Here is a 57,671-nt window from a genome sequence, read left to right as displayed (position 1 = left end):
AATCTCAATGATTTTTGCACCATACATTATAGCTTGTGCAAGTTTACCAAGAGCAACTTTTCCTTTAGGGATAACAACGATCGATTGAATGCCAGCTCGTGTTGCATAAGCAGCAGCAGCGGCAGAAGTGTTCCCTGTAGAAGCGCAAATAACGCATTGACTACCGTCCTCAATAGCCTTCGCAACTGCAAATACCATTCCACGGTCTTTAAATGAGCCAGTTGGGTTTGCACCTTCAATTTTTCCATAAAGTTCAATGCCCAGTTTTTTGGATAAATTCACTAAATGTATAAGAGGCGTATTGCCTTCGTTTAAAGTTAAAGCAGGTGTGTTTTCAGTTACGGGTAAAAATTGTTTATATTCTTCAATAAGGCCTTTCCACATAACGTTACGATCTCCTTTTGTTCTCATAGAAAGAACAGTTGTTTTTGTATAAAAGACATTTTAACGCAAATCGCACTATTATTTCAATAGCATTTCATTAATTGTCGAAACAATTCGGTAATTTGAATTTTACTTGTCACTTTCTTGAAACAACTGTATAGTAATCTTGTGATGTAAAGTCAAGTGTAAAGACAGGTGGTTGAGATGACAATAAATACAGTAGTAACAAAGAAACCTCAGCAATCCATTTCTAGAAATAAGCTATTAGGTGTTGCAGGGGTTGGTTGGCTCTTCGATGCAATGGATGTTGGCATATTATCGTTTGTCATTGCAGCATTGGCAGCTGAATGGGGACTATCACCAAGTCAATCTGGCTGGATTGGTAGTACTAACTCAATTGGGATGGCTGTAGGAGCACTCGTATTTGGGGTTTTTGCCGATAAAGTAGGGCGAAAGCAAATTTTTATGTGGACACTTGTTCTATTTTCCGTTGCAAGTGGTTTATCCGCATTTACAACTACATTAACTGCATTTTTAATTTTACGTTTTTTTGTAGGAATGGGGCTAGGCGGTGAGTTACCTGTTGCTTCAACATTAGTGTCTGAAAGTGTGGAAGCAAAAGAAAGGGGACGCGTAGTAGTTTTACTAGAAAGTTTTTGGGCAGCAGGATGGTTAATTGCTGCACTAATTTCGTACTTTGTTATTCCTACGTGGGGATGGCGAGTAGCACTTATATTAACAGCACTTCCAGCGTTTTATGCTATTTATCTTCGTTGGCATCTGCCAGATTCACCACAATTTACTGTGAAGGAAGAATCAAAAAAACGAAGCATTAGTCAAAATATGAAAGACGTTTGGTCGAAGAAATATGCCCGGTCCACATTTATGCTGTGGCTATTATGGTTTACAGTTGTATTCTCGTATTATGGTATGTTTTTATGGCTTCCAAGTGTAATGGTTGGTAAGGGCTTTGATATGATTACAAGCTTTAAGTATGTTCTAATCATGACGCTAGCTCAACTACCAGGTTATTTTACAGCAGCCTGGTTTATAGAAAAATTTGGACGTAAATTTGTTCTTGTTTCCTATCTAATTGGTACTGCTATTAGTGCCTTCATTTTTGGTAATGCAGATACACTTGTTGTACTGCTAACGTCAGGTATGTTTTTATCCTTCTTTAATTTAGGGGCATGGGGAGCATTATATGCTTATACACCTGAGCAGTATCCTTCCATTATCCGAGGGACAGGTGCGGGCATGGCGGCAGCTGTAGGTCGGATCGGTGGTATTTTTGGTCCGTTGCTAGTTGGTTTTTTATTAACGGCGGGCTATGACATAGGCTATATCTTTGCCATTTTCTGTGGAGCAATTATTATTGGCGTTGTAGGTGTCATTTTCCTTGGGAAGGAAACGAAGCAAATTGAATTAGAGTAATAATAAAATAAGATGTCCTGGATTAGTGTAATAAATCCAGGACATTTTTGTATTTATTAGCTAGTAAATTACATAAAAATAAGTTTTTATTAATTTTTATTCAAATTATTTAGTTAATTTGATAAAATTACGAATCAACACTTAAAGTAAATTAAATTGGTATATTAGCAGGTTAATGCGATAAAGATTTTTCAGAAAAGTCATTGTATTCAAATTGTAATCGTGATACTGTATTTTTAATCGAATTTTGAGTCAGTAGGAAACAATCTCCCATTCGTGATAAGGTCATTGAAAGAAAGGTTGTTAGGAATGAGTATTCATGAGGATATAAAGAAAAGGTTTGTGAGGCTGTCAAAGGGGCAGCGTAAAGTAGCACAATTTGTTATGGATAATCCCACTACAGTTATTGCTAATGGTGCAGCAGAGGTTGGCAGACTGGCTAATGTAAGTGAATCAACAGTGATTCGTTTTTGTTATGCCATGGATTTATCGGGGTATGTAGAACTTCAAGAGGAAATTAGAGGCTATATTTTGTCTCAAAATGTAGGAGATAAGGTACAGCCCACATACACCGCTAAAAAGCTGACTAATTCTAGCTTTGGCAAGGTAATGCAACAGGATTGCCATAATATTCAAGAAACAGTTCAATTAATTAACGATCAACAAATTCAAAAAAGTTCAAAATGGATGCATGATGCAGACAACATCTATATTCTAGGTAATCGTCAGGATGCGTCTGTTGCAGGTTGGCTTTCCTACACTTTAAAAACATTGCGTTCTAATATTAAGCATCTTCGCTTAGATTCGGATGATATTGTGAATCAAATGAATAGCATGGGCGAACATACGACTTTAATTGTGTTTTCCTTTGATAAACAGATGAAGGATATTAAGACGATTGTTGAAATTGCAAAAGTGAAGAAAGTGAAAATTATTGGGATTACAGGTTCCGCATTTTCCCCAATTCGAGAATATTCTAGTGCATTATTTGCTCTTGGAACAAAAAATCATTCTCAACTAGATATTGCACCAGTCTTGTTTTCCTTCTTGCATGCATTGATCGAGGAGATGGTAAGTCAAGACAGGAAGCAGTATGAAAAATATCAGCAATCCTACGAGCAAGTAGAAAGCAATGTATTATTTTTAGATGCTGCTAGAGAGAAGCTGGTTTTTTAATGTAGACTGCGCATAGACGATGTGTAACAACACACAAGTCTATGCGTATTTTTTTGTTATTTAATATAAAAAGATGTCCAAATATTATTTAGACATCTAGGTGAATTATAGAATTTTACTCAAGCTATATTCATTAACATAAGTATCATTTAATTTAATAGCATTTTGTCGAATGCCTTCTTGTTGAAAGCCTAGTTTTGTAAAGAAATGTAAAGCAACATTGTTATGCTCCATAACAGATAATTCTAAACGAGAAATGTCACGTTGTTTAGACCAACTTTCAACAGCCTTCATCAGTGCAGAGCCGATGCCCTTTTGTTGATGTTCGTCCTTAACGGCTAAGCGAACAGAGGCAACATGTCTAGCTTTCGATTGCTTATAACCATGAACAACGGCATAGCCTGCAAATATTCCATTTAATACACAAAGTAATATTGTACGGTTTTTTAGTTGTTTCCAATAGGTTAAATTTTTACGAAGTTGTTGGACAGTTAGATCAAGTTCATTTTGAACATTATACATGAAGTCAGTTTGTTGAAAAATCTCTTCCTGTAAATGAATGAATGATCTAGCATCAGATGCTTCAATCCCTCGAATTATGTATGCAGATGGGTTTTCCTCATTATTAGAAGTACTGCTTTCTGTAGACTTCATTTGCGTGTGTGAGAAAGTTACGCTCGTACCAAGTTTAACATCAATGACATAATAACCTGCATTTGTCCATGACAAATAATGTGAGAGAGGGGGTTTAGTTTTTTTCCACCAGCTCTTATTTAAGTAAGCGGCGTTCGGTAATGCTTGTCCCATAATGTTTTCTAACTCACTAAAGGATAAAGTGATTTCTTGTTGTAAAGCTACTTCAAAATAGTTTGCTAAAGGAATGTACTTTTTTTCCATCTTCTTCGTCATCGTAATCCCCATTTCCTGAATATCCAAAAATATAGACTATCTGATAATAGCATAAAATTATGATGACTTAAATACGAAAATCCAACTAAATATCTATATAATCTAAATTATTTTAGAAAAAGATGCATTGTTACTATTAAATGTTAAAATAAGGTTGGTAAATATAGAGAATAATGCAGAGTCGTTTAATTGTTATAAAAGTGTACATAGCAATTCAGGGTAGCTATAATGTATATATTTTATTTGAAAAGTATGTATTTGAAGGAATGTAATTATTTTTGTATATTAAACTTCAATATTTTAATTTTAAATTAGAGCTTTTTCAGTAAACTCTAAATAAGCTGGGCGCATTGTTTTTGCGACCAGCGGCAATTACACAGAGGCGTCATTGATCCAAAGTTTCACTTTTTCACTTGTAAGGCCATAAGGTATGATAAAATAAAATACAAATGTAAGTGCCATTTTAGGAGGAATTAATTCAATGAGTAAAGTATTAGTTTTTGGACATAAAAACCCAGATACAGACACAATCACGTCTGCTATTGTATATGCCTATTTAAAACAACAAATTGGTGAAGAAGCTGAGGCTGTGCGTCTTGGAGATGTTAATAATGAAACGCAATTTGCATTAGATAAATTTGGTTTTGAAGCGCCTCGACTAATCTCAACTGTAGTAGGGGAAGCGGACAAGGTAATACTTGTTGACCACAATGAATTCCAGCAATCCGCTGATGGTATTAAGGAAGTACAAATTACAGAGGTAATCGACCACCACCGTATTGCAAATTTCCAAACAGCTGATCCACTATACTATCGTGCTGAACCAGTGGGCTGTACAGCTACAATTCTAAACAAAATCTTCAAGGAAAATAGTGTAGAAATACCTGCAAATATTGCTGGTTTAATGTTATCAGCAATTGTTTCTGATACATTACTTTTCAAATCACCAACTTGTACAGAACAAGATGTAAAAGCTGGCGAAGAGCTAGCAAAAATTGCAGGTGTAGATGCTGCAGAATATGGATTAGCAATGCTAAAAGCAGGTGCAGACCTATCTGATAAATCACTAGAAGATCTATTATCGTTAGATGCGAAAGAGTTCCAATTTGGTGAGTATAAATCTGTTGTAGCGCAAGTTAATGCTGTAGATATTAACGATGTACTTAATCGTCAAGAGGAATTAGAAATCATATTAAATAAAAATGTTGCAGAAAACGGCTTAGATTTATTCTTCTTCGTAGTGACAGATATTCTAAATAATGATTCAACAGCTGTTGCTATTGGACAAGTAGCAGAAGCTGCGGCAAAAGGGTTTGGTGCTGAGCTTATCAACAACCGTGTTGTATTACCAGGCGTAGTTTCTCGAAAAAAACAAATTGTACCAATATTAACAGAAGCACTAAAATAATTTGAAAGAGGCTGGGACAGAACTCGACTATTTTGAAAAATAGCGAAAACAGATAATAACTTTTTTGCTTCAATGAATAGAGTGTTCCTTCCTAAATCAAAAAAGTGTTAGACCGAAATACAATCGGTCTAACATTTTTTCTTTTTGTCCCAGCCTCTTTTTTAATCGAGCTTTAAAGGTTGAACTGCAGGGCCTTCAAGAACCTCTCCCTTAGCATTAAAGCGGGAACCATGGCAAGGACAATCCCATGTTTCATCAGCGTCATTCCATTTCGTTTTACAGCCTAAATGGGTACAGGTTGGTGCAGTAGAATTTCTCATATAACCAGCTATATATTCCTTTGCGACAAAACCACCTACTTTGAGCATTTGCATGAATTGGGCACCGAATTTTGTACGTGATGGTGAGTAAAGTGCAATAGCGCCATCTTCACTCCTTGCTCCAGTAATAAGAGAGGATAAAATGTCACCTGCAACAAAGGAATTGGAGATTCCCCATTTACGGTAGCCAGTGGCAATAAGTACGTTTGGTAAAGAGTTTGTAATTCTCCCTACGTAAGGAACGATGTCAGGTGTTTCAATATCCTGTGCAGACCATCGATAAAGTGGCTGCTGTTCAAAGTGTTCCTTCATTTCATTGGATATCGCTTCATAATATGGCTCAGTATTAACTGTTTCCCCCGCAATGTGATTCGCTCCGCCCAATACTAAATAATTTTCGTTGTTAATTGTAGCAGTACGAATCGAACGAGAAGGAAAGTCAACTGATAAATATTGACCTTGCATCGTCTCCGTAATTTTACTAGCTACCATATAAGAGCGGCTATTGGACAGTTTAAAAAGCTTTAATCCTTTAAACGCCTCAATTGGATAATGCGAGCACAAAATTAGCTTATTGTATTGAACCGACATGTTTTTTTCGGTATGTAAGTTATTTTGTGGTATGTTTAATTGCTGAACACGAGTATTGGCATAAAGTCTTGCACCCATCGCTTGTGCCTCTTTGGCAAGGAAATTACTAACCTCTACAGGATTTATTTGAGCTTGTTGAGACATACATAATGCTTTTGTGATAGGAAATGGTAACTCAGTGTCAGAAGTGATTTTTGATTTAATATTTAAAACCTTATAAGCATTCCATTCTTTCAATAATTGTGCATAGCCCTCTTTAGTCTGACAGTATAGTAGTGAATCTACTTGCCGTACACTGTTTTGAGGAAGTAATTGTCTAGCTTTATCAATGGCTTGCTGATTGAGTTGATAATAAAGCTGTGCTTCGTCAACGGATAATTTTTCTAAAAGATTAGCATATACAATACTATGTTGAGCTGTTAGTTTTCCTGTTGAGTGCCCAGTCGTACCGTGACCAAAATGGGTATTCGCCTCAAGTAGAACTACATCAACACCTGCTTTAGCTAAAGTGTAGGCTGTATATAAACCAGTTAAGCCTCCACCGATAATGCACACATCGCAAGTTATTGAGGAAGTAAGTGAAGATAGCGAGACTGACTCGTTTGTTGCGAGCCACAGAGATTGTGTCATATATAAACCTCACATTGTTTTTATGTTCAGTATGTAGAAAGGCTTGAAAATTTATGCAATGAGGCATAAAAATTGCCCTATGATTTAATCTATCGCTACAATGTAGCAAAAGGAGTGTGTAAGTAATGAAAATTGAAATTTGGTCTGATTATGTATGTCCATTTTGTTATATTGGTAAAAAACAATTAGAGAAAGCTATTGAAGATACTGGCTTTAGTGGTCAGGTGGAGCTTGTCTATAAAAGCTATCAACTAGATCCAACTACGCCGGTAGATTCTAATGTTAGTGTGTATGAATCATTAGCAAAGAAATATGGTATGTCTTTAGAGAAAGCTAAGGAAATGACATTGGGCGTAACGGCGCGTGCAAAAGAAGTAGGCTTAAACTACGATTTTAGCAATTTAATGGAAGAGAACACATTAAAAGCACATCGACTTGTAAAATGGGCTGAACAACAGGGAGATGTTACAGCACTTGTGGAAGCACTTTTACACAGTCATTTTATTGAAGGAAAACGTATTGGACAAGAAGAGGTACTATTGGAGATAGCACAACAAGTAGGGCTACAACGTGAGGAAGTTGCAAAGATTCTTGCAGATGATGATTATAAAAACGATGTGGAAACGGACATTCAAGAAGGACTACAGCTTGGAGTTCGAGGGGTACCGTTTTTTGTCTTGAACCGCAAATACGGTATTTCAGGTGCACAGCCACAAGAGGTATTTGAAGAAACACTACGTAAAGTAGCTGAGGAAGAGGGTTTACATCCGAAGTTAGAGATGGTTGGCTCGGAGAACGCTGGTGTTTGTACAGACGATAACTGTAAATTTTAGCAATTACATTACGCCACTACTAAGGGGCTTGAAGCTATGAGCCCCTATCTTTTAGATAGGTGAAAGAATATTACCATAATAGTTCAGTCAAAAGTCTGAGAAAAGTAGCGTTGACATTTAAGGTGAAATTTTTTAAGATAAACACATATCTCGAATTCGAGATATTAGAATATGAAGTTTAAGGGAGAATTTATAAAATGAACGTTTTAGTAGTAAAAGCTAACAACCGTCCAGACGGTATTTCAACAAAAATGTATGACACATTCATGGAGAATGTACAAGGTGTAAACGTTACAACTTTTGACGTTTTTGCCGAAGATATGCCTTATTTCGGACAAGACCTTTTCAACGCATTTGGTAAAGTACAAAATGGTGGCGAGTTAACAGACATTGAGTCACGTATTTTAGCTGCTAAACAAAAGACAATGGACGCTTTAACTGCAGCTGATTTAGTAGTATTTGCATTCCCACTTTGGAACTTAACAATTCCAGCACCATTACAAACATTTATTGACTATGTATACCAAGCGGGGTTCACATTCAAATACGGTGAAAATGGTCAATTAATTAGCTTAATGACTGATAAAAAAGCGATTATTTTAAATGCTCGCGGTGGCTACTATTCATCACCAGAAGCACAGCCAATGGAAATGTCAGTAAACTACATTAAAAACGTAGTAGGTGGCGTATTCGGTATTGAAATTATCGAAGAAGTAATTATTGAAGGTCACAATGCATCACCTGATAAAGCTCAAGAAATTATTGCAAATGGCCTAGTAGAAGTTAAAAACGTGGCTCAATCATTACAAACTGTAAATGCATAAAAATTATTTTTTACTAAAAGTCCTCTCAAATTTGGGAGGGCTTTTTTATTTTGTGAATAGATGTATGTTGTGATATGGAGGTCGGACATATTGATATTAATTAATTATTTTGAATTTACATATACTAACATCTTGTTTAGAGTTAGAAATTAAAATGGTATTAATCTATGATTTCTAAGGAAAGTAATTACCCATTCTTTTAAAAATACATATAATCAGGACTATTTGTTCAGTAAAAAACAGAATTAGTTTAATATAATAGGATTTGTAGGAAAATAATAGATTATTAAGGAGGTTGTTGTATGAATAAGAAATTAATAACTAATTTCTTAGCGATGTTACTAGTTCTATTCGCGTTTATACCATTCTCTGCTAATGCTGCTTCCAATGATGTGACACGCGCAGATTATGTAAAAGAATTAGTAAAAAGCTTAGAAGTAGAGGTGGGTGACGGTTCTTCCCTTTCATTTACCGATGTCTCTAAGGATTTAGCACCTTATGTAGAAAAGGCCGTACAATTAAATCTTATTAAAGGGAAAACAGCCACTACATTTGGTCCAAACGATAAACTAACACGTCAACAAGCATTTGTTATATCTGCTCGTGGGCTAGTTAGTGAAAACGCTTCCCTTTCTGCTTTAGATCAATTTAAAGACGCAGATCAAATTGCTGAGGCTTATAAACAAGATTTAGCAAACGCTGTTGCAGCAAATATTCTGCAAGCATTTGAGGATAACACAATTCGCCCTCGTGATTATGTGACGAAAGAACAAATGGAAAGTATTGTTGAGCGTTTTGTGTCAGAATACAAAGAACCTTCAAGTGGAGTATCAGTAGATCTTCAAATTTTGGGGACAACGGATATCCATACAAATTTAGCAAATTACAATTACTATTTAGATGCGCAATCCTCTGAGGTTGGTTTAGCTAATACAGCTACATTAATTGAACAGGCACGTGCTAAAAATCCAAATACATTACTATTTGATAATGGGGATTTAATTCAAGGTACCCCACTTGGCTCTTATAAAGCATTAGAAAATGTATTAAAGCCAGGTGAGGTTCATCCAGCTATTGCAGCACTTAATGCACTAAAATATGATGGTGGAACTTTAGGAAACCATGAATTTAACTATGGTCTTGAATTTTTAGATGAAGTGTTAAACGATGCAAAATATCCAGTCGTAAATGCTAATACGTACGATGCAAAAACAAAAGAGCGTATGTACAAACCGTATGTCATTCTTGATAAAGAAGTGGTAGACAATACAGGAAAGAAACATACACTTAAAGTTGGTGTAACGGGAATCGTCCCAACGAAGATTGTTGAATGGGATGCCATTCATTTAGCAGGTAAAGTTGAAATGCAAGAGCCAGTCGAAGCAGTAAAAGAGGTAGTACCAGAAATGCAGAAGGCAGGGGCAGACGTAATAGTTGTCCTTTCACATTCAGGGATTGGTGAAGATACTTATGTGAAGGGTGCTGAAAACGTTGGCTATCAATTGGCAGAAATTGAAGGTATCGACGCATTAATTACAGGACACTCGCATTTAACATTCCCTGGTGACTATAAGGATTTAAAGGATGTAGATCAAGATAAGGGGACAATTCATGGTGTTCCTACTGTTATGGCAGGTAGCTATGGTAGCCACCTTGGTGTAATTGATCTAAAACTAGAACAGCAAGGATCAGAGTGGGCTGTGGTAGATGGAAAAGGTTCATTACAATCTATCAAGCAAGAAAGCTTACAACCATCTAAAACAGTGTTAGAGGCTATTAAAGAAGCACACGAAGGTACTTTAACTTATATTCGTCAACCTGTTGGTGAAACAACTGCACCAATTCATAGCTATTTCTCAATGGTTCAAGATGACCCTTCTATTCAAATCGTAACGCAAGCACAAAAATGGTTTATTGAGCAAGAACTGAAGGGTACTGCTGATGAAAAGACACCTCTTCTTTCTGCTGGGGCACCTTTCAAAGCAGGTTCTCGAAATAACCCACTTGATTATACAAACATTCCTGTGGGGCCACTAGCAATTAAAAATATGGCAGACATCTATCATTATGACAATACTGTAGCAACAATTAAAGTGAATGGTGCTCAAGCAATTGAATGGTTAGAGATGGCTGCAGGTATTTTTGCAACGATTGATTCTAATAAAAAAGAAGAACAAAATATTATTGATCCGGAAGCACGTTCTTACAATTTTGACGTGTTAGATGGCTTAACGTATCAAATTGATGTAACATCACCAGCAAAATATGACCGTCGTGGTAATCTTGTTGATGAAAAGGCAAACCGTATTAAAAATGTTCAGTTTAATGGTAAACCAATTGATTTAAAACAAGAATTCATCATCATTACAAACAATTACCGTGTTGGTGGATCATATGGGGCTACATTCAAAAATACTGACGGCTCTAATGTAACAAACTATGCTTATGAAAATCGTCAGGCTGTTGTTGATTATATTACGGCTAATAAAAAAATTAACCCTGCTGCTGATAATAACTGGTCATTTGTGCAGTTCCCAGCAAATACAAAGGTTATTTACCTTTCTGCAAAAGATGCACAAAAATTTATTCCTGCAGGTAGTGGTATCGAATTTTTAGAAGATACAGAAGCTGGATTTGCTAAATATTTAATTAAATAAAGATAAATTTTAAGGAGAGTACGATTTATTCGTTACTCTCCTTTTTATGTCGGTTTAATGATACCGTGCGCCTTGATAGGTTACTAGTTGACCATAGTCAAGGCCATTCATTTTTAGTTCATGACGCTCTCCACTTGTTCGAAGTATATGCACCTTGCCAAGAATCTACACACTTAAAGAGGGTTTAATTCGAGACCTATCACAATGTCTATTTCGTCACTAATTAATACTCCGCCAGTTTCTAAAAGTGTATTATAGACTAAATTAAAATCTCGACGATCAATTTGTGCCTTTGCCTGGAATCCAAATACTTCTTGTGCCCATGGATTGACACCGTTCCCTGTATATACTGTTTTAAATACGATAGGCCTTGTTATGTTTTTGATGGTTAAATCCCCATGAATTGCAAAATTTTGATCATCTAGATGATCAATAGATGTAGAGGTAAATACTATTTTTGGATAGATATCTGCATCAAAAAAATCTGGAGACACGAGGTGTACATCACGATCATGATTTTTGGTGGAGACACTAGCCACTGCAATGGTAAAAGAAATGTGTGTATCTTTCATTTGTTCAATATTGGCCGCAACTATTTCAGCGTTGTACGATTCAAATGTACCATGGATTCGGGAAATCATCATATGTCGTACAGAGAAGCCAATGATTGAATGACTGAAATCAATAGTGTATTTATTCATTTGAAAACCCCCTAAATCAGCATTCTACAACGAATGATAAAGTAAATAAATACCATATTCAATGAGTGTTTCTTAAATATAAAAGTGGAATCTGTGAACATTTAACAAAACGTATATAAATACAGGTAGTCATATAATTGGGAACAAGTGCATTTTATTAAGAGGAGTGTGGTATCGCTTAACATAACAAATCTTGCTGCGCTCATATCAAATGTTTCGCCTATAATATGAAAAAAGTGAAATTATAAGTTACTTTTAGTAATTAGGTATAAAAAAGTTAATTAATTATTTTACGTAAATAAGTTACTTCAAATTTACATTTACTACAATAGTCGTTACAATAGTTACATAGAGGTGAAAAATTATGAATGAGACAACTTTGTGTCCTCGTTTAGCAAAAGCAATGGATTTAATAGGGAAACGATGGACGGGGTTAATATTATATCAATTACTAGATGGGCCACAGCGTTTTAATGAAATTGAATCTGCATTACCTGTCAGTGGGCGTTTATTATCAGAACGTTTAAAGGAGCTTGAAAAAGAGGGGCTTGTTGAACGAAAAGTATATTCTGAAGTTCCAGTACGTGTTGAATATTCATTAACAGATAAAGGTCGAGCACTAGAAGGTGCTATCCGTAATATTGAAACGTGGGCAAGTAGTTGGCTCTAAAGTGAACTGATTGTTTCAACACTCAACTAAATATTGTACCAAAAACGACACTTGGAATGACTGTCAATTTTCTTTATAATATTCATCATCTCTGCACAGGTCTGACCTGTCTTATAATGTGAGATAAAAATACCCTTCATTTTACTTGTCAAATTGGGGTTCTAAATCCATACTGGTGTAGAGTAAGAAGGACGTTAGAAAGGAATTAGCTCTCATGACAAAAGAACAATGGGCGATGGATTTAGCAAAGAGCATTAATCCTGCCAATATAAAATTAGATGAATCATTACAGCAGTACACGATGACAAAATTAGGTGGCAAAGCAGATGTTTTTGTTCTCCCTGAAACGGAAGAAGAGGCAGCATCCGTTATTCGCTATGCATATATAAATAATATTCCTTTATTAATGTTAGGTAACGGCTCTAATATGGTTGTACGCGATGGCGGTCATAGAGGAATCGTTGTCACATTTTCACGCTTAGATGAGATTCGTATTAATAATGAGTATGTTTACGCACAAAGTGGTGCGCTTATCAAGGATGTCTCGAAGCTATCGGCGAAAGCGTCTTTAACAGGTTTTGAATTTGCATGCGGTATTCCTGGGTCAATTGGCGGAGCAATGGCTATGAACGCAGGTGCTTACGGTGGCGAGATTAAAGATATTATTGTTTCATCTAAGGTGTTAACGAGAGAAGGAGACATTTTACTATTATCGAAAGAAGAGCTTGAACTTGGTTACCGTCAAAGCATAATTGCCAAAAAAGGTTATTATGTATTGTCTTCTGAATTTCAATTAGCGGTAGGAGTGCAAGAAGAAATTGATGCAAAGATTGTTGATTTAACATTTCAACGTGAATCAAAGCAACCTTTAGAATATCCATCCGCTGGGAGTGTTTTCAAACGACCACCAGGTCATTTTGCAGGGAAACTTATACAAGATAGTGGTTTACAAGGCAAAGGTGTAGGTGGTGCAGAAGTCTCTACCAAGCATGCAGGTTTTATTGTCAATAAAGGGAATGCTACTGCTTCTGACTATATTGAGACAATCCAAATGGTACAACGTATTGTAAAAGATAAATTTGGCATTGAATTAGAAACTGAAGTTAAAATTGTTGGTGACGATCTATAATAGGAAGCCCTTCGCTTAAGTCGAAGGGCGTTTTTTTTAGGAGTGAGGAATGAGATGAAATTTATATCATGGAATGTTAATGGCATACGAGCATGCTTAGGTAAAGGTTTTTTAGAGTTCTTTAATCAGGTGGAAGCTGATTTTTTCTGTATCCAAGAAACAAAATGTCAAGCTGGACAAGTAGAGCTTCCACTTGAAGGATATGAGCAATATTGGAATTATGCACAGAAAAAAGGTTATTCAGGAACTGCAATTTTCACAAAGCATACACCATTATCTGTTAAGTATGGAGTTGGAGATGAAGATTATCAGGATGAAGGCAGAATCATTACATTAGAATATCAAGATTTCTATTTAGTGAATGTTTATACGCCAAATTCACAGCGTGATTTAGCAAGACTACCACTACGATTAGAATGGGAGGATCGTTTGGCAAGTTATTTACGAGAACTGAACAGTAAGAAGCCTGTTGTCTATTGTGGTGACTTGAATGTTGCACACACTGAAATTGATTTAAAAAATGCAAAGTCTAATTTAGGGAATTCTGGATTTACATATGAGGAGCGTGAGAAATTTTCAGAGCTATTGGCAAGCGGTTTTGTAGATTCCTTCAGATATCAACATCCTGGTGAAACAGACCATTACACATGGTGGTCCTATATGAATAAAGTACGTGAGCGAAATATTGGTTGGCGTATTGATTACTTTATTGTGTCTGATCAATTGAAGAATCAAATTGATAGCGCAACAATTCACCCACACGTCATGGGCAGCGACCATTGTCCGATTGAATTACAATTACATGTCTAGTACTAAAAATCGTATTTTCCAGTTAGAAATACGATTTTTTATTTTGATTCAGCAAATGTCTTAAAGGTGTCTAATCAAAAATAGGATCGTTCTGCAAAGCAAAGGGGCTTCGCTCAAAATGGGAGAACCCGATCAAATAGAATCTCATTTTCTATATGAAATACGATTACTCAACGTGTGCTCAGTAGCCTTCATATTTCATATTGTTTATACTATGCTAGTAGCGAATAGATTCAAAATTTTGTATATACAGATAATTTTTTTACATAAAATACAGAAATTCGCTAAAAAAATTGCTCTTAAAAACAGATTTTAAGAGTTTGGGAAGGTAGTACAAGAATATAGTGCAAAGAGGGGGTTATTAAGTGGGAAAGAGAAAGTTTAAATGGAAAAAGTGGCTCAGTGTCATTGCTGGGGTACTGATTGCTTTAGCTATCGTAGCTTTTATTGGATTTACTTGGTTTATGAATAAATCAAAGCCAGTGATTGATGGTGAGTTAGCTGTCTCTATTCTGGATCAGGATGTGACGGTTACAAGGGATGATAAAGGGGTTCCTCATATCTTCGCAAAGACAGATGCCGATTTGTATCGTGCACAGGGTTATGTACAAGCACAAGATCGACTGTTTCAAATGGATTTAGCAAGAAGGCAGGCAAGTGGTCGACTATCTGAAATTATTGGGGAAGCCACGATTGACACGGACAAACACTTCCGAACATTTAGCTTACGAGATGCAGCTGAAAAATCATTAGCTGCCTATGATGAAGAAAGTAAGCAAGTGCTCCAATGGTATGCTGAAGGGGTAAATGCTTTTATTGAGCAGTCTAAGGAAAATAAAACATTGAGTTATGAATTTGCTTTGTTAGGCTATGAGCCAGAGGAGTGGACAGTTGTTGATTCTTTAACAATTGGTAAGTATATGGCTTATGATTTAGGAGGGAATTGGAATACATTAGCCTTCCGACATTGGGCTTTACAAAACTTTGAAGAAGAAAAAGCAAAAGAGTTATTTATCAAGTATCCTGAAAATGCTTCATCGATTATCGAGGCTAATATTAAAAATCCTGTAGCAATGGAAGGGCAATTCAATGCAGAGTTATTACCAAATGAATTTAATGGTAGTAATAACTGGGTTGTGTCTGGAGATAAAACAAAATCGGGAAGACCTATTTTAGCAGATGACCCGCATCTAGGGTTAAGTACACCTTCAATTTGGTATCAAATGCATCTGCAATCACCACAACAAAATGTCAGTGGTGTTATTTTTGCAGGGATTCCAGGAATAATTTTAGGCCATAACGATGAAATTGCCTGGGGTGTTACAAATGTGGGTCCTGATGTACAGGATTTATATATTGAAATACCTAATCCAGAGGATCCAACACAATTCCGTTACGATGGTAAGTGGGAGCAAGCAGAGGTACGTGATGAATCTATAAAGGTGAAGGATGGAGAAACGATAGATTTTGAAGTCTTTGTCACACGTCACGGCCCTATTATGACAGATTTAACATTCAAAGAAACTGAGCCAACAGCACATTTTTCGATGCAATGGACGGCATTACAATCTACAGCAGAACTAAGAGCAGTACTTGGATTTAATAAGGCGAAATCTTGGGATGACTTTGAAAAAGCACTTGAAGATTTTAAGGCACCAGCTCAAAACTTTGTCTTTGCATCAAAGGACGGTACGATTGCCTATAAAGCAAATGGACAAATACCTATTCGCAAGCAAGGGGACGGTCAACTACCGGTTCCGGGTGATTCTAGCGATTATGGTTGGGAAGGCTTTATTCCTTGGGATGAACTACCGACTGTAGTAAATCCAAAAGAAGGATTTATTGCAACGGCCAATAACCAAGTAATAGGTGAGGAATATCCTTATCATATAACGAACTTCTGGGCGCAACCATATCGGTTTGAGAGGATTAAAGAAGTACTAGAGGCAAATGATTCTATTACAGTAGAAGATATGATGGCTTTGCAAATGGATCAGCATAACCTTTATGCCAGAGAGTTCCTACCAAATCTATTAACATCAATAAAAGCAAAGGATCAGGATGGTCAGTATGAAGAGATTATTGCAATGCTAGAGGATTGGGATATGGTGGATGCGAAGGAATCGAGTGCACCCCTTGTCTTCCATACATTGATGATTAAAATACAGGAAGTATTATTTAAGGATGAAATGCCAGAAGATATTTATAATATCATGTATGGTAAATTTAATATTACAGACGAGCTTTTACGGACAGCATATACAGGGGAAAAAAGTATTTGGATTAATGAGCAGGGTGGCGTTGATGCAACCGTTTTCAAGGCACTTGAGCTCACAGTAGCACAATTAGAAAATCAATTCGGCAAAAATGCATCAAAATGGCAATGGGGTGATTTCCATCAGCTTACTTTTGATCATTCATTAGGTAGTGCCTCACCAATTCTTGCTTCATACTTTAACGCTAAAAAGATTCCTGTTGGCGGATCGAAGGTGACAGTGCAAGCAGCAGACAATGATTTAGCGGGTAATGTAAATCACGGTGCATCTTGGCGTTTTGTGGTGGATGTAGGTGATTTAAGCTCGGCTTATCATATTGTAGGTCCAGGTCAAAGTGGTCATGTAAAGTCAGAATGGTATCAAGATCAAGTACATGATTGGGCTAATGGTGATTACCACCAAACGTATGTAAACAAGGAAGAGATAGTAGGGAAAACATTACTATTAAAAGCAAAGTAATTAAAAGATTAGCGTACATATTAAGTGCGCTAATTTTTTTGCATAAAAGAGATATACATCATTAACATTCAAATATTCGTTTGAATATGATGGAATAATATGTTACATTGATTACAATCAAACGAATATTTGAATGAGGTGAGAAAATGCCAAAAGAAATATGTGAGGTGACACATGTACATGAAGAAGCGGTCACAAAGGTACAACAACAAATGCCAGATTTATCAGGGGTAGCAAAATTTTTAAAAGCATTATCGGATGAAACGAGGCTTAAAATTGCCTATGCCTTAACAGTAGAAGATGAATTATGTGTTTGTGATGTTGCTTCTGTTATCGGTTCATCAGTTGCCACAGCATCACATCATTTACGTTATTTAAAAGATAATAATTTAGCGAAATCACACCGTAAAGGGAAGCAGATGTATTATTCTTTAGCGGATGAGCATGTATACCAAATTGTAACAATTGCCTATGAACATGCGAAAGAGGGGATTGCTAATGGCAGCGACACCAACTAAACAAGAATACAGGCTACAAAATTTATCCTGCGCCAGCTGTGCCGCAAAGTTTGAGAAAAATGTAAAGGCTATACCTGAGGTACAGGATGCACAAGTAAACTTTGGTGCTTCTAAAATCACTGTAATTGGCGCTATTAGTGTAGATCAAATTGAAGAAGCAGGTGCCTTTGATGGAATTAAGGTTACCCAATCAGCAGCAAGAACATTTGAAAATGCAACACCATTTTACCGTAAAAAGGAAAATGTTCTAGCGGGAATATCTTTGTTCTTTGTCATTCTAGGCTATCTATTTGTGGGTATGCGTGGGGAATCGAATCCGTTACCGATAGCCATGTTCATCATAGCCATCTTAGTGGGCGGTATCGGTATTTTTAAAACGGGGTTCCGTAATTTAACTCGCTTTGAATTTGATATGAAGACACTTATGACCATCGCCATCATTGGAGCTGCTATTATTGGTGAATGGGAAGAAGCAGCCGTTGTAGTATTTTTATTTGCTGTAAGTGAGGCACTTGAAGCGTATTCAATGGAAAAGGCGCGTCAATCAATCCGTCAATTAATGGATATAGCTCCGCCAACAGCTATTATCAAAAGAGCCCATGGTGAACATTTCCATGAACTTGAGCTACCGACGGAGGAAATTGCAATAGGAGATATTTTAATTGTAAAACCTGGGCAAAAGATTGCCATGGATGGTATTGTCATTAGCGGATTGTCTGCGGTAAATCAGGCCGCCATTACAGGTGAGTCGATTCCAGTTAATAAAACAGTGAATGATGAAGTTTTTGCAGGTACGCTAAATGAAGAAGGCGCACTTGAAGTGCGTGTAACAAAGCGTGTAGAAGACACAACCATTGCCAAAATTATTCATCTTGTAGAAGAAGCACAGGCTGAAAAAGCTCCTTCTCAGCAATTTGTTGATCGCTTTGCTAAATATTACACACCAGCCATTATGATCATTGCTTTTTTAGTAGCTGTTATTCCACCTTTATTTGTAGGTGATTGGCAGCACTGGATTTACCAAGGTTTAGCTGTTTTAGTTGTAGGTTGTCCTTGTGCACTTGTTGTCTCAACACCAGTTGCTATTGTAACAGCCATTGGAAATGCTGCAAGGCACGGTGTACTAATTAAAGGCGGTGTACATTTAGAGCAATTAGGACATATTGAAGCTGTGGCCTTTGATAAAACAGGTACGTTAACAAAAGGGCAACCTGCAGTAACAGATATTGTGACAACTGACGAATGGTCAGAAGACTATGTGTTGCAACTAGTTGCAGCAGTAGAAAAACAGTCCCAACATCCTTTGGCTAAAGCTATTTTGAATAGATTGCACGATAAAAATTTATCAGAGCTAGTGCCGACAGATTTTCAATCAGTTACAGGCAAGGGTGCCTATGCTACAGTTGACAATCAAATTATTTATGTAGGTAGCATGAAATGGGTTGCCACATTAGCTACTGTAGATAAAAATTTAGAGAAACAGGTTAAGAAATTACAAGAACAGGGTAAAACAGTGATAGCAGCTGTTTCGAATAACCAACTTATTGGGCTAATTGGGATTGCTGATCAATTGCGTCATGAAAGTAAGGACGTATTGCATAAATTAAATGCCCTAAAAGTAAAACATATGGTGATGTTAACAGGTGATGCAGAGCCTACTGCACAAGCCATTGCTACTTCATTAAAGTTGACAGATGTGCGCGCTGGTTTATTACCAGAGGAAAAATTAATGGCGATTAAAGATTTACGTGCACAGTTTGGCGCTGTAGTAATGGTTGGAGATGGTGTAAACGATGCACCAGCACTAGCTACTGCTAATGTTGGAATTGCGATGGGTGGGGCAGGAACGGATGCAGCTCTTGAGACAGCCGATATTGCTTTAATGGGTGACGATTTAACAAAGCTGCCATACACAATTGGCTTAAGCAGAAAAACATTACGCATCATTAAAGAGAATATTATATTTGCCCTAGCTTTAAAATTAATTGCGTTGTTGCTTGTAATTCCAGGCTGGTTAACATTATGGATAGCAATTTTTGCGGATATGGGCGCTACGTTATTAGTTGTTTTTAATTCATTAAGACTAATAAGAGCAAAAAAGTAGTAAGTATGGTGTGTTTCGATAGCAATAAGTAGGAAATTAATCTTACTTTGACACTATGTATTTTATGCGAATAGATGCTACTAGTGATTCTTGAAAAAGACTTTTTTTAAGGCTATTATAGTTTCAGGAGTAATGTAACAATTAAATATAAATGAGGCGAAAGTTTGTATATGTCAGATCTTATTTTAGTAAATGTTACAGAAGAAATTGTGCGTGGTTTAGTAAGCTTTTTACTACGAGGACCAGAATATCAAACATTTTGTAAATGCGAAATCTGTGAATTTGACACTGTGGCGCTTACACTAAATGCATTGCCAAGTAAGTATGTTACATCTATGGAAGCTAGAGATGAGGCATTTAAAGAAATGAATACTCCTGAAAGTATTGAGCGCATCAACAAAGAGATTATTCATGTGTTACATGTGGTAAATAAGTATCCTCGACACAAAGTAGAGCCTACTTCTTAATAGAAGAGGCTCTTTTTAAGTTGTACAGGTAGTGTTTTACTGGCATATGTATTTTCAGTTAACTTTTAAGCCAAGCTTGTAGTAAACTAGAGAGTAAGAAAAGGAAAGAGAGGGAAAAGGATATGCCAACACCTAGTATGGAGGACCATATCGAACAAATATATTTATTAATCGCCAACAAAGGATATGCGCGAGTGTCTGACATTGCTGAAGCATTATCTGTTCTTCCTTCTTCTGTTACAAAGATGGTTCAAAAATTAGATAAAGATGGTTATTTAGTTTATGAAAAATACCGTGGACTGACATTGACGCCTAAAGGCGAAAAGCTTGGGAAGCGTCTTGTGCAGCGCCATGAATTGCTCGAGCAGTTTTTACGAATGATTGGTGTGGATGAAGAACGTATTTATGATGATGTTGAGGGAATTGAGCATCATTTAAGTTGGAATTCAATCGATCGTATTGCAGATCTTGTGCAAGTAATGGAAGAGAATCCAGACATCGTGAAAAAGTTAGAAGCATCTAAGACACAGCACAATCTTTAAAATGATGGTGTGAAGGAAGGAAAACAATATGAACGAATTAAAATCAGGTGAAGTCGTTACGTTAACGGTATTAGAGCAACAAACATCGAAATGGATTTTAACAAATGGAGTTGAAGAACTACCTTTAAATGCTTCAGAGGTAACAGAGCCACTAACAGTAGGTGACCGCCTTGAAGTATTTTTATTTGTAGATCGTCGTGGCGATCTAGCTGCTACAACTGCTATTCCTGCGTTTACACAAGGTGAATACGGCTGGGCACGTGTCTTAAAAGTGGTTGAACGTGAAGGGGCTTTTGTTGATATTGGTACATCACGTGAGGTCTTAGTGAAGGAAGAGGATTTACCAGCAGTAAAAGAATTGTGGCCAGAACCAGGTGATCATTTATTTATGACATTGCGCACGGACCGCAATGGTGATTTATTTGGACGTTTAGCAACGGAAGAAAAAATTTCTGAGCTATATGAAGGTGCATTTGAAGATATGCATAATAAAAACATCCAAGCAAGACCATATCGTTTGTTACCAGTTGGCTCATTTTTGCTAGGTGTAGAGATTCCTTACCGTATTTTTGTTCATGAATCAGAGCGCAATGCAGAGCCTCGATTAGGACAAGATGTTGTTGTTCGTATTATCGATGTTAAAGAAGATGGTTCGATGAATGGCTCTCTTTTACCACGAAAACATGAGCGACTTTCAAATGATGCTCAGCAAATATTGAATTATATACAAGATGTAGGTGGCAAAATGCCATTTAGTGATAAATCATCTCCTGAAGAGATTCAAGAAATGTTTAATATGAGTAAAGGGGCATTTAAACGTGCCTTAGGAACACTTATGAAAGCGGGTAAAGTGAAGCAACAAGATGGTTGGACTGAAGAAATTTAGTGGATGATTAGAATGATTTGCTAAAATAGCATTTACCAAAGGAAATTGACGAGAGACATCCTTGAAACCTTCTCGTCTTTTTTTCGTACTAATAATTGTATAATGACATACATTATACAGGCTAATAGAAGTTTTTAGCGAAAGGGGTCACACGATTTGAAAAAAACATGGATTAAAATACTAACAGCTACAATGTTGGTATTTGGAGTGATGGCACCAGCAACAGGATTTGCCTCTGACAATACGCCTCCAAAAGCAATAGATGAAAAATTAGGCGTACCTATCGTAGTGTATGGAGCAAATTTATCTGAAGCTGAAAAAGAGTCTGTAAAAAAATCATTAAAAGTAAGTGAAGAACCTGAAATCGAAGAAATTACGGTGTCAGGTGAGGATCTAATTAAATACATTAAAGATAGTAATTCAAGCTCCCGTATGTATTCTTCTGCAAAAATTACACGTAGAGATGCAGGAAAAGGTCTAGTTATAGAGATTGTAACGCCTTCTAATATTACTCAAGTTACTTCTGAAATGTACGCGAATGCGATGTTAACGGCAGGAATTCAAGATGCAACTGTCCAGGTAGCTGCACCGAAAGCTGTTACAGGGCACTCAGCGTTAGTAGGCATATATAAGGCATATGAGGTCACAACAGGTGAAACACTTGATATTGATCGTACAGATGTAGCAAACGAAGAATTATCGGTAGCAACAACCATTGCAGAATCTGCAGGAGTAGATGACGCAAAAGTTGCAGAGCTACTGACAGAAATTAAAAAGCAAATTGCGGAATTAAAACCAGCAACACGTGAAGACGTTGAAAAAATCGTACAAGAGCAATTAAACAAGCTTGAAATTAATTTAAGTGAAAAGGACCGTCAATTACTAGTAGATTTAATGGATAAAATCAGTAAGCTTGATATTGATTTTAGTAAATGGTCGGAACAATTAAATGATATTAGTAACACAATCCAAGAGAAATTCGGCTCACTTATGGAAGATAAAGGATTCTGGGAAAGTGTGAAAAGTTTCTTTGCTAATTTAAAAGATACTATTTCTTCATGGTTTAACTAAAGTCTATATGTAATAGAAAAGAATCTGTAGAACTTACTAGTGTAGGTAAACAGATTCTTTTTATGTACATAAATTTTGTGAAAATATAAAAAGCTATGATACTATGAATAAAAGGAGTGGTGAGAAATGGAATTCCAATTACAGCAACTAGCTGAAGATAAATTTGCATTTTTGAATGAGCAAGAAGGGGAAAGACTAGCAGAAATTACTTGGCAGCAAAATGGCTCGGTAATGGTAATGGATCACACATATGTATCAGATAAGCTCCGAGGTCAGGGTGTGGCCAAACAATTACTCGACCAAGCAGCATCGTATGCACGTGAAAAAGGCTATAAAATGGAAGCTGTGTGTTCCTACGTTGTTGCAGCATTTGAAAAATCAGATGCATATAATGATGTGAAACAATAAAAAATAAGGCAATCTGCTTTGGAGTAAAGCGGATTGCCTTTTTAATTGCTAGAGCAAATCATTTAAGCAGCTCCTTACAGTAGAATGACACTATAAATTAGACCTGTTAAGAAGCCAGCTCCAACTATTAATGAAGCCATATCTATCCAATCATAAGCTAAATCTAATTCCTTCATCATAACCACTCTCCTGTTTTTAGTATTAATTCATTAATTCCCTTTACTTGCCTTTTATAATCATAAATTGTTACAAAATTAGGATGAATGAAAAAACTTAAGGTTTTAGGGTGGCTTCTGATAGGAGAATGATTAAGATTGTCTTTAATAAAAACAAGACGTATTGTATTGAAATAGCAGAATTATTACTAGATAAAAGAGCAAGTATTAATCTTACATTAATATATATGCTAGAAATAATAAAAAAATAATGTTTATTCTTCTAAGAATAGGGAAAAACTTTAGTACAGAGCTAGTTTCTATATTTTTAGGAGGTAATAAATCATGGCAAAACGAAAAGGCACAGGTGTTGTCATCGCAGGTTTAGCGGGGTTAGCAGCATCTTATTTAAGTAAAAAAGAGAATCGTGATAAAGCGCTAACGATGTTTAATGGTATGAAAGCCAAATTAGAGTCGTATCTTTCAGCAGGTCCTAACATGGATGGCAAAATTACGGAGCGTGTAACGGCAGAGGTAGCAACAGAGGCCGGCACATCTCCAACTAAAATTGCTTCGAATGAAATGGTAGCTGAGGGTGGAGGACATACGGGTGTTCATTTCTATAATGAAGAAATTCAAGAAAAAGAAAAATAATAACAAAACCTTCTCATTTAAGCATGAGAAGGTCTTTTGCGTGGAATAAGAATAGCTCCAGCAAAGAGCAACAATACAATCCCAGTAAAGATAAAGCCGCTGATAATACCAAGTGACAGCCAGCCTAGTAAAGAAGAGCCTAAAACTACACCAAGAGAGAAAAATGCATAGAAATAGCCATATGCTTTCCCTCTTACTTCAGCAGTCGTAGAGTCAATTAGTAGTGAGTTCACTGATGGGAATAGGAAACCGAATCCGACTCCATAGCAAGCCATCGCTACATATAGTAAGGAGCTTGAATCTGCTTGGCTAATTAATAATTGACTTATTCCCATTAAACTAATACCAAAAGACAATGTTTTCAGTGGATTTACCTTATCAAAAATCCGATTTGTTGGTAATAGAAAAACAAGGACAGCAATAATACCAAATGTGCTCATTAAAGTGCCGCTTAAACGAGAGTCAAAGCCTAAAGATTGAACTTTAAGTGGAAGTAGATAAGCAATTACACCTTGAGAAAACATTAAGAAAAAGGCGCCTAAAAATGCCTTTACTGTTCCTGTGTTATTAAAAAATACACTGATCGGAATATACGTACTAGGCTCTGCTTTCTCACTTTTTTCTTGATTGGCTTTCAGTATAAAGAATGCAAGAATTCCTAGCAGAAGCATAAAGCTTGCAGTGATATTGAAAACAAATGGGACACTTGTTCGACTTGCTAATATACCACTAAACGCAGGACCAATAATCGCTGCAATACCAACAAATGCACCAGAAATAGCACTACCCTTACCTCTTTTTTCTTGCTCAGTAGCGTTTGCTAAAAATGTAAAGGCAGCAGGAACAATGAAACCTGCCACAAGTCCATGGACAAAACGTACGATTAAAAGAGCAATTGGCTCCTCAATTAAATTATAAAGTGTTAACGACAAACCTGTTGTTAAAAGACCAACTATTAGTATGATAAAAGGTCCTTTACGATCCGTTAAAAAGCCCGAAATGATATTACCAAATGTATTGGAAAGTGAATACATGCCCACTGCAAGGCCCGTTAGGAATGCTGATGCTCCTAAAGATTCAGCATATGTACTCATAACAGGAAGCTGGGTAAAAAGGTCGAAAAAAGAAAAGAAAATAATAACATAGATAAATTTCTTCATAGCTCCTCCGATGAAATAGAACATGATAGTAAGTTAGTTTCATATAGTTCTATTATAACATTTCCTAATCAATTACGTCTTGGCGTAATTGCAGCTGAGCTTCGCTTTCGCATAGATAAACAATATGTACAGGTTTTTTCGAGCTCGCGAGTTGAAGTAATAGTCATATTCTTTGACAACAAATAACCGATCCGCGTCGCTTTCGGTACAGAAAAAAAGAACGTCCAATAAGTTTTGACTTATTAGACGTCCATAATTTAGTAATTAAGCTTTTGCAACTTCTTTTTTCATTGTCTTGTTTTTAGCAAGATTTACATGCCAAGAAAGTGCTTCCTCTAAAATATGAGGTGTTTGTTGGTTACCAGTTGCTTCAACAGCACGGTTGTAGTAATCCCATAATTGCTCTTTGTAATCTGGGTGTGCACAGTTTTCAATAATTAAAGGTACACGCTCTTTTGGTGCAAGACCACGTAAGTCAGCAATACCTTGCTCAGTTACGATTACATCTACATCATGCTCAGTATGGTCAACGTGAGAAACCATTGGCACGATAGAAGAGATTGCTCCACCTTTTGCATACGATTTTGTGACAAAAATACCAAGACGTGCGTTACGTGCGAAGTCACCTGAACCACCGATACCGTTCATCATGCGAGTTCCAGATACATGCGTAGAGTTTACGTTACCATAGATATCTAACTCAAGAGCAGTATTGATTGAGATTAGTCCCAAACGACGGATAAGCTCTGGGTGGTTAGAAATTTCTTGTGAACGTAAGCAAATTTTATCGGCATATTTGTCTAAATTGCCGTATACTTTTTTCTGTAATTCTTCAGTCAGTGTAATTGAAGTAGCAGCAGCAAATTTAACTTTACCGGCATCGATTAGGTTGAATACAGCATCTTGAAGTACTTCTGATGCAACAATTAAATCTTCAAATTCTGAATCTGCAAAGCCATCAAGTACAGCATTTGCTACAGACCCTACACCAGATTGCAATGGCATTAATTGTTTTGTTAAACGGCCAGCTTTAATTTCGTCACTGAAGAAGTCTAATAAAATGTTTGCCATTCTTTGTGTTTCTTCATCTGGTGGTACGATTAGTGAAGGAGCATCTGGTTCTTCAGAAATAACAATTGCTTTAATTTTAGCTGGATCCACTTTGATACCGATTTCACCAATGCGTTGCATAGCATTTGTCATTGGAATTGCTTCTCGGTTACCTTGTTCACCTGGTACATAAATATCGTGGATACCGATTAATGCTTCTGGATGTGAAATGTTTAACTCGATAATAATGTTCTCAGCATATTCTGCAAAGATTGGTGAGTTACCTACAGAATTTGTTGGAATGATTAATCCTTCTTCAGTAATTGCAACAGCTTCAAGAATTAGATAGTTAATTGGACCGATAATTCCTTGGCGTACTAGCTCAGCATTATGTGAAAGATGAGCATCTACATATAAGACATCACCAGAATTAATTAAATTACGGATACCAGCGTCACCTTGGAATGGTCCACGTTTACGAATTGCACCAGCTTCTGCTAAGTACTTGTCTACTTCTGGTCCTAATGATGCACCTGTATATACATCAATTTTGAATTCTTCATTTTTAGCGCGCTCAACTAATGCCATTGGAACAACTTTTGCATCCCCAGCACGAGTAAAACCACTCATCCCAACTACATCACCGTTAGAAATAAGTGCTGCTGCTGCTTCAGCAGTGACAATTTTACTCTCAAGTTCTTTTAAACCTAGGCGTTTTTGAACATTTGCATCCATAAAAAAATCCTCCCCTAAATAATTTTGATGGAAACCGATTACAAAACTAGAAAAAACATTTGAGAATTTTCTGTTTATTCAGTTGTAGTATGACTCCAACCATTTGAATAATACTATCACCAAATTGTCACAAAAACTTTAAGAATAGCATTAAATTGAGTAAAAAAAGGAAAACCGAGCATTAAGTTGATTTTTCGACAGAGAAAACGTTTTATTGTAGAGCTGTATAAATTTAGTTGATTTCTACATTAAAAACTATGTGAAAATTGTTAATGTGGGAAGAGAAGTAGTCAATTTTAGCGTAAAAAAAGTACAACGAACAATTTTAAAAAATTGCTCGTTGTACTTAAAAATTAGAAGCCTAAAGAACGACGGAAGTAGCTTGCATAGCGTTGGCTAACAGGGATACGTGTACCGTCTTTCATAATTAATAAAAACGTTGAGTGTGAATCTGGTTGAATTTCATCGATGTAGTCAATGTTAACGATATAAGAGCGGTGACAACGAATAAATGAGTCAGGTGCTAAAAATAGCTCTAGATCACTTAGGTTTAAACGGTGATAACCTTCACGAGTCATTGTTTTAACAAATGTTTTACGGAGTTGAGTTTCTAAATAAATCACTTGATCATGTTTGATTGGGTACCAGCAATCATCGATTTTGATTGTAATATAGTTTGTTAAGAATGCTGATGGTTTTTGCGGGAAGATAGCAGTAATAGCTCCTTTAGTTTCGCCTTCCTCCATTAAAGGAATACTCATTCCATAGTAAGCGACACCGAAGACATCAGGTTCAATGTAAGAGCTAATTTTTTGACCATAGCTTAATGCTTTGTGAGCAGCTGAACCTTCTTTAATAGGGTCGCCAGGTTTAATTTTTAAATCAACTTTTTTGCTCGGCTGGTAATATAAATATTCATTGGTATCAGAAATTGCGATGGAAGTATTTTCAGGGAAGAATTCCTTAATAATCTCCATAATTTCTTCTATTTGTTTTGGATCCACTATAAACACCTCATCTAAACTTTTAAAAATAGTATTATCATCTATTTTACTACATATTCATATAAATTATATAGAGAAGATTTAGGAATAAAATAGAAAAATGTCGATTGACTCATTAGAATGATGCAAAATGTTTTGTATAATTTGTAAATTAATTTAAATAAAGACTAATTTTTTTTGATAGGTATATGGTAAAATTTAATTGTTAGGTATATGTATACGAGGTTTCTACTATGCGTATGTGATAAATTAGAACTAGAGTATCAATTAAAATGTGGTTGAAAGGAAATCGCAGAATATGGTAAAATTCACTGTATAGTCTATTTTTTTGAGATCTGGTGTTTTAGTTGGGTTATTTTAGAGTTATTTTTTATAAAAAATGTGAAATAGGACTCAGTTCTTATGTTGAATAAGCAAATACTATTTTCTTATTTTTAATTCGTTGCGATTGATGTCAAATATTGTCATGCAATTCGTGCACTCTGAGGAAAGATGGGGAAGATTATGCAACTACATCAACATTCTATGTCAGAAACGATATCCAAAAGATACTTCCAAGAAATCGATAATATTAACCAATATATCGGTGTCGAAGAATTTTTTAATATTGAGTCGAAATTAATTTTTGAAATTTACCATTTAGAATCTGCAAAAGCAAAAAAATCTTTGCATGATTTAATTGATATTCTTTCAATACGTTTTGGCAAGCAGGTCATTAAAATTGTCCGAAGTTATTTTTCCGTTTTGTCATCAATCGTCGCCCGCAAATTGCTGGACAATCAAGTACCTTCGAAAAAAGCATTTGCTTTTAATATCGCTTGTAACGATATGATAGAAAATCAGATGAAAGACGCAGAATTTTTACAATTTGCCGATGATTTAATTGATTTCTTTGTTTACTTTATTGCAGATCGCAAACAACCGACTTTCCGACATCAAACTGTCAACAAAGTGATTATGTATATAAATGATGAACTAGAAAACGATTTAACTGTAGAAAGTATCGCCAATAACTTTCATATAAGTACTAGTCACTTATCACGTATTTTTAGAGAACATGTAGGCATTACATTAGTCGAATATTTAAATGTTCGACGTGTAGAAGAATCACAATACTACTTACGGCATACAAACAAAAGTATTACTTCTATCTCAGATCAATTCCATTTCTGTAATCAAAGTTATTTTACTCGTATTTTCAAAAAATACACTGGAGTTACGCCAAAGCATTTTAGAGATGAGCTTCATCATGAATTTTATCGTTTTGAAATGGCAGAAACTGAATTACAAAATGTCTAAATCTTTGAGCAAATAAAAGGTGCGAACAAATTAGCATTGCTAAAGTTCGCATCTTTTTTGCGAATATCATAATAAAGAAATAGCGTCGAGAATTAGTAGCACTTGCTATTTGATAAAGATAGACAGTATAAGGTATACTTCACAGTAGTTGATAAATAATAGTAGGTGGAAAAATGAAAAATTTGAAACTATTTTCAATGCTTGGATTGGCCGTTTTTGTTCTTAGTGGCTGTCAAGCTGTGGAAAACAAAGAAGGTTTTTTCTATAGTATCTTTGTAAAACCTATGGAATTTTTACTGGAATTTTTCGGGAATGATATCTTTTCAGGGAGCTATGGTTTAGCGATCATTGCGATAACTGTTTTAATTCGTTTAGTCTTAATGCCGATTATGTTGAAAAACTATCGTCAGCAACAATTGATGAAAACGAAAATGGATGCGTTTAAACCTGAAATGGAAGCCGTTCAGAAAAAAATGAAGGAAGCTAAGACTAAAGAAGAGCAAACGCAATATCAACAAGAGATGATGGCTCTTTATCAAAAGCATGGCATTAATCCACTCAATATGGGTTGCTTACCGATGTTAATTCAAATGCCAATTATTATGGGACTTTATTTCTCGATTTTGTATTCTGCAGATGTGAAATCACATGAGTTTTTATGGTTTAGCTTGGGCTCACCTGATATCATTATGACCATTGTTGCAGGGATTGTTTATCTAGTCCAGGCTCGTGTATCATTATGGACTGTACCTGAGCAACAAAAAGCTCAGATGAAAATGTTTATTTATATTTCACCAATTATGATTGTCTTTATCTCAATGTCTTCAATGGCTGCTCTACCTCTATATTGGTCAGTCAGCGGTGCATTGTTGATTATCCAAACATATATTGGACGTAAATATTATTCGGAGCATCCCGAAAAAGCAAAATCATAAATTCATTGATGTCGAGGCGCCTCTGTTGCCTCGATTTTTTTAGGAGGACAGCAAGATGAACAGAAAGTGGCTATCATCTATTCTTGTCGCAATTTTTAGTATTGCGGCGCTCGTATTTATTATTATGGGGAAATTTAATTTTGCCGTACTTGCTATGACAATTATGTTTGCCTTATCAAACGGGTTTAGAGCAAAGAGTTTTGAAGCACAAGGCTATGTTAAAGAAGCGAAGTGGATGAAGTATATGGCAACCTTTTTCGCAATAGCCTCTATCGTAGTCTTTGTTATCATTCTAACAGACTAATTTAAAGATTTACGTGGGAAATTCACACCTGAAAATGTGAACAGTGCTAAAATGAGGTTATATCAAACTAGTAATATCATGAAATAGGTATTTTCAGGGTGGAACTCTTTAAGAACATCATCCTTTTCATACCTGATATTTTAAAAGGGGCATAAATAGTGAAAAACAATCGTCTTCCGCTCATCGTTGGTGCTTTCATTTCTATCGCGTTAATCGTATCTATTTTTGTAGTTTACAACTATAAAAATAATCAAGTAAATAGTGCGTCTGATGAGCAACAAAAAACAACAGAAACAAACGAAACAAATGTAAAAGATTCTTCTGCAACAGAGATACCAGACAATACACCTGAAACACCTGCAAAGCCAGAGCAGCAACCTGATGAAAATGGCTATCTACCAAATCAAACTTTACCTACTGAACCAACTTATATAAATGGAATTTTGCTAGCAAATAAAATTTATCCGCTTCCTTCTACCTTTGCACCTGAAGAAAATCCAGAAGCAAGACAAGCATTAAATCAAATGCTAGCAGCAGCCAAGCAACAAGGATTTGATTTAGTTGCATTTAGTGGCTATCGTTCTTTTGAATATCAAACAACACTTTATGATAACTATGTTAAGCGTGATGGACAAGCAGCAGCAGATCGATACAGTGCTCGTCCAGGCTATTCGGAACATCAAACAGGCTTAGCGTTTGATATTGGAGAGCGTGGAAAAGAAGATTTATGGCTGACAGAAGAATTTGGGGAAACACCAGCAGGGCAGTGGCTATTTGCTCACGCTCAAGAACATGGTTTTATTCTACGATTCCCGCAAAATAAAGAAGATATTACAGGTTATATGTATGAGTCTTGGCATTATCGTTATGTAGGTAGAGACGCTGCTAAAGAGATGACAAAACAGAACATTACATTAGAAGAATATTTAGGCGTGAAATAAAAAAGGAAGAGAAGCGGTTCTAGTTGAACAGGCTCTCTTCCTTTTTATTTTATAAAATAGGTGTTAATAAACGTGAAATAGATTCTTTGAATTTTATAAGTGCCGAGCGATTTTTGTACATTTCCCATGTTAACTCAGTACAATCAAAAATATCCTTTTCAAACAGTTCTGCAAGTTGGTGCGATATGTTGGCATCATAAATAAAGGCATTGACCTCAAAATTTAGGCTAAAGCTTCGTACATCGATATTAGCTGTTCCAACAGTCGATGCCTCATCATCAATAATAATGGCTTTCGCATGAATAAAGCCTTTTTCATAAATATAGACTTTCGCTCCTGCACGTAATAACTGCCCTACATAAGAATAAGTAGCCCAATAAACGAACATGTGGTCAGGTTTGTTAGGGATCATAATGCGCACATCAATACCTGACAAGGTTGCAATTTTAATGGCATCTAAGAAGCTTACATCTGGAATAAAATACGGTGTTTGAATGTAAATGTATTTTTGAGCCATATTAATAAGTTTTAAGTAACCGATCTTAATTTGTTCCCAGTCTGAGTCTGGTCCACTTGATACAATTTGTAAACCAACATCACCTTTTTGGGGAATAGCAGGGAAGTAGCGATCGGAGTAACCCATTTTTTGCTGTGCACTTGCTTGGTTCCAATCTAATAAAAAGCGTGTTTGCAATGGGTGCACGGCACTACCTTCAATGCGTAAGTGGGTGTCTCTCCAGTAACCAAACTTTTTTTGCAATCCTAAATATTCATCTCCAACATTAAAGCCACCAATATAGCCAATACGACCATCAATGACAACAATTTTACGGTGATTTCTAAAATTTAGACGGGGATTAAGAAGTGGCAAAATGGATGGGAAGAAAACTTCTATTTCACCACCAGCATGCAGTAATTCTTTAAAATGACGCTTTTTCACATTGCGTGAGCCCATCTCATCGTAGAGCAGGCGGACCTTGACACCTTGCTTTGCTTTTTTAGTCAGTGCTTGAACGATACGTGTACCTAAATCATCAAGACGGAAGATATAATACTGAATGTGGATATGATCTTTAGCTGCATCAATATCTTTCAGGAGTTGTTCGAATTTATCGGCACCGTCATCAAAAATATCAAGATGGTTGTCCTGCGTTAATACGGCATTATTTGTCCTGAGGTGCATGTAGATCATTTCTTGATAATTTTCAGCGTTTGCAATGCGAAATTCAAATGTTTCATTACGAATGGCTTCCCTTTGGTAGCTAATGAGATTATCAATCCCGATATCCTTGCGCCCTTCCCAACGGAATAAATGCTTTCTTCGTAATTGTCTGCCAAGTAATAAGTACAAAATAAATCCAGCTAATGGCAGGAAAAATAGTACGAGAATCCATGCCCATGTAGAGGTAGCATCTTTACGTTCTAAAAAAATGATGGTCATGGCTGCTAAAATATTAAACAACATAGTTAAAGGGACTAAATATTCTATATCTGTAAAAATGCTCATTCCTACACCTGCCTTTACTATAGTTAATAACATACTTAGTATAGCTTACTTCAAAAGAGGAAAGAAGATACGAAATGGCTAGTTAGCATGTAAAAGGACTATCCCTAGTACTTGTTAGAGATAATCCAAATGGTTTAGTTAGTAATTCTCCCATTGAAATAAAACGTCAGAAAAGTCCTTTTGAAGAAGTTTTTCTCGATTTATAAAAAACTTCCCAACACCACAATTTGCCCACATAATCCCTAACGCATCGTTGGAATCAATTTGTAATAACAACACATTGTAGCGTTGAAGTAGCTTGGATTCTTGTCGTATATCTGCATTTAAGTAATAAGCATAGCCGCCTATTTTAGCTCCCGCTCCTAGAAAATGCTGTAAATAGATTTCTTGTACATCATCATCCTGTGAGGACAGGAGGGAGGGTAGAAAACTTCGCGCCTGATAATCTAGTACAGAAATAGGCTCTTGTGCCAATTGGAATTGTAATGCTAATTCCTGACGAATAGGGAACCAGTCCAGTGTAGCAGATTTAGAAAAGAGCTCTTGTTGCGAACTGGCTACACTTTCATTAACAGTGGGATAAAATCTTACTTTGTAAAATTGCTGGAAAATGTCCTCGTGATAATTGGCGGTCATGTCAAAAATATTTGCTGAAATAAAAAACTGTAGTAGTCCCGTTGATGGGAAATCTTGTAATGATGGAATTTCAGCGAAATTAATTTGAGCTAATAATTTCATCGGCTCCCCTGTAATATCTTTTGGATAGGTTTGAAAATAGGGGAGATAGGGTTCCCCAGCAAATTTACTTTCAATTAACGTAGTTAAGCATCGATATGGTTGAATTATAATCGTTGAAAGTAGCGTTGCTTCGATTTCTAAGCGAAAAGTCTCTAGCTCTTTAGGAAGTAAAAAATTTGTTGCTTTGTTCATGCAAAGCCCTCCGATTTTCCTCTTTAGCCCTCTGAAAGCTATAAAGTACGTCATGTTTCGATTCAACAAGAAATTATTCAAAACGCAATGATTTGCTTGATGCCTTATAAATATAAATCAGACTTATAGAAAGAATAGCTATAGCTGCTGAAGTATAATAACCGAGACTTGTTTGTACTGTAAATAACCAAGTGAAAAATAAAGGTCCAAGAATACGTCCTAGGTTATCCATAGAATAAGAAAGTCCAGCGGCAGTTCCGTATTGACCTCCAGATTCCTTAGAGGAAAGTGATACAACACATGTTCTAGCAATTGCATTACCGGCTGTAAAGACACAAAGGGCAAGCCCCGCGATAAATAGGTTAGCTGTCAGCGTAAATAATAGCATACCTATAGCAGTGACAATTTGTGCGCCAATTAACCAAGTTGTTTCGCTGCCGTTTTTTATCCGTCGAACGACACCACCTTGAATTGCTGCATCAACAAAGCCACTAAACATGAATAAATAACCAATTTGTAATGGTGTAATTTGAATTTTTTCGATTTGAAATAGTTGGAATGTCGCTTCAACACCTGCCAGCATAAAGGTTACTAAAAATGAAAATATAAATAAGTAACGCACACGGTATTGTAGCATCTTTCCAGCGCCTTTTGGCACAATAGCACGTTTGTTTGAATCTTTTCGTTTTTCAGGTTCTTTTAAGACGAAACTTGCATAAATAAATAATAGTGCAATCAATACTGCAGATGCGATAAATGGTAATTGCAGGCTATAATGACCTAATACCCCACCAATTGCTGGACCAAAAATAAAACCAAGACCAATGGACATACCCATAAAGCCCATATATTTATTACGATCCTCTTCGCTGGACATATCTGCGATAAATCCTGTAACTGCTGTATATAACGCGCCAGAAAATAAACCACCTATAATACGTGAGACATACAAAATAGCTAGGTTATCGATAAATAATGAAAAAACAACAAAGCTAAGACTAAAACCAACTAGACCTGTTAGGATAAGTTGTTTACGTCCTACCTTATCTGACAGCATGCCCCAAAATGGTGCTGTGAAAAAACTTGCGAGAGAATATACTGTCAGTAAACCACCAACGTGGAGATCATTCCAATTTTGCTGCACAATCACCTCTGGTAAGACAGGAATAATAATGCCAAAACCTAGGTAAACGAGAAATTGAACAGACATCAATAGTAAAATTGCCTTTTTCATACAGTTCCCTGCTTTCATACAATATTTCAATATGTATATTCTAACCTTCTTGCTCTTGCTATTACAAGAAAACGGGAGGAGAAACATGGTTAGAGAGTTATTAAATAGAGATGAATAAAATGATGCTATTTAGGTTAGTTTAATTATGTTTGGTGGTAAAGAGTGTTGATGAAAAAATTTTACAATGTAACAAAAATGAAAAATTTTAAAGGCAAGTTAGATGGTATGATAAATTTGTCAGACATCATACTCGTAGAAAAATGAAACTTTTTTGTAAATAAAACGTTATATAAAATCGAGGAAAGATTGAGGTGGAATGTATGACAAAAGAAGTAGATTTGAAAAAGATTGTTTCGAATTTATCTAAGTTGGGTGTAACAGCCACTGTAACAAAGTCTCGACTAGAACTTTTAAAAGTGCTCACACCACCAACGCAGACTCCGCAAGTTCAAGCTTAACTCGTTTACAATAGAAAAAGGGAAGCCTCGCACATCGAGACTTCCCTTTTTCTATAGTTTTACTCATCTTCATCATGTGTTGTAAACATGTACGTACGATAGTGGAATCGCATACTAAAGACAAGACCGATGGCTAAGGCATTTCCCATTAATGAACTTCCTCCATAACTAATGAACGGAAGCGGAATACCAGTGATAGGTAAAAGTTGAATGGTCATTCCTATATTTTCGAAAACGTGGAATGTGATCATGGCGATAATACCAGCACAAACATATGTCGAGAATGGATCTTTTAATAAAAGCGTTGTTTTTGTTAAGTGATAAATTAATAAGAAGAAAATACAAATAACAATACTAGCGCCAATAAAGCCCCATTCTTCACCGATTACTGTAAAAATGAAATCGGTATGGTTTTCTGCTACATATACCTCTCTATTTCGAAAACCCTTACCAAAAATTTCACCTGAACCAATCGCATTTAACGATGTTATTAAATGATAACCATCGCTAGATGAATAGGAATAAGGATCTAGCCAAGAATAAATTCGAGCAAACTGATAAGTTTTAAAACCGAAAGTTTTCTCTAAAAAATCTTGCATATAAAGAGCCATCCACAGTAGTGAGCCGCCTGCCACTACGCCACCAAAAAATGTTGGTAGAATGATTTTCCAAGAGATGCCTGCTACAATAATAAGAGCTGCAGTAATCGCGAAGAATACAAGTGCTGAACCAAGGTCAGGCTGCTTCAAAATGATGGCCAATGGTACGATAAGTGTTATACCAATTTTTCCTAATAGTAAGAAATCCGTTTTTAATGATCTTAATGAATAGACCTCATGGTGCTTACTAATTAATCGTGCCAGTGCTAAAATGTAAAAAGTTTTCATAAACTCAGAAGGTTGAATATTGCCAAGCGGTGTATGATACCAGCTTTTAGCACCATTAACGGGTGCACCGATTTGACCTTCTCCTTCAGGCATAAAAATAAGCAGTACCAATAAGGCAATTCCTGCTCCATACATATACCATGACATTTTTTTATATTGATCTGGCTCAAAAAACATCACTATGCCAATAATCACTGCTCCAATAACATACCATTGCATTTGTTTTGGCACGTAGTTGACGCCATATTGACCTGATGTTTGTGCAGATGCAATAGCTAACAAACTAATGACTAGAAAAGTGAAAAGAATAAAAGCAAGGGTCCAGTCAAAACGATTTGCGAAATTTCGTTTATTTTCCATAAAAGCCACCTAAATTAAAATAGTATCTCAATATGAGTAAATGTGTAATGCGATTCTTCCTATTTCGTTTATAATTGTTCAAAGAAGAGAATAAATAATAGTCCAGTAGTGATGTAGGAAATAGTCCGTATCTACTGATAAGCTTGCAATTTGCTTTGAACATTGTCAATGGAATTTTAAGCAAATACTTATACTCATTGAGTAATCTAAAGTTTATATGCAAATGCATGTTTAACGTTCCTATTATAACGCAAAAAACACTTTTATGCCTGCGTATATAGTTGTGACGACAATTAACATAAAATGTTTCAAAAAAATCAGGTTTAGTCTTATAATGTATTGAAGAATGGGGTGATGGTTGTGGCTAAAAAATTGAAGTCAGCTGATGATTTTATGTATCATATTTATGTTCATATGAATGATGTTGATAAATTTGTCATTTTTAGCGGGTTAAAATTCTCGCAATTTGTGGCAGCACTTGAACCACTGCATCACTTACTGTTATTAAAACATTCCTATGAAGACGGTTCTTTTAATATGCATACACAATTTGAATATGTATTGGAAGATGAAGTTCCTCGTTTTGTGAAAAAGTCAACAGAATCAAAGGAATTGTGTTGGGTTGATTTTATGGACGAAAAGAGGCTAGATCATTTAACACCGATGGAACAAGGAGAATTGCTTTACATAAGTCATAAGAAAGAACCGATTACGTCTGCTTTTTTTAACAAATTACAAAATAGATTCGTCTATTATTCGTCAGATTTAGAGAAAATGACTAAAATTTATTTTCGTCATTTAAGTGATTCGGATTTATTGGTTGCAAATGTTTTTAATAGTTTAATTCGTGAAAAGGAACGGAGCACTGGTTTTTGGCGTAGAAAAGTAAAATCGAGTATTCCTGCTATATCACCCGATTTTTTACGTTCTTATCGATCCTTTGCTAAAGATGGTGCGTTATTATCATTATACCGTATTGAGAAGCCAAAAGTTGCTTATGGGATTGAAGTTCGCAACCTGTCAGAATATTCTTTTCCGGATGAAGTATGGGATGACTTAAATACCATTTTAAAAACAGAGCACGATGAATTGATTTATATTATTTAACGAAATGTTTACTCAAATCTCACCGTCAAAAATACGGTGAGATTTTTATGTCATTTGTCAAGACGTTTCATGATAAACTAATAGTACTCAAGAAGTATGTGGAGGGCACAAAAATGAAAAAAAGAATCGGTTTATTATACGGCGGAAAGTCAGCGGAGCATGAGGTGTCATTATCGACAGCACGTGCAGTCACTGGAGCTTTGAATTTCGAGGAGTATGAAGTATATCCGATTTTCATTACATCTAATGGGGAATGGCGACGTGGTGAGCGTTTAGAAAAACCTGTAAATACAATAGAAGAATTACAATTTGGTGATAATACCATAATTTTAGAAAATAATATTACTGATTTTTTGATCGATGAAAATGGCAATGCTGTGCAGTTGGATGTTATTTTTCCATTGTTACATGGTACAAATGGTGAGGATGGAACTGTACAAGGTTTACTTGAGGTTCTAAATTTACCGTATGTAGGAAACGGTGTATTAGCATCTTCTGCTGGTATGGATAAAGTGGTAATGAAGCAATTATTTGAAATTGCAGGCTTACCACAAGTGCCCTATACGTACTTTATCCGTAGCGAGTGGAAGAATGAACAACAGGTGATCATTGAACGTTGTGAAGAAAGTTTGGGTTGGCCAATGTTTGTGAAGCCTGCAAACTTAGGATCAAGTGTTGGGATTAGCAAAGCAACAAACCGTGAAGAATTAGTAAAAGCGATTGAGGTTGCCTTGCAGTATGATCGTAAAATTGTAGTAGAGCAAGGTATTATTGCTCGTGAAGTTGAGCTAGCAGTGTTAGGCAATGACTACCCTGAAGTTTCTGTGCCAGGGGAAATTAAACCAGTCACTGAATTTTATGATTATGACTCTAAATATAAAGACGGCTCTACAGCACTTATTATTCCAGCCGAGCTACCTGGGGAAACTGTTTCAAGTTTGAAGGAACTGGCAAAGCGAGCATTTAAAGCGATAGATGGTAGCGGTTTAGTTCGTGCAGACTTTTTCGTAACAGCAGATAATAGTGTTTTTATTAATGAAGTGAATACAATGCCAGGTTTTACGCCTGTAAGTATGTATCCGCTATTATGGCAACATACCAATGTGAGCTATCCAGAGCTTATTGATCGTCTGATTTCATTAGCAATAGAACGTTATGAAGAAAAACAACAGCTTCACTATAAAAAAGACTGAGTGGGATTATTGTGAAAAAAACATTAAAACAATTGGCTACATGGTTAAAAGAGGATATGTCAGCTTTTGGTGACACCGTTGTATCAGGAATTTCCATTGATACAAGAACAATTCAACAAGGGGACCTATTTGTACCATTTCGTGGTGAGCAGACAAATGGGCATCAATATGTTGTTCAAGCCTTTGAGAAAGGTGCTGGAGCTTCTCTCTGGCAAAAAGACGAACCAAATCCGCCAGAAGGTTACCCGTTATTGTTTGTGGATGACCCAGAATTAGCTTTGCAGGAAATGGCAAGAGCCTATCGAAACGAACATAAGGCTAAATTTATTGGCATTACAGGTTCAAATGGGAAGACATCAACAAAGGATATTTTAGCGGGGACACTTGCCCCATTTTTTAAAGTACAAAAGACAATTGGGAACTTTAATAATCAGTTAGGGTTACCTATAACAGTTTTACAGCTCGATGAAGATACTGATGTGGCTGTCCTTGAGATGGGCATGAGTGGCTTTGGTGAAATTGAATTTTTAACTAAGCTTGCTCGTCCTCATATGACAGTTATTACAAATATAGGTGAGGCCCATATGCAGGATTTAGGGTCACGTGCTGGTATTGCAAAAGCAAAGTTTGAAATAGTAAAAGGGATGCAATCAGATGGACTATTATTCTTCGATGGGGATGAGCCACTTCTACAAGAGTTAGTCGCAAGGGAACAACACTTAAATGCAGTAGCATTCGGATTAGAGCCAGGTAATCTTTTATATGCTGAAAATATTCATGCAAATGCGGATGGTAGTAACTTCACTACGCACGGTATGATAGAGGGTGACTTCTTTATTTCAGTTCTTGGAAAGCATCAAGTGAAAAATACACTAGTTGCGATGTTAATTGCTCATAAGCTTGGTTTAAACAATGATCAAATTTGTACATCCTTAGAGCATGTGGTATTAACAGATATGAGGATGCAACAAGTACAGGGAACAAATGGTGCACTGTTTATTAACGATGCTTATAATGCAGCCCCAACCTCAGTTAAAGCGGCCATTCAATTTATGGCTACGTCAACTATTCGTCCTGAAAAATGGCTTGTGTTAGGAGATATGCTGGAGCTTGGACCAAATGAGCAAAGTTTCCACGAAGGGCTAGCAGAACATATAAATGAACATGAAATTGATTTTGTCTGCTTGTTCGGTCCTCGTATGGCGTATCTTTATGAAATCTTAAAAGAGCGTTTTAATGCAGAACATTTACTATATGTAGAAGATGATTATACGGCTATTATCGAAAAACTAAAACAAGCGAACGAATCAGCTATTATATTACTTAAAGGTTCGCGTGGTATGAAATTAGAGACAATCTTAAAAGCATTTACGTCACAGTAAGCAATGAATCGGTGGGAATAAAGCTCACCGATTTACTTATGTAGAGATATATTTGTTAAATGAGGTGAGGATGTTGTCAGTAGGTGTACTATGTATTCATGGATTTTCAGGTGGTCCTTATGAAGTTGAGCCATTTACAACATACTTGCGGGCACATACAGATTGGCTAATTGTAGAGCCGACATTGTCAGGGCATGGCGAAGAATTACATATGAGTGGTTTTACTGCGAAGCATTGGTTGATGGATGCTGAGCTAGCCTTTCGATCATTAGCTAAAAAAGTTGACGAAGTGATAGTCGTTGGTTTTTCGATGGGGGGAATCATTGCGTTATATTTAGCTAAACGCTATAAAGTAAAAAAGCTTGTATTACTTAGTGCTGCTGCGAAATATGTAAGCCCTAGGCAACTAGTAGAGGATTTCAAAATGCTAGCTACTGAGGCATATCACCGTAATTTGACTAATAACGAACTTTTTTTACGATATCATCACAAGTTTAACAATGTGCCACTAGCGTCAACGATTGAATTTATGAAGCTGGTTAGAATGGTGGAGCCATATTATCGACATATTCAAATTCCTGTATATATAGTGCAGGGGAAATTAGATGGGATAGTACCTTTTCACACAGCACAGTTTCTCTTTGATGAATTGGCCTCAGAAAATAAAGTTTTGTATTTTTCTGATAATGGAAAGCATCATATATGTTTTGATGAAGATTGCTCTCAATGGTTTCCACAGGTTTTGATGTTTTTAAAGGATGCTTAAAGTAGTCAGATTATTACGACTCATGCGTTATCGTTGCATACGATTTAAAGCCATGTTAGACTAGTGTAAGCAATGGATACATTTTGTGCGAAGACTCTTCATATTTGGTTGAAGAGTACTTTTTTTTGAACACAACGGTTTTATTCTAAAGTGAATAATTACGACAGAATCGAACCGCTCGGTAAAGACCGGGCTTTCCTTTTCATATAAGAGAGCTCTATATGAACCATCATGTAGAGAAAATTTTTAAGTATCGGAAACGTTCCACTACACAGGCTCGAATTTGCCGACAACTTCATCTGAAAATGTAACCATTTGTCAACTTAAAAGGAAAAAAAGGAGATTGAGAAGTTTGACAAATTTTTCAGAATTAAATATTAGCGAATCTACATTACGCTCAGTAAAGCGTATGGGATTTGAAGAAGCAACACCAATCCAAGAAGGTACTATTCGTTTTGCTATTGAAGGCCGTGACGTATTAGGTCAAGCGCAAACAGGTACTGGTAAAACTGCCGCTTTCGGGATTCCACTAATTGAAAAAATTGATCCAAAAAACCCTAATATCCAAGCGTTAGTCATTGCTCCAACTCGTGAGTTAGCAATTCAAGTTTCAGAAGAGCTATATAAAATTGGCTATGACAAACGCGTAAAATTACTATCAGTTTACGGTGGTCAAGAAATTGGCCGTCAAATTCGTGCACTGAAAAATAGACCTCAAATTATTGTTGGTACGCCAGGACGTATTATTGATCATATTAATCGTCGTACGTTAAAATTAGAAGATGTTCAAACATTGGTATTGGATGAAGCAGATGAAATGTTAAATATGGGCTTTATCGATGATATTAATTCTATCTTAGAAAACGTGCCTACTGAGCGACAAACATTACTGTTCTCAGCAACAATGCCACCAGCAATCCGTAAAATTGCAGAAACATTTATGCGTGATCCAGAAATTGTGAAAATTAAAGCGAAAGAATTAACAGTTGATAATATTGATCAATATTTTGTTAAGTCTGCTGAACGTGAAAAATTCGATGTTTTATCTCGTTTACTAAACGTTCACCAACCAGAGCTTGCTATTATTTTTGGTCGTACTAAGCGTCGCGTAGATGAGCTTGCACAGGCCCTATCTATTCGTGGCTACCTAGCTGAAGGTATTCATGGGGATTTAAGCCAAGCAAAACGTATCTCTGTATTACGTCAATTTAAAGAAAATAAAATCGATATCCTTGTTGCGACAGATGTAGCTGCTCGTGGACTTGATATTTCTGGTGTAACACACGTTTATAACTTCGATATTCCTCAAGACCCTGAATCTTATGTTCACCGTATCGGTCGTACAGGTCGTGCAGGTAAATCAGGTCTTGCAGTAACGTTTGTAACACCACGTGAAATGGGTTACTTACGTATCGTAGAAGAAACAACGAAAAAACGTATGACACCACTTCGTCCACCAACAACGGACGAAGCATTAGAAGGTCAACAACGTTTAGCTGTGGAATCACTTGAAGGTCTTATTGCTAATAACAATTTAGGTGATTACCGTACGCTAGCAGCAGAAGTGCTTGACAATCATGAGGCAATTGATGTTGTTGCAGCTGCTCTTCGCTCATTAACGAGAGAGCCAGATGATACACCTGTAACAATCACTGAGGAACGCCCATTACCAATGCGTCGTGAGCGTTCTAGTAGTAACCGTGGCAGTGGTGGTGATCGTGGACGTAGTAACCGTAGCTTTGGTGGACGTCGTGACAATGCTCGTAGTGGTGATCGTCGTAATAGTCGTCGAGATGGTGGACGCCGTGATGGAGGTCGCCGTGAAGGTGGACAAGGTGGCCAAGGTCGTTCTCGTTCTCCTCGACGCCACGAAGATTAATTTTAAACAAATACGCTTAACTTTATGTTTAAACCTTACAGTCATTGTGGCTGTAAGGTTTTTTTTCGGCTATAGTTGAAACAAAAGGGTGGGTGAATCCGTATAGATTTATTGAAGAAAAAGGGGGGAACGACAATGAGAGCTCAACCGGTTCATCAAATTTCTCGTAAAGGGTTAACTGTTTGGCGTTTGTATGGAGTCATACAAACATTGGTGCTACTAATTGTAGCGGGGCTAGTAAGCTATGGTACTTATTATTTTGAATGGCCATCTTTTATTTACTTCATAGCTGGTGCAGCTGTGGTACTAAGTGCAGTATTATCAGTCTTTATATTCCCAAAAATAAGATGGGAACGTTGGCGTTATGAGGTTCGTGAGCATGAAATCGAAGTACAGCATGGTTTATTTGTTGTGAAACGTACGTTAATACCAATGGTACGTGTTCAGCATGTTGATACGACACAGGGACCAATATTAAAAAAATATGACTTAGGTAATATTTCTATCTCAACAGCAGCAACTGTACATACGATTCCTGCACTTGTGATGGGCGAAGCAGATGTACTTCGTGCACGTATCTCTGATTTAGCAAGGGTGGCGGAAGATGATGTCTAAGGAAATTAATCGTTTACACCCAATATCAGCAGTTATTACGAGTGTAAAAGCTTTAAAAAGTATGATATTGCCAATTGCCATTATTATCATAACTAACGGTTTTAATTTTTCTTTGAATTTTCGTAGTGATCATTTTTTCGATACCATTTTACTTTTCGGTGTTTGGGGAGGTGCAGCACTTCTTGCACTGATTGGAGGCATCATAAAATGGAGGACATTTGTGTATTGGTTTGAGGATGGAGAATTACGTGTAAAGTATGGATTATTTGTTAAGAAGAAACGTTATATTCCTTTTGAACGTATTCAAAGCTTAAATTACAACGAGGGTATTTTTCACCGCATCTTTGGTTTAGTGAAAGTGCAGGTAGAAACTGCAGGGAGTAAGGGAGGCAAACCTGAGGTTGAACTTACAGCCATTCACAAATCCGCTGCAGATGTTATTGAATTAGAAATGCGCCGTGCTAAAAGTGAAGAAGTTCAGCAACAAGCCCATGAACAATCACAAGTGATAGAAGAATCAGTACCTACTCCAATGATTTATCATATGTCCATGCGTGATCTACTTATGTTAGCAACGACATCCGGTGGGATTGGTGTCGTGCTATCAGGTATTGCTGCTATCGCTTCACAGTTTTCTGATATTATCCCTTATGAAGAGGTTTTCCATGAGTTAGCTGTTTTTGTGAAAATCGGGGCTTTTTTAGTGGCCTTAACGGTGATGTTAATTTTAATTGTAGCTTGGGTTGTATCGGTGGTCATCACACTTATTAATTACTACGATTATACAGTCCGTATTGAAGAAGACAAACTGATTATCACAAAAGGTCTTTTAGAGAAAAAGCGCATTACTTTGCCATTGAATCGAATTCAGGCTATTCGTATTGTGGAAAACCCATTGCGTCAATTAACAGGCTTTTCTACGGTGGTCGTAGAAAGTGCTGGAGGAAACGGTGAAGATGGGAATGATAAAAAAATTACCTTGTTTCCACTCATTAAGAAACAGGATTGTATGCAAACATTGGAGCAGCTTTTCCCAGAGATGAATTGGAATCCTACATTTATTCGGTCCCCAAAAAGGGCAAGGCCGTTCTTCTATCGAATTGATTTTATTTGGCTAGTTCCTATTATTGGTGCATGTGGCTATTTCTTTTATCCATTCGGGTTATTGTCATTGCTATTAATTCCATTAACGATATTACTTGGTGTATGGCAACATAAAACAGCGGGTTATCAAATTGAAGGTAAGCAACTGGCTATGCAGTATCGTGTATTTAGCCGTATTACATTGATAATGGAGAAAAAACGAATACAATCTATTGGAAGCACGCAATCGTACTTTCAAAAAAGAAAGAATGTTATGTCTATGAAAGCAACAGTAATGTCTGGAGCAACTGGTACAACGGGAAGTGTATCGAGCCTAGATCAACAAGATGCCGAAGCGATTCTAACTTGGTATGAACACTGATTAATTAATAAGCTAATTCTTTCATTTTTTGGGAGAGTTAGCTTTTTTAACTATAAAAAAATGGAAATGCTGTTTATAATAAAATAAATAGAACAAAAGGGGTGGGGACTTTGTTTAAATATGACATTAGTGAAAGCGCTTATTTGAAGCTATTGGATTTGAGTGATGTAGATGAATTGTTTGCTTTGACTGACCGTTCAAGGGATACATTACGTGAATGGTTGCCTTTTGTAGATAGTGTTAAAACAGTGGAAGATACGGAGCAATTCGTAAAAAAGGCTATGCAACAGTATGCTGATAACAATGGCATCCAAACAGGGATTTACTATGATGGAAAGCTTGCAGGTGTGATTGGGTATCATCAAATCAACTGGCAACATAAATGGACAAGCATTGGTTACTGGTTAGGTAATGAGTTCGTGGGCAAGGGTCTCGTGACAAATTCAGTGAAAGCATTAATTGATTATGCCTTTAATTATTTGAAATTAAATCGTATTGAAGTACGTGTAGCAGTAGGGAATATTCGTAGCCGTACAATTCCAAAAGTATTGGGCTTTCACGAAGAAGGACGTTTAAGGGATGCGGAGTGGCTTTATGATCATCATGTTGACCAAGTTGTTTATGGATTAACAGCAGCCGAATGGAAAAAAATTAAGATGGCAAATGAGGCTACAGTGGTTTTATAGTAAGTGTCAATTTAGCGAAAAAAAGAGCAGCTCGTCGTGAGGCTGCTCCTTTTTAAAATATTATGGTTTACCCGCCATCTTTTGTTTACGCCAGCTTAAAATTCTTTTTGGATGTAAATAGATAAGTCCAAGAATGAATCCTGTTACTAAACCGCCTAAATGTGCATAGACATTCACGTTTGGTTGAAGAAAAGTCATGATGACACTGATGACGATGATTGGTAAAATGAGCTTACGAAGCATTGGCATTGTACGACGAGTATAGTAAACTAATGCCCCAAAAGCACCAAAAATTCCAAAAATAGCCCCACTTGCGCCAAGACTCGCATAACTACTATCATAGAAAATATAGGTTGCCATGTTGCCTACAATACCTGATACTAAATAAATTGTAATAAAGCGTGCTTTGCCTGCGATTTTTTCTAGCTCTGGTCCAAAGAGATATAATGAAAACATATTAAAAAACATATGCATAAATCCTGCATGTAAAAACATTGCAGAAAAGACACGCCACCATTCACCACTTTGAACCAGGAAATTTGCTTGGATTCCGTAATTCCACAAAAGTGTCCCTATGCCGGGTAAAAGAGACAATACATAGAGAATTAGATTTACTGCTATTAACGTTGAAACAATAGGGTAATACTTTGTATATTGCTTAAAATTTTCCGTTCTACTAAACATGGCTCCACCTCAATTTACAATTATTATACATGCCTTTTTGGAAATAGGTAAAGGAGAAGGTCACATGATTAAAGGAATTGGTCTCGATATTGTAGAAATAGACCGTATTGCAAAAGCCATGAAACGTACAGATAAATTTAAAGACCGCATTTTAACTACAAGAGAGAAAAAAATATTTGCCGGCTATACAGAAACTCGTAAAATAGAATTTTTGGCAGGGCGATTTGCTGCTAAAGAAGCATTTTCGAAAGCGATGGGAACTGGCATTGGAGAACAATGTAAGCTTCATGATATGGAGATACTAAGAGGAGAGGCTGGGAATCCTGTATTATATTTTAAGGAAGAGCTTGTCAATGGATTTGTTAGTATTACTCATTCCAAGCAATATGCAGCTGCTCAAGTAATATTATTAGAATAATGCTTAACTTGTCTAAAAGGTTGGCTTGTAAATTTAAATATATTGCCCTTTCTTCAAATGACATAACTGACAAATACGGTTCATATATTGTCGTAGTGGATTTGAAAGAAGAAAGGGTGAAAGCGTGGGCAACCGTATAGTTAAATGGCTCGTCTTACTTTGTACGATATTACTTCTGTCGGCATGTGGTGCAGCCTCACAGGAAAAAGTGTTAAAGAAAGTGAATGGTAAATGGGCAGAGACAAATGGCTATGAGTTAAATGCAACGATGGAGATTAAATCTGGCGGGGAGCCAAGAAATTATGATGTTACAGTATGGCATACAAAACCTGATTTCTATCGTGTAGAAGTAATGGAAAGTGGTAAAGATGTTTCGCAAATGATTGTGCGTAATGCTGATGGCGTTTTTGTTGTAACACCGACATTAAACAAAATGTATAAATTCCAAAGCGATTGGCCAAAGAAAAATAGTCAGGCATATTTAATTGGAGCTCTAGCAGAAGATTTAGCGGAAGATAAAAATCTTGTCATGAAAGAAGAAGAAAAAGCATATATATTTGAAGCGGCTACTAGAAATAGCTATAAAAATAGTATGCCACATCAGGTAATTACAGTAGATAAGAAAACTTTATTGCCAACCTCTGTAGTCATTATGAATGATGTAAAAGAAGAACAAATTCGAATTACATTTAAGAAAATTAAATTAGGTGTGCAACATGCTGCAAAAGAGTATGCTGTTGAGCAATTTACAGATAAAGATAGCACTAAAGGTGAACAAGCTACACCAGCTGACAAAGAGGGGCAAGAAGAAAAAGACGACAAAGAAGCAGTTGGTGCAGAGGTAGAATATCAAGAATTCCAAACAAGCTATCCTGTAGTAAACTGGGCACAATTGGCTAATGAAAAAGTTGTGCAGGAAGGCGGAATGGAACGTGTTATCTTAACATTCGATGGGGAAAAGGCATTTACAGTCATGCAGCAACCTGTAACCAAAGAAAACACGATGTTACCAGTAGCATCACCTGGTGATCCAGTTGACTTAGGCTTTACAATTGGAGCTATTACAGATACATCGGTTAGTTGGGAAAAAGACGGTGTTGAATTCTTTGTAGCTTCAAGTAAATTAACGCGAGAAGAAATGATTGAAGTGGCGACGTCTATGACGATAGGTAGTATGAAGTAACTTTTCTAGCTACAGCTTTCTTGAATAGGAAAGCTGTAGCTTATTGACAATAACAAATAGCTCCCAACTGTTTAGAAAATGTTAAGTTAATTCCTTTAAAGTGAGGGTTCAAACAAATAGAAAGTTTGAATGTACAAGTAGTAGAAAAATGAAATGTATGTAATACATAATGTTTTAATTAAAAATAAAGAGGGTATTCTTATGAAGACACAGCAGTATTTTCGACCAACCAAAGCTATGATAGACTTACAAGCTATCCATCAAAACGTTAAAAATTTAAAAGAGTTTTTACAACCTAATGTTCAAATTATTGCTGTAGTAAAGGCAAATGCGTACGGTCATGGAGATGTAGCTGTTGCACAGGCAGCTCTTGAGGCTGGTGCCACAATACTTGCGGTGGCAACACCCGATGAAGCATTACATATTCGAGCACATTTTGAAGAACCAGACATACTAATATTAGGTGCATCTCCAATTTCATTTGCTCCTTATGCAGCACAACAACGTATTATTCTTACAGCGTTTGCTGTTGATTGGATTCAGCAAGCAGCGCCTCTTTTAGCGAATGAAACACTTCCTTTACGGTTACATATTAAAGTAGATAGTGGGATGGGGAGAATAGGCATTCGCTCAGAGCGAGAATTATTAGAGATATACCAAACAATACAGTCTACGGATCATGTGGAACTAGATGGACTATTTACTCACTTTGCGACAGCAGATGATGAAGATACAACACATTTTAATCAGCAAGTACAGTTTTTTGAAAACTGTTTATCAGTAATGCCGTTTAAACCAAGACTTGTCCATGCATCTAATACAGCAGCATCCTTAGTAAAGGACCCACACTTACAATATGATGCTGTTAGATATGGAATTTCAATGTATGGATTATCACCATCTCCATACGTGGAAAGTATTTTACCATTTCCACTACAGCCTGCGTTCTCACTTGAAAGTGAACTTGTTCATGTGAAACAAATAAAATCAGGAGATTCAGTTGGCTATGGTGCTACGTATGTTGCTCCAACTGATATGTGGATTGGAACGATTCCAATAGGCTATGCGGATGGTGTTATTCGTAAGTTAGGTGGACAAGAGGTATTAGTTGATGGACAAAGAATACCGATTGTTGGACGAATTTGTATGGACCAATGTATGGTTGCGCTACCAAAAGCATATGCTATAGGTGAGAAGGTAACACTCATTGGCCAACAAGGACAGAATATGATTTCCATTAATGAATGGGCAACTAAGCTTGAAACAATTAATTACGAAGTACCATGCATTATAACAGCAAGAGTTCCTAGAATATACTTTTAATTGACCGTCATTAGAAATAGTTTCTTATATGTAGTATTCATTCTCTAAATAGCTTTCAATGTAGTGTAATGAGCAAACATTTCAAAATAAATAATTGAATTTGGATAATAAATTAGCTCTGGAGATCTTATTTCTTTCCCAAACGATAAATGGCTCATAGATGGAAACGCATTGCAATAATAATTATTCAGCATATACCTTCGACAACCAACATATTTTTACAATCTGTACTTCAAATTGTCAGATATTTTGTCATTTCATGTCTTTTCAACAATATCTTTCAATGATAGAATGGGAAGTAATGAAAAAGTGTATGGTTCCGTTGGAGGTGCTTGCTGTGTACGAGAAAACGTTAAGAGAAGCTACAATTGCTGTTCAAGACAGACTATTTCTACAGACAAAGGAAGTAATTGAAGGTGAATCTTTTGTGCGTGTTTTGGCGCGCAAAAATTTAATGCAGGAGCAACCAAATCAAATACGGGAAGCTATGATTAAAGGATATGTTGAAATGTCTCATATTAATTTAATGATTGCGAGTGAATGCTTGCATGCAGAATATGAAGCACAGCATATGGTGGAGCGTCTCGTTAGCGGGGGATGACACTTTGAATGTAAAACGTGGTGACGTTTTTTTTGCAGACTTATCACCGGTAATAGGTTCTGAACAAGGAGGCACTAGACCGGTGCTGATTATTCAAAATGATATTGGCAATCGATTTAGTCCGACTGTCATCATCGCAGCTATCACTGCACAGATTCAAAAAGCAAAGTTACCGACACACGTTGAAATCAATGCTGAAAAGTATGGTTTTGAACGTGATTCGGTTATTTTGCTAGAACAGGTGCGTACAATTGATAAGTCAAGATTGACAGATCGTATTACGCAACTTGATCATGCTGTGATGGAAAAAGTCGATGGTGCGCTGATGATTAGTTTAGGTCTAGTTAAATTTTGATATACATATGTGTATAGAAGCATCGAGATTATGATATCTCGATGCTTTTTTTGTACTATATCCTCAAATACTTCTTTACCATAATTTGAATTTACTATTTATAAATGGTACAAAAAGCTTTAAGATATACTAAAGATTTTTTAAAAAATAGATTTTTGAAAAAATTCTTAAAAGGTATATGAAAATTTACATAGAATATTTCCTTTATAGAGGCTATAAGTTTAAATTAGGTCAAGCAGGTCGAACTAAAGTGTAAGAGTATATCTCCGTGAGGAAATGGAGGGACGGCAGTGACATGTAAGTCTTCGGTTGAAATTATTACAGAGTGGGATATTGTTGCAGCAAGACAACTGGGGCGCAATGAAGCAAAAGCACTTGGATTTGACACTGTTGATCAAGCTCGCATAACCACAGCGATTAGTGAATTAGCGCGAAATATATATTTATATGCAAGTATAGGCATGATTCAAATTGAAAGGGTTGAGACAATTACTGAAAAGAAAATAGTTGTTGTAGCTTCCGATCAAGGACCGGGTATTAAAGATGTCCGCAAAGTTATGGAGGATGGTTATTCTACTTCTGGAGGGTTAGGTGCTGGTTTACCAGGCGTTAAGCGATTGATGGACAGCTTAGATATTCATTCTGTGATTGGGGTGGGTACAACAATAAGGGCGGAAAAAAGCTTGCGTTAGGACGTGAAGAAATTGAAACAATTAGAATCTCAGTATACCAAGATATTATCAGATTATATGGTCAATCAAACTGAAAAGAATTTATATATCGCTCAAAATTTCACACGTCAGTTAATACAAAAAAGTATATCCCCAGAGGATGTTGTTAGTATTCATAAAAATGCTGTTGAGCAAATATTTCCTGATCAAATGAGTGAAGCTCAGCCGGCATATGATTTTCTTATTGAAGTAATGGTTCATTATGGTATGGCGCATAGAGAACATCAAAGCTTACTTCAAAAACAAGCTGAATATGAGATGGAAATGAACATTGCGACAAACATTCAAAAAACTTTATTGAAAACATATGTACCGCAGCTACAAAGTATTGATATAGGAAAGATTTCTGTTCCTATTCGTAAAATGAATGGAGATTATGTACATTTTTTTCATGATGGAGAAGACTATTTAAGTGTGGCTGTGACAGATGTTGTGGGTAAGGGAGTTCCTGCTGCTTTATGTATGTCGATGGTGAAATATGGACTTGAAACATTGGCATATGCATATAAAGATCCTTCCTATGTTTTAGAAGTCATCAATAGGGTAATTGAAAAAGGTGTGGATGATAGTATGTTTGTATCTATGTTTTATGGATGCCTAAATGTAAAGCAGAACATCTTTTCCTATGCTTCCGCAGGTCATGAGCCAGCCTTACATTATAGAGCAAAGGTTGATCAATTCTTTCCTGTAGAAGCTAAAGGCTTATTACTTGGTGTACTGCCTGAAACAAGCTATTCGTTCCATGAAATTGTTTTAGAAGAAAATGATATGATTATTATGATGACCGATGGGGTGACAGAATTTAGAGCACAGAATGACTTAAATTCCCGGGAAGTTATCACAGCTTTAATTAAAGCAAATAGACATTTAACAGCTCAACAATTGTGCCAACTGCTTTATAAGGAAATAGAAAAAGTGCAGAATTTTAAACTATCTGATGATTTTACTGTAGTTATTTTAAAAAAGTAGGTTTACGTTTCAATTGATCTGGGTATAGAAAATAGTCTAACAAATATGGTGGAGGTGTGCTATATGGACGTAACAATACATTTTAAAGAAATTAATCATAAATTATTTGGCTTTGTTGAGGGTGAAATTGACACATTTACTGCATCTGGATTACGAGAGGAATTAGAAGCTGTAAAGATTACAGAAGGATTAGAAATTGAACTTGATTTATCAAAGGTAAATTATATGGATAGTACAGGTCTTGGGATTTTTGTTGCTTTTTATAAAAGAGCATTACGTGAAAATGGCAAAGTAAAGCTGGTTGGTTTATCGAATAGATTACAACGATTGTTTGAAATTACTGGGCTAAGTGATTTGATGGATATCGAAACTGATAAAAAGGTGGAATTAAGATAATGAAGGAATTTGACTATATTGAAATTAGAGTTCCTGCTAAACCGCAATATGTCAGTGTTATTCGGTTAACTGTCTCAGGCTTAGCTAGTAGGATTGGCTTTAATTATGATGATATCGAAGACTTAAAAATTGCAGCAAGTGAGGCTGTGACAAATGTTGTGCACCATGCTTATAAAGACGAAGAAGAAGGTGAAATTGTCATTGGGTGTGCGTTGTATGACAATAAGATGGAAATGATGATTGCGGATTATGGCAATAGCTTTAATTTTGAAGAAATCAAGTCTAAGATTGGACCGTATCATCCTGAGGAAAGTATTGCAGGGCTAAGAGAAGGTGGTTTGGGACTTTATTTAATGGAAACTTTGATGGATGAGGTGATGATCAATAACGATGGTGGCGTAACTGTCTTCATGACAAAGTATGTCACTAGGGAGCAGGTGGAAAAAAATGTCGAAAGAATCACTACATAAATCTTCATCAAAGGAAGATGTACTAAAGTGGATTGAATTGTACCAGTCAACGGAGGATGATGAAGCACAAACCAACTTAGTGATTCATTATCGATATCTAGTTGAGTCAATAGCTCGTAAATATTCGAATGGTAAATCTTATTATGATGATATTGTTCAAGTAGGGATGCTAGGATTGTTAGGTGCAATCAGACGTTTTGATCCAAATGTTGGTCGAAGTTTTGAAGCATTTGCCGTGCCGACAATAGTTGGAGAAATTAAGCGTTTTTTACGTGATAAAACATGGGATGTTCATGTGCCTAGACGGATAAAAGAAATTGGACCGAGAATCAAAGTAACGGTGGAGGCGCTGACAATTGAACTGCAGCGTTCTCCATCCATTAAAGATATTGCTGAACGATTAGAAGTAGCAGAGGAAGAGGTATTAGAAGCTATGGAGATGAGCCGTAGTTATCAGGCTCTTTCTATGGATCATTCGATAGAGTCAGATTCAGATGGTAGTACAGTCACGTTATTTGATATTTTGGGTAGAGAAGACGATGGCTATGAAATGACCAATAAACGAATGATTGTTTCAGATGCAATGGTTGTGTTGAATGAGAGAGAAAAACAAATTATTCAGCTTACATATTTAGAGCAACTTAGTCAAAAAGAAGCTGGAGAACGATTAGGAATTTCTCAAATGCATGTATCTAGAATACAAAGGAAAGCAATAAAGAAATTACAAGAGGCTATTCTAGCAAGTGGCGGTGTTTCGCTCTAAGCTTGACAGTTCAAATGTATTAAATGAATGAAAATAGTTTACTCATAGTCGTCTGAGTAGACTATTTTTTTGCATTTTTAGTAAAGTGTAATGGTAAAATGAAAAGAAAAAGGTAGTGATGATGTGGAACAAAAACAGATGTTACAGCTCATTGCAAAGGATGTAGCAGTCAAACCAGGGCAAGCAGATGCTGTTATTAAATTATTAGAAGAGGGAAATACGGTACCATTTATTGCACGTTATCGAAAAGAAGTTACTGGCTCTCTCGATGAGGTGCAAATTAAAGCTGTAGAGGATCGTTATCACTACATACAGCAACTTGAACAACGTAAAGAAGAGGTTATTCGATTAATTCAAGAGCAAGAAAAACTTACTCCAGAATTAGAAAAATCCATTCTTTCTGCAACAGTCTTACAACGTGTAGAAGATTTATATAGACCCTATAAGCAAAAACGACGTACAAAGGCAACGATTGCAAAAGAAAAAGGATTAGAACCTCTTGCAGATCTTCTATTAGCATATAGTAATGACACATTAGAGCAATTAGCAATTGGTTTTGTGGATAATGTACAAGTTGCTAATACCGAGGAAGCGCTAATGGGAGCACGAGATATTTTAGCAGAACGTTTTGCTGACGATGCCGCTATCCGTGAAAAAATTCGTGCCTATTCATGGAAAGATGGCGTACTTGTCACACATGTAAAAAATGCAGAAATCGATGAGAAAAATGTTTTTGAAATGTATTACGAGTATGAGGAGCCTGTTAGTCGCATTGTTCCACATCGTATCTTAGCGGTAAACCGAGGGGAAAAAGAAGAAGTTCTAAAAGTTTCAATTCATGTACCCGTGGAACGAGTATTAATGATTATGTGGAAGGAATGGATACCTGCAACTGGCTCGTCTCCTGCTATTGCAGAAGTGAAACTGGCGATCGAGGATTCGTACAAACGTTTAATTCAGCCTTCCATTGAAAGAGAATTACGAAACGAGCTAACAGATAAAGCTGAGACACAGGCTATTCATATTTTCTCTGAAAATTTACGTAATCTATTACTACAGCCACCTATGAAAGGTAAATATGTACTGGGGGTTGATCCGGCTTACCGTACAGGTTGTAAGCTTGCCGTTGTGGATGAGACTGGGAAAATGCTTGAGGTTACAGCTATTTACCCACACCCTCCTAAACCAGATGTGGCAAAATCAAAAGCTGCTGTAAAAGGAATTTTAGCCAAATATCCAATAAGTATAATTGCAATCGGTAACGGAACAGCATCCCGTGAAACAGAACAGTTTATTGCTGATGTGTTGAATGAGCTTACTACTGACGTAGCTTATGTTATTGTCAACGAAGCAGGAGCATCTGTATACTCCGCTTCTGATGTTGCACGTGCAGAATTCCCTGATTTACAAGTTGAGCAACGCAGTGCTGTCTCCATTGCACGCCGCTTACAGGATCCTTTATCGGAGTTAGTGAAAATTGAACCTAAAGCGGTTGGGGTAGGTCAGTATCAGCATGATGTATCTCAGAAAAAATTGAATGAATCACTAACTTTTATAGTAGAAACAGCTGTTAACCAAGTAGGGGTGGATGTAAATACTGCTTCCTCTTCTCTCTTACAATACGTTTCTGGTTTATCAAAAACGGTTGCTGAGAATATCGTGAAGATGCGAGAAGAAAATGGTCAATTTACAACCCGTGCGCAATTAAAGAAGATTCCAAGGCTGGGTGCTAAAACTTATGAACAAGCTATTGGTTTTTTACGTGTTCCTGAAGCAAAAAATTTATTTGATGCTACAGGTATTCACCCTGAGAGCTACAATCTTGCTGAACAAATATTAGCAGAGGCACAAATTGATAAAAAAGAGTTAGGAACACAGAAAGCAGAAGAAGCAATTGCAACCTTAGATATTAAAAATTTAAGTGATGTACTTAGCGTAGGTGTTGTGACGATTCAAGATATTGTGGATACTTTAATGAAACCAAGTCGTGACCCACGAGATGCCTTCCCACAACCTTTGCTTAAAACCGATGTATTAAAAATGGAAGATTTAAAAGTAGGTATGGAACTCCAGGGAACAGTTAGAAATGTAGTAGATTTCGGAGCATTTGTTGATGTTGGTGTGAAACAAGACGGGCTTGTGCATATTTCTAAATTACAAAATAAACGTATTAAACATCCATTAGAAGTTGTTGCGCTAGGCGATATTGTAACTGTATGGGTAGAACAAATAGATGTAAATAAAGGACGTATTTCTTTAACGATGCTTCCACCTAAAAATCAAACATTAGATTAAGTAATAAATTTTTACCACACTGTCTATACTACGCAGTGTGGTATTCTTGTTGTTAGAGGTGATTAGTATGGACAATGAGGAATTACAACAGCTTGTTCTTCGCTTATCTTTAGAAAGCTTTCAAAAACCTTTTCAGCATCAAGCCTACTTTAATGGTAGATTACGTTCAACTGGCGGACGTTATCTTTTACAATCTCACAATATAGAGATTAATCCCAAAGCCTATGAGTTATATGGCTTTAGAGAAATCGAAGGTATAGTTTTGCATGAGTTATGCCATTATCATTTACATATCGAAGGTAAAGGGTATCAACACCGAGATAAGGATTTTCGAGAATTATTAAGAAAAGTAAATGCACCTCGATTTTGCTCGATTTTACAATCCCCTAAAGTCACAACAAAAAGACGCCACCGCCGTTATACTTATACTTGTGTCAATTGCCTACAATTATATAAACGAAAAATAAAGATGAATGTTGAAAAGTATTGCTGTAGTAAGTGTCTGGGGAAGTTAAAGTTATTGGAGTAAAAAAAATAAAAAAATAGTTGACGTTTTATTGAGTTGTCCCTATAATAGTAAAAGTCGACAAGATAACGACGACAATATAACACATGTTATTCCGAAGTAGCTCAGTTGGTAGTAGCACCTGACTGTTAATCAGGTTGTCGCAGGTTCGAGTCCTGCCTTCGGAGCCATGGCCCCTTGGTCAAGTGGTTAAGACACCGCCCTTTCACGGCGGTAACACGGGTTCGAATCCCGTAGGGGTCATTTCTTTAAATTTTAATTTTCAATAATATTGGTCCCGTGGTGTAGCGGTTAACATGCCTGCCTGTCACGCAGGAGATCGCCGGTTCGATCCCGGTCGGGACCGCCACTTATTGGGGTATAGCCAAGCGGTAAGGCAACGGATTTTGATTCCGTCATGCCTAGGTTCGAATCCTAGTACCCCAGCCATTCATTTCTTAATTTGAGCCATTAGCTCAGTTGGTAGAGCATCTGACTTTTAATCAGAGGGTCGAAGGTTCGAGTCCTTCATGGCTCATCTTGTTTTAAGAAAAAAGGTTGACTTTTTAGATTATCATAGTATAATGAAAAAGTTACTGATTGAAGCGGTCGTGGCGGAATGGCAGACGCGCTAGGTTGAGGGCCTAGTGGGGGCAACCCCGTGGAGGTTCAAATCCTCTCGGCCGCACCAAGTCAAAAAAATTTATATGCGCCCGTAGCTCAATTGGATAGAGCGTCTGACTACGGATCAGAAGGTTGTGGGTTCGACTCCTGCCGGGCGCGCCAATTCAAATATATTCGCGGGTGTAGTTTAATGGTAAAACCTCAGCCTTCCAAGCTGATGTCGTGAGTTCGATTCTCATCACCCGCTCCAAAAAAAGTGTTGACAGCCTTTTGGTTGTATGATATTATGAAATAGTTGTCTGAAAGGACAACATTATGAACCTTGAAAACTGAACAAGCAAAACGTAATCAATAAAGTTTTTAGTAACTAGCTTCGCTAGTGAACGAAACAAAATTTTGGACATCAAAATTGATGCCAGCAAAACAATTTGAGCTAATCAA

The 57,671-nt window shown here is 36.5% G+C and carries 55 protein-coding genes and 8 tRNA genes (1 of these 63 running past the window's edge); 51 read left to right on the top strand and 12 right to left on the bottom strand.

Going from position 1 to position 57,671, the window contains the following annotated elements; all coding sequences use genetic code 11:
- Nucleotides 1-384, bottom strand: partial view of a threonine synthase gene (gene thrC / locus GJU32_RS17650; protein ID WP_155593238.1) — the beginning only. 669 nt of this gene lie to the left of the window's left edge; the window shows 384 of its 1,053 coding nt (coding positions 1-384); the start codon lies at nt 382-384; the stop codon falls past the left edge of the window.
- 204 nt (nt 385-588) lie between these two features.
- Between thrC and GJU32_RS17645 the strand changes: the two genes are divergently transcribed.
- Complete coding sequence (locus GJU32_RS17645; protein WP_155593237.1) at nt 589-1,818, top strand: MFS transporter; 1,230 nt, start codon at nt 589-591, stop codon at nt 1,816-1,818.
- Between the two features lie 309 nt (nt 1,819-2,127).
- Nucleotides 2,128-2,994, top strand: a complete 867-nt coding sequence (locus tag GJU32_RS17640; protein WP_155593236.1) for a MurR/RpiR family transcriptional regulator — start codon at nt 2,128-2,130, stop codon at nt 2,992-2,994.
- A gap of 105 nt (nt 2,995-3,099) precedes the next feature.
- Here the strand turns inward: GJU32_RS17640 and GJU32_RS17635 are convergent, their stop codons facing one another.
- Nucleotides 3,100-3,903: a GNAT family N-acetyltransferase gene (locus tag GJU32_RS17635; protein WP_230875083.1), complete on the bottom strand. Its 804-nt coding sequence runs from the start codon at nt 3,901-3,903 to the stop codon at nt 3,100-3,102.
- Between the two features lie 481 nt (nt 3,904-4,384).
- Here GJU32_RS17635 and GJU32_RS17630 point away from each other — a divergent pair, with 481 nt between their 5' ends.
- Entirely contained in the window at nt 4,385-5,311 is a 927-nt protein-coding gene (locus tag GJU32_RS17630) for a manganese-dependent inorganic pyrophosphatase (RefSeq protein WP_155593234.1), read from the top strand.
- Nucleotides 5,312-5,472: 161 nt separating this feature from the next.
- Here GJU32_RS17630 and GJU32_RS17625 read toward each other — a convergent pair whose 3' ends face one another.
- Nucleotides 5,473-6,852, bottom strand: coding sequence for an FAD-dependent oxidoreductase (locus tag GJU32_RS17625; protein ID WP_155593233.1), 1,380 nt, complete (start codon nt 6,850-6,852; stop codon nt 5,473-5,475).
- Between the two features lie 125 nt (nt 6,853-6,977).
- On the opposite strand from GJU32_RS17625, the gene GJU32_RS17620 reads away from it, so the two are divergent.
- The 3 genes from GJU32_RS17620 (at nt 6,978) to GJU32_RS17610 (ending at nt 11,166) form a co-directional block, all read left to right on the top strand.
- Complete coding sequence (locus GJU32_RS17620) at nt 6,978-7,685, top strand: DsbA family oxidoreductase (protein ID WP_155593232.1); 708 nt, start codon at nt 6,978-6,980, stop codon at nt 7,683-7,685.
- A gap of 197 nt (nt 7,686-7,882) precedes the next feature.
- Nucleotides 7,883-8,509: an FMN-dependent NADH-azoreductase gene (locus GJU32_RS17615; RefSeq protein ID WP_155593231.1), complete on the top strand. Its 627-nt coding sequence runs from the start codon at nt 7,883-7,885 to the stop codon at nt 8,507-8,509.
- A gap of 302 nt (nt 8,510-8,811) precedes the next feature.
- On the top strand, nt 8,812-11,166 hold the full coding sequence (locus GJU32_RS17610) for a bifunctional 2',3'-cyclic-nucleotide 2'-phosphodiesterase/3'-nucleotidase (protein ID WP_155593230.1): 2,355 nt from the start codon (nt 8,812-8,814) through the stop codon (nt 11,164-11,166).
- A gap of 173 nt (nt 11,167-11,339) precedes the next feature.
- Here GJU32_RS17610 and GJU32_RS17600 read toward each other — a convergent pair whose 3' ends face one another.
- The gene (locus GJU32_RS17600) at nt 11,340-11,867 is read right to left on the bottom strand and encodes a YceI family protein (protein WP_155593229.1); all 528 of its coding nucleotides are present in this window, start codon (nt 11,865-11,867) and stop codon (nt 11,340-11,342) included.
- A gap of 364 nt (nt 11,868-12,231) precedes the next feature.
- Here GJU32_RS17600 and GJU32_RS17595 point away from each other — a divergent pair, with 364 nt between their 5' ends.
- From GJU32_RS17595 to GJU32_RS17540, 12 genes are all read left to right on the top strand, one after another.
- Nucleotides 12,232-12,537 (top strand): winged helix-turn-helix transcriptional regulator, encoded by a 306-nt coding sequence (locus GJU32_RS17595; protein WP_036119224.1) that lies wholly within the window; start codon nt 12,232-12,234, stop codon nt 12,535-12,537.
- Nucleotides 12,538-12,751: 214 nt separating this feature from the next.
- Nucleotides 12,752-13,666, top strand: coding sequence for a UDP-N-acetylmuramate dehydrogenase (gene murB / locus GJU32_RS17590; RefSeq protein ID WP_155593228.1), 915 nt, complete (start codon nt 12,752-12,754; stop codon nt 13,664-13,666).
- Between the two features lie 54 nt (nt 13,667-13,720).
- On the top strand, nt 13,721-14,476 hold the full coding sequence (locus GJU32_RS17585) for an exodeoxyribonuclease III (RefSeq protein WP_155593227.1): 756 nt from the start codon (nt 13,721-13,723) through the stop codon (nt 14,474-14,476).
- 365 nt (nt 14,477-14,841) lie between these two features.
- A complete protein-coding gene (locus GJU32_RS17580; RefSeq protein ID WP_155593226.1) occupies nt 14,842-17,211 on the top strand; it encodes a penicillin acylase family protein in 2,370 nt (789 codons plus the stop codon).
- Nucleotides 17,212-17,357: 146 nt separating this feature from the next.
- A complete protein-coding gene (locus GJU32_RS17575) occupies nt 17,358-17,729 on the top strand; it encodes an ArsR/SmtB family transcription factor (RefSeq protein WP_155593225.1) in 372 nt (123 codons plus the stop codon).
- Complete coding sequence (locus GJU32_RS17570; protein WP_155593224.1) at nt 17,710-19,833, top strand: heavy metal translocating P-type ATPase; 2,124 nt, start codon at nt 17,710-17,712, stop codon at nt 19,831-19,833. Before GJU32_RS17575 ends, GJU32_RS17570 begins: the two co-directional genes overlap by 20 nt.
- Nucleotides 19,834-20,003: 170 nt before the next feature.
- A complete protein-coding gene (locus GJU32_RS17565; RefSeq protein ID WP_420798390.1) occupies nt 20,004-20,300 on the top strand; it encodes a late competence development ComFB family protein in 297 nt (98 codons plus the stop codon).
- A gap of 122 nt (nt 20,301-20,422) precedes the next feature.
- The gene (mntR, locus tag GJU32_RS17560) at nt 20,423-20,842 is read left to right on the top strand and encodes a transcriptional regulator MntR (RefSeq protein WP_036119205.1); all 420 of its coding nucleotides are present in this window, start codon (nt 20,423-20,425) and stop codon (nt 20,840-20,842) included.
- Between the two features lie 28 nt (nt 20,843-20,870).
- Nucleotides 20,871-21,728, top strand: a complete 858-nt coding sequence (locus tag GJU32_RS17555) for a CvfB family protein (RefSeq protein ID WP_155593222.1) — start codon at nt 20,871-20,873, stop codon at nt 21,726-21,728.
- Between the two features lie 156 nt (nt 21,729-21,884).
- A complete protein-coding gene (locus GJU32_RS17550; protein ID WP_155593221.1) occupies nt 21,885-22,799 on the top strand; it encodes a DUF1002 domain-containing protein in 915 nt (304 codons plus the stop codon).
- A gap of 126 nt (nt 22,800-22,925) precedes the next feature.
- A complete protein-coding gene (locus GJU32_RS17545; RefSeq protein ID WP_155593220.1) occupies nt 22,926-23,207 on the top strand; it encodes a GNAT family N-acetyltransferase in 282 nt (93 codons plus the stop codon).
- 500 nt (nt 23,208-23,707) lie between these two features.
- On the top strand, nt 23,708-24,016 hold the full coding sequence (locus GJU32_RS17540; RefSeq protein WP_155593219.1) for a hypothetical protein: 309 nt from the start codon (nt 23,708-23,710) through the stop codon (nt 24,014-24,016).
- Nucleotides 24,017-24,033: 17 nt separating this feature from the next.
- Here the strand turns inward: GJU32_RS17540 and GJU32_RS17535 are convergent, their stop codons facing one another.
- From GJU32_RS17535 to GJU32_RS17525, 3 genes are all read right to left on the bottom strand, one after another.
- Entirely contained in the window at nt 24,034-25,176 is a 1,143-nt protein-coding gene (locus tag GJU32_RS17535; protein ID WP_155593218.1) for an MFS transporter, read from the bottom strand.
- 264 nt (nt 25,177-25,440) lie between these two features.
- Entirely contained in the window at nt 25,441-26,961 is a 1,521-nt protein-coding gene (locus GJU32_RS17530) for a succinate CoA transferase (protein ID WP_155593217.1), read from the bottom strand.
- 353 nt (nt 26,962-27,314) lie between these two features.
- The gene (locus GJU32_RS17525; protein WP_004232004.1) at nt 27,315-27,965 is read right to left on the bottom strand and encodes a LytTR family DNA-binding domain-containing protein; all 651 of its coding nucleotides are present in this window, start codon (nt 27,963-27,965) and stop codon (nt 27,315-27,317) included.
- 504 nt (nt 27,966-28,469) lie between these two features.
- Here GJU32_RS17525 and GJU32_RS17520 point away from each other — a divergent pair.
- The 4 genes from GJU32_RS17520 to GJU32_RS17505 all read left to right on the top strand — a co-directional run bounded on the left by GJU32_RS17520 (nt 28,470) and on the right by GJU32_RS17505 (nt 31,444).
- Entirely contained in the window at nt 28,470-29,264 is a 795-nt protein-coding gene (locus GJU32_RS17520) for a helix-turn-helix transcriptional regulator (protein WP_155593216.1), read from the top strand.
- 173 nt (nt 29,265-29,437) lie between these two features.
- On the top strand, nt 29,438-30,199 hold the full coding sequence (gene yidC, locus GJU32_RS17515) for a membrane protein insertase YidC (protein ID WP_155593215.1): 762 nt from the start codon (nt 29,438-29,440) through the stop codon (nt 30,197-30,199).
- A 55-nt stretch (nt 30,200-30,254) separates the two neighbouring features.
- Complete coding sequence (locus GJU32_RS17510) at nt 30,255-30,503, top strand: hypothetical protein (protein ID WP_155593214.1); 249 nt, start codon at nt 30,255-30,257, stop codon at nt 30,501-30,503.
- Between the two features lie 158 nt (nt 30,504-30,661).
- Nucleotides 30,662-31,444 carry a M15 family metallopeptidase gene (locus GJU32_RS17505; RefSeq protein WP_155593213.1) on the top strand — a complete coding sequence of 261 codons (783 nt, stop codon included), beginning with the start codon at nt 30,662-30,664 and terminating at the stop codon, nt 31,442-31,444.
- Between the two features lie 49 nt (nt 31,445-31,493).
- Here the strand turns inward: GJU32_RS17505 and cls are convergent, their stop codons facing one another.
- The 3 genes from cls to GJU32_RS17490 form a co-directional block, all read right to left on the bottom strand.
- A complete protein-coding gene (cls, locus tag GJU32_RS17500) occupies nt 31,494-32,951 on the bottom strand; it encodes a cardiolipin synthase (RefSeq protein WP_155593212.1) in 1,458 nt (485 codons plus the stop codon).
- A gap of 138 nt (nt 32,952-33,089) precedes the next feature.
- Nucleotides 33,090-33,881, bottom strand: a complete 792-nt coding sequence (locus GJU32_RS17495) for a YwqG family protein (protein ID WP_196426734.1) — start codon at nt 33,879-33,881, stop codon at nt 33,090-33,092.
- A gap of 73 nt (nt 33,882-33,954) precedes the next feature.
- On the bottom strand, nt 33,955-35,115 hold the full coding sequence (locus tag GJU32_RS17490) for an MFS transporter (RefSeq protein WP_155593210.1): 1,161 nt from the start codon (nt 35,113-35,115) through the stop codon (nt 33,955-33,957).
- A gap of 320 nt (nt 35,116-35,435) precedes the next feature.
- On the opposite strand from GJU32_RS17490, the gene GJU32_RS23215 reads away from it, so the two are divergent.
- Complete coding sequence (locus GJU32_RS23215; protein WP_004232019.1) at nt 35,436-35,573, top strand: Lmo0850 family protein; 138 nt, start codon at nt 35,436-35,438, stop codon at nt 35,571-35,573.
- A gap of 59 nt (nt 35,574-35,632) precedes the next feature.
- On the opposite strand, the gene GJU32_RS17485 is transcribed toward GJU32_RS23215, so the two are convergent.
- Nucleotides 35,633-36,820, bottom strand: a complete 1,188-nt coding sequence (locus GJU32_RS17485) for an FtsW/RodA/SpoVE family cell cycle protein (protein WP_155593209.1) — start codon at nt 36,818-36,820, stop codon at nt 35,633-35,635.
- 354 nt (nt 36,821-37,174) lie between these two features.
- Between GJU32_RS17485 and GJU32_RS17480 the strand changes: the two genes are divergently transcribed.
- The 8 genes from GJU32_RS17480 to GJU32_RS17445 all read left to right on the top strand — a co-directional run bounded on the left by GJU32_RS17480 (nt 37,175) and on the right by GJU32_RS17445 (nt 45,913).
- The gene (locus GJU32_RS17480; protein ID WP_155593208.1) at nt 37,175-37,927 is read left to right on the top strand and encodes a hypothetical protein; all 753 of its coding nucleotides are present in this window, start codon (nt 37,175-37,177) and stop codon (nt 37,925-37,927) included.
- 113 nt (nt 37,928-38,040) lie between these two features.
- Entirely contained in the window at nt 38,041-39,120 is a 1,080-nt protein-coding gene (locus GJU32_RS17475) for a D-alanine--D-alanine ligase (protein ID WP_155593207.1), read from the top strand.
- An 11-nt stretch (nt 39,121-39,131) separates the two neighbouring features.
- The gene (locus tag GJU32_RS17470) at nt 39,132-40,502 is read left to right on the top strand and encodes a UDP-N-acetylmuramoyl-tripeptide--D-alanyl-D-alanine ligase (protein WP_155593206.1); all 1,371 of its coding nucleotides are present in this window, start codon (nt 39,132-39,134) and stop codon (nt 40,500-40,502) included.
- A gap of 73 nt (nt 40,503-40,575) precedes the next feature.
- A complete protein-coding gene (locus GJU32_RS17465) occupies nt 40,576-41,268 on the top strand; it encodes an alpha/beta hydrolase (protein WP_155593205.1) in 693 nt (230 codons plus the stop codon).
- A gap of 352 nt (nt 41,269-41,620) precedes the next feature.
- Entirely contained in the window at nt 41,621-43,147 is a 1,527-nt protein-coding gene (gene cshA / locus GJU32_RS17460) for a degradosome RNA helicase CshA (protein WP_155593204.1), read from the top strand.
- A gap of 135 nt (nt 43,148-43,282) precedes the next feature.
- On the top strand, nt 43,283-43,762 hold the full coding sequence (locus tag GJU32_RS17455; RefSeq protein ID WP_155593203.1) for a PH domain-containing protein: 480 nt from the start codon (nt 43,283-43,285) through the stop codon (nt 43,760-43,762).
- On the top strand, nt 43,755-45,227 hold the full coding sequence (locus GJU32_RS17450; protein WP_155593202.1) for a PH domain-containing protein: 1,473 nt from the start codon (nt 43,755-43,757) through the stop codon (nt 45,225-45,227). The genes GJU32_RS17455 and GJU32_RS17450 overlap by 8 nt, the downstream gene beginning before the upstream one ends.
- Nucleotides 45,228-45,337: 110 nt before the next feature.
- Entirely contained in the window at nt 45,338-45,913 is a 576-nt protein-coding gene (locus tag GJU32_RS17445) for a GNAT family N-acetyltransferase (protein WP_155593201.1), read from the top strand.
- Nucleotides 45,914-45,973: 60 nt separating this feature from the next.
- On the opposite strand, the gene GJU32_RS17440 is transcribed toward GJU32_RS17445, so the two are convergent.
- Nucleotides 45,974-46,597 (bottom strand): rhomboid family intramembrane serine protease, encoded by a 624-nt coding sequence (locus tag GJU32_RS17440; RefSeq protein WP_155593200.1) that lies wholly within the window; start codon nt 46,595-46,597, stop codon nt 45,974-45,976.
- Between the two features lie 64 nt (nt 46,598-46,661).
- Here GJU32_RS17440 and acpS point away from each other — a divergent pair, with 64 nt between their 5' ends.
- The 20 genes from acpS (at nt 46,662) to GJU32_RS17340 (ending at nt 57,480) form a co-directional block, all read left to right on the top strand.
- The gene (gene acpS / locus GJU32_RS17435) at nt 46,662-47,015 is read left to right on the top strand and encodes a holo-ACP synthase (protein ID WP_155593199.1); all 354 of its coding nucleotides are present in this window, start codon (nt 46,662-46,664) and stop codon (nt 47,013-47,015) included.
- A gap of 124 nt (nt 47,016-47,139) precedes the next feature.
- Nucleotides 47,140-48,198, top strand: coding sequence for a LolA family protein (locus GJU32_RS17430; RefSeq protein ID WP_155593198.1), 1,059 nt, complete (start codon nt 47,140-47,142; stop codon nt 48,196-48,198).
- A gap of 201 nt (nt 48,199-48,399) precedes the next feature.
- Complete coding sequence (gene alr, locus GJU32_RS17425) at nt 48,400-49,521, top strand: alanine racemase (protein WP_155593197.1); 1,122 nt, start codon at nt 48,400-48,402, stop codon at nt 49,519-49,521.
- 313 nt (nt 49,522-49,834) lie between these two features.
- Complete coding sequence (locus tag GJU32_RS17420) at nt 49,835-50,122, top strand: hypothetical protein (RefSeq protein ID WP_196426733.1); 288 nt, start codon at nt 49,835-49,837, stop codon at nt 50,120-50,122.
- 4 nt (nt 50,123-50,126) lie between these two features.
- Nucleotides 50,127-50,477 carry a type II toxin-antitoxin system PemK/MazF family toxin gene (locus GJU32_RS17415; protein WP_004232054.1) on the top strand — a complete coding sequence of 117 codons (351 nt, stop codon included), beginning with the start codon at nt 50,127-50,129 and terminating at the stop codon, nt 50,475-50,477.
- A 290-nt stretch (nt 50,478-50,767) separates the two neighbouring features.
- Nucleotides 50,768-51,169 carry an anti-sigma regulatory factor gene (locus GJU32_RS17410; protein WP_155593195.1) on the top strand — a complete coding sequence of 134 codons (402 nt, stop codon included), beginning with the start codon at nt 50,768-50,770 and terminating at the stop codon, nt 51,167-51,169.
- Nucleotides 51,170-51,226: 57 nt separating this feature from the next.
- A complete protein-coding gene (locus GJU32_RS17405) occupies nt 51,227-52,177 on the top strand; it encodes a PP2C family protein-serine/threonine phosphatase (protein WP_230875087.1) in 951 nt (316 codons plus the stop codon).
- Between the two features lie 63 nt (nt 52,178-52,240).
- Nucleotides 52,241-52,573 carry an STAS domain-containing protein gene (locus GJU32_RS17400; RefSeq protein WP_155593193.1) on the top strand — a complete coding sequence of 111 codons (333 nt, stop codon included), beginning with the start codon at nt 52,241-52,243 and terminating at the stop codon, nt 52,571-52,573.
- Nucleotides 52,573-53,043: an anti-sigma B factor RsbW gene (gene rsbW, locus GJU32_RS17395; RefSeq protein WP_155593192.1), complete on the top strand. Its 471-nt coding sequence runs from the start codon at nt 52,573-52,575 to the stop codon at nt 53,041-53,043. Before GJU32_RS17400 ends, rsbW begins: the two co-directional genes overlap by 1 nt.
- Entirely contained in the window at nt 53,021-53,806 is a 786-nt protein-coding gene (gene sigB, locus GJU32_RS17390; RefSeq protein WP_155593191.1) for an RNA polymerase sigma factor SigB, read from the top strand. Before rsbW ends, sigB begins: the two co-directional genes overlap by 23 nt.
- Before the next feature lie 123 nt (nt 53,807-53,929).
- Nucleotides 53,930-56,101, top strand: a complete 2,172-nt coding sequence (locus GJU32_RS17385; RefSeq protein ID WP_155593190.1) for a Tex family protein — start codon at nt 53,930-53,932, stop codon at nt 56,099-56,101.
- Nucleotides 56,102-56,168: 67 nt separating this feature from the next.
- Nucleotides 56,169-56,630, top strand: a complete 462-nt coding sequence (locus tag GJU32_RS17380; protein ID WP_155593189.1) for a SprT family protein — start codon at nt 56,169-56,171, stop codon at nt 56,628-56,630.
- Between the two features lie 90 nt (nt 56,631-56,720).
- Nucleotides 56,721-56,797, top strand: a tRNA-Asn gene (locus GJU32_RS17375).
- Between the two features lies 1 nt (nt 56,798).
- Nucleotides 56,799-56,870: transfer RNA gene (locus GJU32_RS17370), tRNA-Glu, on the top strand.
- Between the two features lie 30 nt (nt 56,871-56,900).
- A tRNA-Asp gene (locus GJU32_RS17365) sits at nt 56,901-56,976 on the top strand.
- Between the two features lie 5 nt (nt 56,977-56,981).
- Nucleotides 56,982-57,056, top strand: a tRNA-Gln gene (locus GJU32_RS17360).
- Nucleotides 57,057-57,071: 15 nt separating this feature from the next.
- Nucleotides 57,072-57,144 (top strand) — tRNA-Lys (locus tag GJU32_RS17355).
- Nucleotides 57,145-57,211: 67 nt separating this feature from the next.
- A tRNA-Leu gene (locus GJU32_RS17350) sits at nt 57,212-57,297 on the top strand.
- A gap of 18 nt (nt 57,298-57,315) precedes the next feature.
- Nucleotides 57,316-57,392 (top strand) — tRNA-Arg (locus tag GJU32_RS17345).
- Nucleotides 57,393-57,406: 14 nt separating this feature from the next.
- Nucleotides 57,407-57,480: transfer RNA gene (locus GJU32_RS17340), tRNA-Gly, on the top strand.
- The last annotated feature ends 191 nt before the right edge of the window (nt 57,481-57,671 follow it).

This window comes from Lysinibacillus cavernae, from assembly GCF_009724685.1.
Taxonomy (GTDB): Bacteria; Bacillota; Bacilli; order Bacillales_A; family Planococcaceae; genus Lysinibacillus; species Lysinibacillus cavernae.
Note: the sequence above shows the minus strand (reverse complement) of the source record. Positions and strands in the feature narration are given on the sequence as shown.

Coding starts and splice junctions, on each gene's coding strand:
- GJU32_RS17630 (WP_155593234.1), top strand. CDS start 4,385: ATGAGTAAAGTATTAGTTTTTGGACATAAAAACCCAGATACAGACACA.
- alr (WP_155593197.1), top strand. CDS start 48,400: ATGAAGACACAGCAGTATTTTCGACCAACCAAAGCTATGATAGACTTA.
- GJU32_RS17455 (WP_155593203.1), top strand. CDS start 43,283: ATGAGAGCTCAACCGGTTCATCAAATTTCTCGTAAAGGGTTAACTGTT.
- GJU32_RS17625 (WP_155593233.1), bottom strand. CDS start 6,852: ATGACACAATCTCTGTGGCTCGCAACAAACGAGTCAGTCTCGCTATCT.
- GJU32_RS17400 (WP_155593193.1), top strand. CDS start 52,241: ATGGACGTAACAATACATTTTAAAGAAATTAATCATAAATTATTTGGC.
- GJU32_RS17440 (WP_155593200.1), bottom strand. CDS start 46,597: ATGTTTAGTAGAACGGAAAATTTTAAGCAATATACAAAGTATTACCCT.
- yidC (WP_155593215.1), top strand. CDS start 29,438: ATGAAAAATTTGAAACTATTTTCAATGCTTGGATTGGCCGTTTTTGTT.
- GJU32_RS17535 (WP_155593218.1), bottom strand. CDS start 25,176: ATGAAGAAATTTATCTATGTTATTATTTTCTTTTCTTTTTTCGACCTT.
- GJU32_RS17520 (WP_155593216.1), top strand. CDS start 28,470: ATGCAACTACATCAACATTCTATGTCAGAAACGATATCCAAAAGATAC.
- GJU32_RS23215 (WP_004232019.1), top strand. CDS start 35,436: ATGACAAAAGAAGTAGATTTGAAAAAGATTGTTTCGAATTTATCTAAG.
- GJU32_RS17585 (WP_155593227.1), top strand. CDS start 13,721: ATGAAATTTATATCATGGAATGTTAATGGCATACGAGCATGCTTAGGT.
- GJU32_RS17490 (WP_155593210.1), bottom strand. CDS start 35,115: ATGAAAAAGGCAATTTTACTATTGATGTCTGTTCAATTTCTCGTTTAC.
- GJU32_RS17595 (WP_036119224.1), top strand. CDS start 12,232: ATGAATGAGACAACTTTGTGTCCTCGTTTAGCAAAAGCAATGGATTTA.
- GJU32_RS17610 (WP_155593230.1), top strand. CDS start 8,812: ATGAATAAGAAATTAATAACTAATTTCTTAGCGATGTTACTAGTTCTA.
- sigB (WP_155593191.1), top strand. CDS start 53,021: ATGTCGAAAGAATCACTACATAAATCTTCATCAAAGGAAGATGTACTA.
- GJU32_RS17380 (WP_155593189.1), top strand. CDS start 56,169: ATGGACAATGAGGAATTACAACAGCTTGTTCTTCGCTTATCTTTAGAA.
- GJU32_RS17570 (WP_155593224.1), top strand. CDS start 17,710: ATGGCAGCGACACCAACTAAACAAGAATACAGGCTACAAAATTTATCC.
- GJU32_RS17555 (WP_155593222.1), top strand. CDS start 20,871: ATGAACGAATTAAAATCAGGTGAAGTCGTTACGTTAACGGTATTAGAG.
- GJU32_RS17640 (WP_155593236.1), top strand. CDS start 2,128: ATGAGTATTCATGAGGATATAAAGAAAAGGTTTGTGAGGCTGTCAAAG.
- GJU32_RS17540 (WP_155593219.1), top strand. CDS start 23,708: ATGGCAAAACGAAAAGGCACAGGTGTTGTCATCGCAGGTTTAGCGGGG.
- rsbW (WP_155593192.1), top strand. CDS start 52,573: ATGAAGGAATTTGACTATATTGAAATTAGAGTTCCTGCTAAACCGCAA.
- GJU32_RS17450 (WP_155593202.1), top strand. CDS start 43,755: ATGTCTAAGGAAATTAATCGTTTACACCCAATATCAGCAGTTATTACG.
- GJU32_RS17600 (WP_155593229.1), bottom strand. CDS start 11,867: ATGAATAAATACACTATTGATTTCAGTCATTCAATCATTGGCTTCTCT.
- GJU32_RS17530 (WP_155593217.1), bottom strand. CDS start 26,961: ATGGATGCAAATGTTCAAAAACGCCTAGGTTTAAAAGAACTTGAGAGT.
- GJU32_RS17615 (WP_155593231.1), top strand. CDS start 7,883: ATGAACGTTTTAGTAGTAAAAGCTAACAACCGTCCAGACGGTATTTCA.
- GJU32_RS17495 (WP_196426734.1), bottom strand. CDS start 33,881: ATGAACAAAGCAACAAATTTTTTACTTCCTAAAGAGCTAGAGACTTTT.
- GJU32_RS17645 (WP_155593237.1), top strand. CDS start 589: ATGACAATAAATACAGTAGTAACAAAGAAACCTCAGCAATCCATTTCT.
- GJU32_RS17475 (WP_155593207.1), top strand. CDS start 38,041: ATGAAAAAAAGAATCGGTTTATTATACGGCGGAAAGTCAGCGGAGCAT.
- GJU32_RS17565 (WP_420798390.1), top strand. CDS start 20,004: ATGTCAGATCTTATTTTAGTAAATGTTACAGAAGAAATTGTGCGTGGT.
- GJU32_RS17510 (WP_155593214.1), top strand. CDS start 30,255: ATGAACAGAAAGTGGCTATCATCTATTCTTGTCGCAATTTTTAGTATT.
- GJU32_RS17575 (WP_155593225.1), top strand. CDS start 17,358: ATGCCAAAAGAAATATGTGAGGTGACACATGTACATGAAGAAGCGGTC.
- GJU32_RS17620 (WP_155593232.1), top strand. CDS start 6,978: ATGAAAATTGAAATTTGGTCTGATTATGTATGTCCATTTTGTTATATT.
- mntR (WP_036119205.1), top strand. CDS start 20,423: ATGCCAACACCTAGTATGGAGGACCATATCGAACAAATATATTTATTA.
- acpS (WP_155593199.1), top strand. CDS start 46,662: ATGATTAAAGGAATTGGTCTCGATATTGTAGAAATAGACCGTATTGCA.
- GJU32_RS17545 (WP_155593220.1), top strand. CDS start 22,926: ATGGAATTCCAATTACAGCAACTAGCTGAAGATAAATTTGCATTTTTG.
- GJU32_RS17405 (WP_230875087.1), top strand. CDS start 51,227: ATGGTCAATCAAACTGAAAAGAATTTATATATCGCTCAAAATTTCACA.
- GJU32_RS17420 (WP_196426733.1), top strand. CDS start 49,835: ATGGTTCCGTTGGAGGTGCTTGCTGTGTACGAGAAAACGTTAAGAGAA.
- GJU32_RS17480 (WP_155593208.1), top strand. CDS start 37,175: ATGGTTGTGGCTAAAAAATTGAAGTCAGCTGATGATTTTATGTATCAT.
- GJU32_RS17485 (WP_155593209.1), bottom strand. CDS start 36,820: ATGGAAAATAAACGAAATTTCGCAAATCGTTTTGACTGGACCCTTGCT.
- murB (WP_155593228.1), top strand. CDS start 12,752: ATGACAAAAGAACAATGGGCGATGGATTTAGCAAAGAGCATTAATCCT.
- cls (WP_155593212.1), bottom strand. CDS start 32,951: ATGAGCATTTTTACAGATATAGAATATTTAGTCCCTTTAACTATGTTG.
- GJU32_RS17635 (WP_230875083.1), bottom strand. CDS start 3,903: ATGACGAAGAAGATGGAAAAAAAGTACATTCCTTTAGCAAACTATTTT.